Origin of the sequence: Acinetobacter sp. WCHA29, from assembly GCF_002165335.1 — a bacterium.
Taxonomy (GTDB): Bacteria; Pseudomonadota; Gammaproteobacteria; order Pseudomonadales; family Moraxellaceae; genus Acinetobacter.
Genome location: NZ_NHRQ01000021.1, coordinates 1,175 through 46,323, shown reverse-complemented (window position 1 = coordinate 46,323; position 45,149 = coordinate 1,175). Strand labels below are relative to the sequence as shown.

The following is a 45,149-nucleotide window of genomic DNA, read 5'->3' as shown; positions in this document are numbered from 1 at the left end:
TATATTGATGTTTATAACATCATTTGAGGAGCAGAATATCACTTATAGGAGTTGTTCAAATTTACGGATCCATCTCTTCTAAACATACTGAAAATTTTGATTTTCGTTGTAGCTTTAGTTATTTTTATTAAATTCATTATAAGTGAATACTTAGGTGTAATTTTTAGCAAAGAAATTACAGTTTTTGCGGGGATGTTTTTAGCACTCGCAATTCTTGTTTATGAAATTATTTCAATTTGTATATCTAGACTAATTAATAAAATTCACTATGACGCAGATCAACGTGAAGCTATTGAAACATTTGAAAAGCATCAACTTAATGTTGGCTTTATCGTAGCTGACTTGCCAAAAGATCAAAAAAACAATGAGTTAAAAGATTGTGTTGAAGCTTATATCACTCTAGCGAAACAAAATTTACCATTTGTTTTGATTAATTCAGACAATGTATCTACTTCAGGAATATATTTTTCAGGGCAACGTGGAAAGCGTGACCATAATAAATACAAAATCATCATTAAAAGAAACTTAGACTAAAAACAACCTTTTAGAAAAATAAAAAAGCCAGTATAGAACTGGCTTTTTTTGCTTAGTACGCTTAAAAATAATTTTCTTCAGGATACCTAATTCTTTGTAGAACAACTCCAATTAAGCCCGCTACAAGCATGTAAACCGCTTTCATATACCACATGCCCCACATAACGGTAATTGTGGTCGCTGAAAATTCTTGTACTGGCTGACCAAGAAAATTAGTTGTTTGATTAAATGATTTTTCTGAAGCTTCAAGCGCATAATAATTTAATGCAGGGAATAAGCAGACAACCAATAAAACAGCTACCGTAGGGTAAAGCATAGCTTTAGGTATATCCCATTTGATAGCAAAGTACAGCGCCACTACCAAAGCAATTAAGCCAACACTAGACTTCATTCCAGTGGCAAAATCTAAACCTACGGCACTTGAGCCTTTCCATACTAGAAAGCAAAAAACAGCTATCAGAAAAGCGACAAAGCCCGCAAAAATTTTAAATTGTTCCTGTTCTTGGTAATCCATATATGAATCCTTAACTATTAACTGCGGTGTCAGTATGATTGTTATAGCCTAACAACGGTTTATTTTCAGGTGGTGGAATGTCTACAACGTCCCGATCGACATTGACCAGAATTGATGTGAACTCACTTGAAGCAATCAATTCCTTTGCTTCAGTAATATAAGAATCTTCAGTCTGATCATTGATTAAGTAAAATGCCGTTGGTGGGTTGGTGTCTGTAAGCAATACGTTTGCAATTGGACTTTTAGGGCTTAGATTATATCGCAAGCACTTAATGAATGACCTATTCTGCATTGTAAGCGTGTCTAAGAGTTCTTTTTCACCCAAGCTCTCAAATGGTAGCCAAGTTTGATTTAAAGGCACTAGAGCAATTTCTTCAATCTTTGCGATACCACTATCCGCAAATCCAAAAGTCCCAATTGCTAATAGGTTTACATCGTCTTGATAATGCGCCTGCTCAAGCTCGGCTTCAAAGCGTTTATTAACTCGGCTATACATTTTTGCATCCATAAATAAATGCAAGGTTGGGGCATGTTTTAGAATGATTCTGCCCCCATCAAAACGTGCATCTTCAATAGACTTAATCACACCAATAAATATTTTTAATGGGCGTTTATTGCCTTTAACTTTCAGGTCTGCCAACTCTGCTTTTCTTCGGGCTTCAATCTCATTGTGTTTGGTTTGGTCGTAATATTCAGGGATATAAACCAATCCACTTAAATCATCTTTTTTATTCTTTTTATCATTCAAAGCTACTTTTAATGCCTTGCGAAATTGAAACCAATTATGCTTCATGTTCGGTTGGTGGCGGTTTAACAAAGCTTCTTCAAGCAAGTAATCTAACGTCCCTTTTAAGGTCAATTTTGTTGTTTCAGCTTTTACAGTATCTTTAGGTGTATCACTTGGCGTAGGCGCTTGTTTGGATACATTGCTTTTTGACAAACTGAACTCAAACTTTAAAACACTTGCCCCTGTTTCATCTGTCTTGATAGCTTCCCCAATAACCTCGCCTAGTCCTGAAATTTCAGTAGGTGGCTCATAGCTTAGGCAACTAAAGTCGTGCTGATCTGCGCTGTTAGGCATACGCTTTAAAACAAAGTTTTCGCCAATTTTAGCGATATACATTTCAATGTTTTTTTGTGGCAGACAAGCGCAAATAGGTCTAATCCCTTTTTGATAACACTCTTGCAAAATTGCCTGTGTTAATACTTCATCATCAGGACTAACAATTTTTCCATTATGTATAAAATTATTCATAAAACCGCCCTCATTTAATATTTAGGTGTGTTTCGATTAGGCGTATTTGGGTTTTTAATACGCTGATTAGGTGCATTCAAATTGTCTTTTGGTGCATTCGCTTTTTGCTTTAAAAGCTGTTCTCTAAACTCTGTATAGACTTCAGTTTTATGCCGTGAATCGAATCTAGCTTTTGACTGGTCTTTAAACTCATTAAAGTATTTATCTGAATATTCAAGATTCAATTTATTGAAAGGAATCTCGTATTCTTCATTTTTAATTCGTGCTTTCATTACTGGCTTATCTTTAACTTTATAAGCATCAATAACTTTTAATTCAGTACCTTTTTCAAAAGTTACCTTTTTAAATAGTCCTGTTTTAATCTCAAGATCATTAGTAAGTTTTACAAGCTCACCTTTTGCTATATTCATATTGCCGTTAAACTTAACGATCTCGTCACCAAGTAAGGCTTTAGATTTCAAACTTGCTCTAACTTCAGAAACGATTTCTTCTTTAGTGAATGTTTTATTTTCACTGGTCAATGAATACAGCTTGCTATTTATTCCAAACAATTCACGCTTATTCTCTAAATGCAATCTATGATCATTTAAATAAGACTTCATTAAATTATCTTTAGATTCTACAAGTGTGAAGTCTGTAGAGAACTCTTTAGTTTCTGAACGTCCAAGTACCTTTTTGAAGTTTTCAAAAGCCGTTACTTCTCTTTCTACTGGTTTGTAATTATGGTCATAAGAAACTTTACCGTCAGGGGTCTTAACAGTTTCTTTTTCATTAGTTGCAAAAGTTAAAGCACTATAATTGATTTGAATATTTTGCTTATGTCGAGTTAAAGCAACATAAGTTAAATTAGCATTCATATTTTCACTAGCTACAATATAAGCACTATCTACAGTCATACCTTGTGATGAGTGAATAGTATTTGCATAGCCATGTTTGAACTGGTCATATTCCTTTAAATCAACTCTAACAATTCTGCTATCACTTTCCATTTGAACCATCATAGCTTTAGGATTATTGAATTTATCCTTTTCAAAACCTATTACTTTAGCCAGTTCACCATTACTAACTTTCATCTGTGAATTATTTTGTTTGAATACAATTTTCTCACCGATGGAAATATCTAAATCACCTTGATAGTTTTTCACAGAAACACTTTCAGGATTAAGCTTACCTTGTTTGATAAGCAATGCTCTAGCCATTCGATTTAGTTCATTCACATCACTATTTGAATGAGCAAGCATTAATTTACTTTCGCTAGAATCTTCACTCCATGACTTAACAGTTTTAGCTAAAGCTAGATCATGAGATTCGTATTCATTAACCATATTAATAGATTTATAAATATCTATTGCTTTACCTACTTCATGCTTAGAAAGATATTTAGATGCTTGAATCATCTTGTCAGATTCTTTGGCATGTTTCTGACGTTGAATATCCTCTAGTGAAGCAATATTTTTCTTATCTAAGTTTTCTTGAATATTTGCAAATACATGACCCGCACTTACTGCACTTAACTGGTAACTATCACCAACTAATTTTATTTGTGCATCGTGTTTTTCTACAAGCATAAGCAAGCGTTGCATATCTCTTGAACCGACCATGCCTGCTTCATCCAAGATCAATACAGTTTTATTATTTATTTCTAAATTACCGCTATCATACTTAGACAAGAAAGAAGCAATTGTACTACTTGGAATATCACAATCATTCGCTATAGCCTTAGCTGTAATTGCCTGTAATGCGATTCCATATACTTGATAATCAGATTCTTTATAGGCTTCAGAAACGGCACTTAGAACGTATGATTTACCTGTGCCCGCAGAACCATTCAACAATGTAATCCGATCGGTAGAAGTTAAGGTATAGAATGCTTTTTCTTGCTCACTATTAAATGTTCTTGTTTCAGCAACACGTACCGCATTTAAAGGTAATTTCTCAACTAGATTAAATGGTTTTTGAATACGGCTTTCCTCATTAGCATTATAGATAAATGTTGAGATTGATTCCTCAATACCTACAAGCTCTTTAGAAGAAAATACGACTTTATCTTTACCATATAAAGTAGCCATATCAGGGCAAGTTATTACCGATTCATAAGCTTTTAAATATTGTTCTTCACCATCTGTATGAGCCATTAAAAAACGCTCTAGCTCACGCACTGAAAAAACAGATTGATTAGAAGTTAATGCTTTAATTGCTTCGCTTGGGCGCTCAATTATTATTTCACCATTTTGATGACGTACTTGCTTAATATTTTCATTGATATGGTATTTGTGACTGCTAACGTAATCAGCTCTAAAGTTTTGGCTAGACAATTCAATACCTTGCTCTTTAAAACTTCTATGATCAATACGTGCATCAATACCTAAGTTTTCACAAAAATCATTTACATGGTTAGCCCATTCTAGGCGGGTATCAACCACAAACATTTTAGAAGAAAAATAACGATCTTTACCCGCACCGCCCTTTTCAGGGTTTACTGGATTATAACGCTTAAAATGCTTTACTTCGTCACGCTCTATACCGTCTAATTTTCTTTCAGAAAACATAAGGTGAACATGCGGGTTTTGCTGACCATCACTAGCTAGAGGACTATGAATTGCATAAGAATAAGTGAAGTTTTCACCTAAAGTTTTTTCAACAAATTTCTCTACTAATTCTTCTCTTTGTTCTTTATTAAGTTCTCTAGGTAATGAAATTTCTAATTCAGTATAAACACGCCCATTAATACGCTCATTCTTATCTGCTGACTTCCAAAAGTGTTTTGCATCAGTAGCCCATGACGGTAAATTTCCAGATTTAATATTTTCTAAATCATCTCTTTTATACTTTCCATCACGGTTAATGTAGGCGTAATGATTTGCGCCACGAGTTCCTGTAGAACCGTATTGCCTGCCTGTCTTAACTGATAAGTGATAGATCGCCATTTTATGCCTTTTTTGCTTTTGCTTTTTCTGTTTCTCGGAGAGAAACGCGGAAGCGTGCATTCCTACTGCTATAGTCATGATAACCTCTCTATATATTCGCTACAAGTGACAAAACAAATGCTTGCATTTGTCCGATTTTGAAGCAATGCAAGGCATTGATTTTAAAAGCGGTTTTTGGGGCTGATTTTTGGCTTTTTTTGTAATTTATTTTTATATAGATATGGGGTTTCACCCCAAGCCCCACATAAGGGAATAATTCCCTTATGAATCCCTACACTTCGCCAGTGGGTCATCGGGGGTAGACACTTCGTTTACACCCCCTTTAGGATTAGTGTGTTTTTTTGATTTTTGCTGATCAATATGTTTTCAGATGAGCCGTGAGCCTATGGCTTCCGTTCAGTCTGAAAAATATTGACAGTGCTATTGCCTTTGCGAACTCTTATAGTTTTTTGTTGCTTTGTATTTTTTTGGGATTTTTTAATTTTTCATTGTGATATTATTTGATCACCTTATAACTTTTGGATTAAGAAAATGAATATTGAGGATTTTAAATTTACTGAAGATCAAAAAAAATTCGTCACTGAAGAAATTGATCGTTTAAAAAAACTTGAGAACAAAAGTCAAACTGAAGAAATTATCTTAACTTTAGTTTCTAACATTGAATCAGGTACGCCAACGAAACAGCAAATTAGTTCTTTTGAACGGATTATGAAAAATGAGTTTAAAAAATATAAAGCTCGTTTAGAACTGGAAAAAATCAAGGAGGATGAAAAAAAACTTCTTGCAGGTTTAAAAAAAGAAGTCCAAGTTGCACAAGCTAAAGATCGAAAAAAACGTGAACACAAGCTTATTACAATTGGCGCTCTTTTTGAAATGGTAGACTTCCCATCTGAAGATAAAGGCATTATCACTGGGATGCTTTTAAGTGCTATTGAAAATGCAAAAAATAACCCAAGTTATTTTGATAGTTTGAAAGCTTCAGGTGACAAATTTATTAATGATCGTGAACAAGCAAAAAAATCAAAAAGCACTTTAGTTGATAATTCAGGAAGTGTTACTGCTGAATGACTAAAATTGAAATATCTTATATTTTGTCGCAACCCTGCGGGATTGCTTTGTAAGTCCCGCTTAGGGGCAAAGGGGAGTAGTTGCGGTTCTGCGGTCAGCTCGACAAAATCACAGATTTTGTCGGCTTCGCTTGAACCTTGCAACGGTAATCAGGGAGGGAAGAATTTTTATATTTCTTCAGTTCGCAAAGTAGACACTTTGCTCTATTGATACCGCCTAGAGTTTAGTTTTTAATATCATCTTTAAAAATATATAAGCAGGCAGTACCAAATAGCAAAGTTGTAGCTAGATTAAAAAATATTTTAATCATTTCGTAAAAATCTTGATTTGGTTGTCCAAGATCATTGTACCAGTGGCTACTTATAAAATTCCCAATGTTATACCCTGCCAACATTCCTACAAGTGTATAAATAATTATCATCAGAATTTTAGATTTATACTTAGTGTTTTTCATTAAAATTTTCCATTTGCTCTATGTTCTCATAGTAATCTAATTCAGTTACTTTCAACTCTAACAATATTGAGTGATAAAAGTTTAATGGTAGATTCAAAAGTTCATTGTGTACCGCCCATAAATCAACTTCAGATTTAAAAAGCTTAGTGTATCTTGGTTTGCCTTTTTGGATTCTTTCGCTTTCTTCTGCAATTAGTTCGGCTCTAATTTTATTTAACATATTGATCATATCTATAGCTGTTTGATCTATTGTATAGATATATGAAGTTTTGCCATTCATCCATAATTGAGCATCACGCTTATTGAACTTTGTATTTTCTTCATAGACTACATTATAAAAATCTATAACCTGTTCCCGACTGTATAAGCCATTCTTAAAGCATTCTATTTTGAACTGTGCATTATTCATATTAGTGACCTCAATAACTTTATGTTAGCTCTTACCTGTTAAGACTATGCTTTTTTGCATATCCATAAATTTGATTCGCAATGAACCGCAATTTTTTTGCTTCATTGGAATATCACCCGCAAAAAAATTGCGGGCGACTTTATCACCACTTTTTTGGTTTCTATATTTGATTTAAAACCAGTAATGTTGATTCTAAATCTTCAATATGTACACCTAGTTTTTGGGCTAGTCTGTGCATGTTTTTATCATCAAGTATTCTTAGCGCTTTGTGTAATGATGCATAATTATTTAATGTAGAAAACTCCTCTATTTTATCATCAATGTAAACTTGATCTAACCCAGCATCTTTAAAACACTCGATCACCTTTAGCCCAACAAAAGATAATTTTTCAATCATTTTAACCTTTCCTTAAATTGCTTCATTGATTAGTAAAGAAAGCCCCGCAGGGCTTACTTTATTATATTTGATCTATAAGGCTTATTACTCGTTTAGATGCGTATATCCCATTTGCATTTAACTGGCGTACCCAAGCGCCCCGACTTGGCGACCATTTAAAACCATTACTTTTTAAAATTTGGCGTATTTCTTCCGTAGGTTTACCATCAAATATAAACATGCAACGGTTTTCTATTTTGCATTCTGTATATTTATAAAGATCGTTCTCAACTTCATTTGAAGTTCTATTTTCAAGTGTTTGCAATTCTGCAATACGCTTTTTCAAGCGGTTAATTTCAGCATTATTATTCTGAAGTGAATAGCTTGCAAAACCAATTGAGCCATATTTAGGATTTAATACGTCTATAGCTTTTTCTTCAGAGAATCCAAGTTCAATTAATCCCTCTAAACGTGCATTGTGTTCGGGAAATTTTTTAATTAACTTGTTAGCCTTTTTCATTAACTCTTGCGCCTGCTGTAACTTCTCAAGCTTGCTTTTAAGTTTTTCTATTGCATTAGGGTCGTCACTTGAAATACCGCCCTTGCCTACGCTATCAGCTTTATTTTGATAGTATTCGGCTTTCTTCATTTCCTGAACTGATTTACCCATAATAGAGTGAATTTTAGAACGAAAGTTTCTATCTCGTTTTTCACTATGATGACCAACTAAAACTGGCTGTCCAAACGGTATACATTCAACCATTTGATTTGAACGTGTCGCCAATACTGTGCTTTTTACTGTTGCTTTATCAGCTAAAGCTTCATAACGATCTAAGCGGTTTTGTTGGCGTTCTTCATAACGGTTTAAGCGTTCTGCTTTGATTGCATCATTGTTATTTTGGTCGTTCATAATTCAATACCTTTTTAATTTAAGTCGCCAATCGACTTAATAAAAACATTATACCTAAATTGATTTGTTAGTACAAAACAATATATGTAAACAAGTGTAATTTTTATTGTGTGTCTTGAATGCTTCAGATTTGCGCTGTAGCGGGTTGTTTCTCTTTCCTGTGGTTTTGGTCACTCCCGATCTGAACCAAGCCCGCAGGCATTAAAAAAGCCCCTTGCGGGGCTTCTTTTCTTTTAATAAATCAATTTATAAATTGCTGTAGTATCTAAAACATTCCTATTTTTATGTATAACGTCTTTTATGTAATCACTAAAAAAAACGGCTCTGCGATTGATTGCAGGTTTTGAGCTGTATGTCATCATTGCAATTTTAGACAATGCAAATAAATTTACCACAATTGAAAATTCTAGGGCATTCAGGTTAAACGCTTCGTCCCATCCATTTTCCATATAAAAAATTGAATCAGATTGCAAAGTCCAAAAGCCGTTTTTAGTTTCCCATACTCCCCCGTCATAGCTTTCACATAATCGGCTTGCTTCTTGATATAAGATATTTTCCCATACATAAATTGTATGAGCCATTGCAACTGTATAGCGTGGAAATTCGCTTTCTTGCATTGACTGCATAGCAACTAGGTCGGTTTTATTAAAGCTGTCATAGCTCATGTCTGCGATTTCTTCATCAGTCAACAAAACTAAATCAGTCATTTTTTAATTCCTTTGTATGAGGTCGCCAATCGACCTGATAAATACATTATACCTAAATTGATTTGTGAGTACAAAACAATATATGTAAACAAGTGTAATTATTATTGTGTGTCTTGAATGCTTCAGATTTGCGCTGTAGCGGGTTGTTTCTCTTTCCTGTGGTTTTGGTCACTCCCGATCTGAACCAAGCCCGCAGGCATTAAAAAAGCCCCTTGCGGGGCTTCTTTTAATTATGCGTATGATGAAACATAACTGCGCTTATAAACCTTTGTGCCTGTTGCTAGTGTTTCGTATTCGTGCGGTGTCGCTCTGATATAGCTTGTGATCATGATATAGCCGTCTAAAATTTTCTTTTTAATTGGTTCTCCAATAAATTCGTTTTGCTTTGGTGATACTTCACTTTGCATAAAAGCCGTATCATGTGAGCGTTTAGCAATTTCCCGAACTTCACAAAATGCGCCTTTCTTAGATACCACTTGATAAAATTCTACGTTGGTTTGTTCATAGCCCCAGCATGTAGATAAAATATCGCCTACCTGTAGTTCTTCACGGAATTTTTTTAAACGCTCTGCGGTTTTTTCTTTGTTCTGTAATTTTTGCTCATATCTTGCATTACATGATTGGATACTTTCCCCAACGGCTTGTTTTAAACGCTCAATTGTTCTGTAGTGAGTATTGATAAATGGTTTTTTTGCTTTTGCTCGATACGCCTTACATACAAGCATTTCAGTTGATACAAAAAAAACCGAACCGTCTTTAGCAGTTAAAACCAAACTGCCCTCATAGAACATTTGACCTTTTTCATTTTGAGTAAAATTTTTCATTTTCGAGTACCTTTTGTATGAGGTCGCCAATCGACCTGATAAATACATTATACCTAAATTGATTTGTGAGTACAAAACAATATATGTAAACAAGTGTAAAACTCTAGGCGGTATCAATAGAGCAAAGTGTCTACTTTGCGAACTGAAGAAATATAAAAATTCTTCCCTCCCTGATTACCGTTGCAAGGTTCAAGCGAAGCCGACAAAATCTGTGATTTTGTCGAGCTGACCGCAGAACCGCAACTACTCCCCTTTGCCCCTAAGCGGGACTTACAAAGCAATCCCGCAGGGTTGCGACTAGGGCAGGGGGTTAATAATCCCAACGGCTTGCAACTGATCTAAAGTAAATTGATTTTTCATAGCCTAGTTTTCTTTCTACTGAAAACTTCCAACGGTTTACCGATGGCTTATCTATTCCTGAAAAATAAATAGGGTTAAAATTTGGTACTCGATAAACCTTTCTTTTTTTACAGCTCGGAATGCAATTTAAAATTTCATCTGCAATCATTTCATTATCACATTCAAAAATTGCATCACTGCCCGCTTTAATCACTTTGCTTTTTTCTAGTACCCCATACCAATTAAGGAGAATATAAAAGCGGTATATATGGGAAATATCAACGCTATATAGCCCTTTCATATCTTTGTATGATTGAGCTGTTTCAACTATAGGCAACTCTAACGAAAGTTGTTCTTTACTGGTCATAACTCAAAGCCTTTTTTATTAGATCGCCAATCGACCTGACAAATATATTATACCTATATTGATTTGTGAGTACAAAACAATATAGGTAAATTAATGTAATAGCGTTATGCGCCCTGATTGCTCTTATTTTTCGCTGTAGTGGGTTGTTTCCCTTTCCTGTGGTTTTGGTCACTCCCGATCTGAACCAAGCCCGCAGGCATTAAAAAAGCCCCTTGCGGGGCTTACTTATGTTTGCTTTAGATAGGTAAAGTAAAAGTCTAAAATTTGTTTAAATAGATTAATTGCTTCGTGATGTGCTTCAGCAATATTGGAATGTTCATGGGTGAAATAAAACTCATGTGGTGCTTTATCTATGTAGATAGTAATAATGTTTGCATCTTGCATTTGACAGTTTCCAAAGGACACGCAAAATGTACCTTTTGGACTTTCAAGATAGGCTCTTGAGTAGTAATCGAAGTTTGCTTTTTCAAAAGCATTTAGTAGTTCAATAACTATTTTTTTAGTATCCAACTTTGTGAAAATATTGTTCATAATTAATCACCTATTATTTAAGTCGCCAATCGACTTAATAAATACATTATACATATAATGATTTGTGAGTACAAAACAATATATGTAAACTTTTGAAATTATTATTACTGCTATACTAATTAACATTAATACGCATAATATGATTTGTGAGTACAATACAACTTAGGTATAATATTAGCTCGAAAGTTTACGCACGTATTGGGAATGCTTCAGCATACCCAATGCTAAGTAAAGCTTTGAGCAATCAACCGACTGTAGGCAAGGGCTACCGTTCTCGCAGGCATAGAGGGCGATAGTAGAAACACTATATATAGTGGCTAGTAGGTATGAGATCCGCACTAGATATAGTGTTATAGAATTACTTAATTAAAAGCAGGGCAGGGCTTCATGGCGAACTTATCTAATGAATTTGCAATACCTTTAAAGGTCGTTACTGCACGTTGCCAACACTTGAAAGCAAGTTTTAAGGGTATCTTTAATAAGATTGAATCAAAGGCTATCAAGTATAAAAACGATGATAAAAAAATTAGTTCTTTGGTCACTTGGGATGATTGGATATATGCAGGCTTAGACTGCTATGCTCCAGACTGGCAGAAAGGTTTAAATGTTGGTGATGCAATTCCCGATCATCTAATCAATAATTTGCCTTGTCCTACTGGTGAACTGGTCACGCTCGGTTCTTGGATGCTGACAAAGAATATTTATAGATTTGAAAATGAGGTAGCAACTGAACTAACAAAAAGTAAATTTGAGGGCAATTTGCCAAACTTTTTGATCAATGTTCCTGAGCTGTGCATTTACGTTCAAACTGATAATTTTGATTTGCACTTTCAGCAATCTAAAATTTATGGAGTGATATTTACCTTAACTGAACTTTGCTATCAAAAAGTTTTAGTATCTACGATTTTTCTTGATACTGGTTTAACTCGAACAATCGTCTTATTAGTCAATGAAGAAAAAGCTATAGAAGATTGTTTATCAGATTTCATAGATGAATTTCATGATGACCGTTCAATATTAGATGAAAATGAAATAGATCAATACCAATCCCTACAAAAGCAACTTATCAATATTTTGCTTTGGTTCAGTTTATCTAAGCCTGATTATGTCCCATTGCTTCCTGACAACCATAAGGAAAGGGTAGGCGTTCAGACCGTAAAGCGTGTGCCTAGATTATTTGAAGCCCAAAAGTACAAGCCTTTTATTGCAGGCAAGGAAATGTCTAAGCAGATTAAAGCCGTAAATGATCAATTAACTGAATATTCTAAACAATCATCAAAAGTACACCGCAGACCACATTTAAGGCGGGCGCACTATCACTTGTATTGGTATGGGGCAAAAGGTAGTTATGAACGATACGATTTTAAATGGATACCTATAACTTTAGTTGGCGGTACTATAAAAAATATGGACTGACCTTTTTGACATTTCCCCCGCACTCATAACCCACTTAAATCATTCAATAAAGTAGATGCCTGGTCAAGACTGCATACTTGCAGTTTTGACCAAGCATCGGAATATGATTTTTCACAGTAAGAGTTTTGGCCAAGTATGGACCAAGCAATGAAATTGCAAGTCCATACGTGCTAAAACGGTTTTAATTAATAGGGTAGGGCGGTTTTAATGGCGGGAAAACATAGAAGATAGACTGGCATAAGTAATGCCCAAAAGTAGCAAAATTCCACGTATTCGCAAAATTAGAAAACAGAATACAAGCATACTTAACCAAAAAAACTTAGTCCCAGTTAAGCTAGGGAAAAAGAACATAATAATTGCAGGCATTAAAAAGCCAGTGATGATAAGTACCCTGATTATAATTTTCTGCATGTCAGTCCCTCCAAAGACAAATAAGCCCCACTTATTGGCGGGGCGGTATTTCTAGCAACTTAAAAATATTAGATAGATAGGGTCGCTTATTTTGGCTCTCCAATTCATTTATAGCGTACTCAATTGCAACCTGATCTACCTGTGTAATTAGGTAATCAAAGTTTTTTTGATCAATTTCATTATTTATGATCACCTTATTTTTTAGATCATTTAGGTTCATATCAAGCCCTTAATTTTCATCAAGCTTTAATAAGTTTTCATTGATAAGCCAAGCCGATAATGCCTGTCTAATTTGGTCACTTCGGTTGATACCATGAACAGCCTTAAAGCTGTTTATCTTCACATCATACAAGTGATTAATGGTGTAGATTAATTGCTTAGAATTACCCTTACTTAATTCTTCACTGTATGGCGCACTTGGATTGTTTAAATAGAAGTCCAAAGCCGATCTAGCAATATCTGCTAGTACGACTTTTCTTTTATCCGCTACTTTCTCGATCTTTTTGTATAGATCGGGATTGATCTTAATTTTTTGAATTTTGTCAAAGTTCAAAGAATTAACAATGTGAGCCTTTTCATTTGCAATATGGGCATTGCTACTGGTCACAGTAGCATTGCCTTTAGGTGCTTTCATTCAGTCATTCCCTCACGTTGTAAAATTTCATCAATTAAAGCATCGACTTCGGCAATTGCTTTCTTATCCTGTTTCCCATGATCATCTTTATATTCATAGATAGACAAGCCCTCGCCCAATGAACGTGAAAAAGCAGTTCGTAACGCAATCTTAGTGTCCAAAATTGGTAAAGGGTAACTTTCAGCTAACCACTCTTTAACCTCATTAAAGACCTTAGTTTGTGGGTTTACGCCACTCAATAAAAAGTAAGCTGAAAAATCACGATAGCCCTTAATTTCATTGATTGATTTTAAGGTTTCTTTAGTAGCCCAAGCATCCAATGGACTTGTCGTATTTGGAACGATCGCAACGTCACAAGCTACAATAGCAAGGCGTGTTAATTCTGACTGTCTGCCTGCGCTGTCAGTGATTACAAAGTCATATTTTGATTTAATTTTAGCAATCTCTTTGGCTAAGTTGGTTTTTGGTACACCAATAACAGTAAAGCCTAAATCAATATCTGCTTCTTCACGTACAGTAGCCCAGTCAAGTGAACTAGCTTGCGGGTCACCATCAACTAACAGTACGTCATACCCACGTAGAGATAAGCCCATAGCTAAATTAATTGAAGTCGTTGTTTTAGATACACCGCCTTTCTGATTAACCAATGCTATTACTTTAGATAATTTTTCAGTGTTATTGCTCATGTTCTTTTCCTTTAAATTAAGTATTGTCTGTTGTTTTTACTGATCGTCTGCTTTCAGGAAGAATGCCTTTATCGACCATTGAATTAATTAAAAAATCTGTTTGGCTTAAATTGTTATCTTTGCAGAATTTAATAAGTTTCAACTTATCTTCATGGTTCATACGTGTTTGAAATCTATCTTCTTTGACAACTTCTTTAACACTGTTTTGATTACCAATCATTGTTGATCTTGTCTTACCTTTAGTAGATTTAATCATAGGTATATTCCCTAACTATTTATACATATATTAATTTGTACTCACAAAACAATCAAGGGGTATTTTAGATACTTTTGTAATTGTTCTCTATTGTTCTAATAGTTTGTTATTTAAAGTCTTTATAAGTAAAACTATATATAAGCAATACTTATATATGTACTGGGAATAAGCGCTATTACAATAAGGCGCTTATCTGCTTCAACCTCACAACCTTAGTCGTTTTCGCTTCGCTTCAACCGCCTTGCGGTTGGTGAGATTGAGCAGATTTCGGCAATATTCACCCTAGATAGCCTAAGCAAAAAAAATTGCTTAAAATGGCTATCTTGAATATTGCCGTTGTAGCATTGCTGTCGGAGCCGACATCGCTTTCAATCGACACTGTATGCCAATGTAAGGGCATAACAGCAAGTGAGTATTTAGAGCCTTACAGCTCCCCTGCACACGCATTAGCTCACTCACTAGGTCGGCAATCTCAAGGAGGGTTTCCCCAACGTCTTATTTATGCCAGTTCCTAGCGTATTCCCTGCGTCCCCGCCTATTGTGCGTTCATCAGCAAGCGGGCGTTTTACACTGGCTAGGTGCTTAACTCTTGCGTTGGTGATACTGCCGTCACTTGTATCCTCCTGCTACACCAACCGTCTTTAAAACTCTATGCCATTGTTGACCCATTTAAGGCAATGCACTTACAAACATAAAGTTTTATAAAACACAGGAGTAGACGAAGCTCGGCAAATAAACAATGCGCTTATTTGATACACGAATAGACACTAAATTAACGAAGTTTTTTCATTGTATGACTTGCAAAATCTAATATAAATGCAATAATAGAGTTCAGGTACAAGCCTTTCAGGTGAAATCATAACGGTCGCCAAACCTTATGATCTTCGTTAGATGATGTTTACCGCATCAAATAACTGTGTACCGAAGAATATAGAACATAGCCCCGATAGTTGCAAGACTATCGGGGCTTTTTCTTTGTGCGCTATTTCACAATTTCCCTATAACAATCAAAAACTTTTTTTTGCTATTTATTGAAATATCATAGAGTTATAACTCTAAATCACCCTAAATAAAGGGTATCACCACACGCTTAATTATTATTCATAAAATCAAAATAAATTAACTATCGCCCTCTGTGCCTGCGGGAACGGTAGCCCTTACCTACAGTCGGTTGATTGCTCAAAGCTTTACTTAGCATTGGGTATGCTGAAGCATTCCCAATACGTGCATAAACTTTCGAGCCTTTATACTCAATAGTAAAAAATTACAATTAAGTGATTGAATATGAATACTTAATAATAAGAGTGTTATCTTTTTGTTTACCATTTAAAACAGTTGAAATGGTTAGATTTTAGTAAACTTGTTCTATTTTTAAACTTATAGAGTTATACTGTTATAACTCTATAACCGATAAGGCTAGAACTATGAAAAAAATCTTCGTCACAATGGGCATTTTGAGCCTAACAGCACTTACAGCCTGTGCCACAAATACATCATCACAAAAGGGATTAAAAAAATCACCATGCGCTTGCGTATATCAACCAATCCCAAGCGCTGAAAATCAAATCTCTGACCCATTCGCTCAAGTAACTAAAACGGTAAAAACTGGGGGTAATGTCGTATGAAAAAACTATTACTTCCGATCGCTACGGCTTTAGTTTTGACGGCTTGTTCTGACGAGCCTAAAGCGCCTGAAGTGAAAGGGGATGACTATGTAGGCGTTTGGATGAACCCAATAGGGCAACAATCGCAATCAGCAAATGACGTAATTATCAATGATCGAATCATTATTGATAAAAGCACAACTAAAGACGTTTACACCGTCACTATTTTAGCTAAAGGCGTTTTTACAGACATGAAGTTTAAACCTGATAACGGTTTGCTTTGTGCGCCTAACGATGCTTGTTTTCAGCTTGTAGATGGAAAGCTAAAGCTTGGTAGTGAAAGCGGTGTTCTAACTTATGAGAGAGAACAGCAAAATGGAAATCAATAAAATTAAACTCGGTCTAGCTTCTGCGGTTGTCGCTTTAGGTCTAACTGGCTGTTTCACTTCTAAGCCTGACATTTCAGGCGTATGGGTTCCCGAACACACTCCAAAATCTGAATTTTTTTATTCGTACTATGTGATTTCTGAAGCTGATAAACAGGGCAATTTCCCAGTAAAGAAAGTCAATTATCAAATCCAAAACATGAACCAATATAACCCTGCAAAGTTGCCTAAATTTACTGGTGAATCAAGCGGGGTCTTAACATTCGTTAAAGACGATACATATTGCTATGAAGGCTCTTTGGCTAGTGATTGTTTTGTCTATTCAGACGGAAAATTAAGAAAATCAGATACACAAAACTTTTTCTTAAAGACTTCAAAAAACCCGCCCGAAATTCCAGTAATTCGCTGAGGTCACTATGAAAAAGATTATCTATGCTTTCTTGCTTCTGTTTAGTTTTTTTAGCTTTAGCTCGGCTTATGCGGTCGATAACTTTACCAATCCACAAGATTTAGGCAATGGCAGTACACCTACTGGGACGACTGGCGGTTCTAACGGTGCGTATAACTCTAATCAAATATCGCAGAATGTATCTGAAGTTACCAAAAATGGTATGTCTGAATTAGACAAGGTTGTTGATAGTCTGATTACTGGTGTTGATAAAAACATTAAAGACAATTTGCAAGGTTACTATCAGAAAGTCACAGCTCCAATCATTCCAGTTTTTGCAGGCTTTATCATTATTTGGATTTCGTTCCAAGCTATTAAAATGATGTTAGGCATGGCTGTAGAAATTCAGGGTGTGATAGCCACTTTCGTTATTATGCTGTTGATTTGGTCAATCGTATTTTCATGGGATGCTTTCTTTCCATACGTTGCTGAAGTATTCCTCGATGATGTACCGAACCTGATTACTGAAATGACAGGTACAGATTCAAAAACAACATTGCAGTCTTTTGTATCTATTATCTTTGAATCTATCGCATTAGCTTTTAATAACATTGATACAGGTATTACCAATGTCGTTTCGGGCTTCTTCTTTGTCCTGATCTATAGCTTGATTTTTGGTTTAGCCTGCATTGTCTGCGGTTTATTCTTCTTAATTTGGATTATCTGTAAAGTCATTATTGGCATTCTAATCGCAGTTGCACCGATTTTTCTTGCATGTGCAATGTTCCCTGCAACTCGCAGATATGCCACAAACTGGCTACAAGCAATTTTAACCCCTCTTGTTGTTCTTCTTTTGCTGATTGTGAGCTGTGACTTAGTGCTTACTTCAGTTGTCGCAGGCATTCAAAACCTTAATGAAAACGGCAGTACGTTTACTGGGGCTTTCATCATGGTAATTGTTTTGATCGTTGTTATTGGGCTGTTTTGGCTTGTTCCAAAAATTGCAATTTCTTTGGTCGGCAGTGGCTTTGAAGCTTCAACCAGTGCGACTTCAAGTATCACCAGTTCAGGCACCAATATGGTTAAAAGTTTTGGTCGTGGAGGTAAACGCTAATGACACCACAAGAAAAAGCGCAGTTAGACGCTCAAATTAAAGAGATTCAAGACAATACTAAAAAGTCTGAAAATCGTAACGGTAAAATCACTATTTGGGTTCTTGGTTTGGCGACCGTTCTAGGTATAGGTAATGTTGCTCAAGGTATCGCAATTAAAGGATTAACACCTTTAAAACAACCAGTTCCTATGATTGCTGTAATTGATTCTGAAACTGGAATTATGACCAGTGTAGAAAAGTTTGATTCAACTACTGACCCTAAACTTATTGAAAAATTAGTGACCTCCTACTTTTGGGACACTATCAGCAATCGCTATGGCTATTACGGCAAAGTTGGTAAAGACCAACTTTCTGCACAGTACAGCAAAGCTTCTATTTTCTTAGATAGCCAAGATCGTACCGACTTTGAAAATGAAGTTAGCGGAATGAATCAAAACTCACCTTACAACCAACTAGGTGAAACTGGCTCAATCACTCCTAAAGTTATTGCTGTCAACTTTCTTGGCAACAATAAAGTTCAAGCCAACTTTAAAACAACCGTTATTAAAGGTGCTGAAATTCGCCAGTACAGCTACACAGTGACGGCTGACTATATCACTGACAACTTTGACGATCTCAACGTAAAAGATCGTTGGATTAACCCATTTGGCGTGAAGTTTAAGAACTGGAACTTAACGCAAAACTCATCAAATGATGCGTTAGTTACTCAAAACCCAGTTACTCAACCATTGCCTAAACCTGAAGCAAGCACTGCTTCTGAGCCTGTGGCACAGACTTCTAATAATTAATAAGGTAATCGGATATGAAAAAGACCCTTATAAGCATTTTACTTACAGCAACGTGCATTGCTTCAGCGCCAACTTTTGCTCGTCAAATTCCTGTTGGTTTGAAAACGGATAACCGCATTAAAGTTGTTCCGTATTCTGAAAGCCACGTTGTTGAACTATCAACGACTTTTGGTATTTCAACTACTGTCGAGTTTGGAAATGAAACTATCCAAACTGTTGCTTCAGGTGACACGATTGGATGGCAAATAATCCCACAAGGTAATCGTCTATTCATCAAGCCTGCGGAAAAACCACAAGCAGGCATGAACCGTACAAACTTAACCGTAATCACTGATAAGCGAAATTATTACTTCAATCTATTCAATAGTTCACAACCAGTTTATGTACTGCGCTTTAACTATGCAGATGCCAATAGAACTAATCGTTTATTGGCACAACAAAATGCACCTCGTCCCGCTTTAGGTGAACTGCCTATGACAAGCCAAAAATGGGGAATGGATGCCACTAAAAGCAAATCTATTAAAGTTCTTGGCGTAAGTGATGATGACCAATTCACATTTATTCGTATTGCGAAAAATTCACCTCGTCCCGCAGTTTATGCGGTTAATGGTGAGGGATACGAAGAACTTACCAACTCAAGACAAGAGGGGGATGTAATCGTGATTGAGAAAGTAAACGATGCTTTCACTCTGCGACTTGGCAAAGAATACGTTTGTATTCTCCGTAAACCTGAAGTGATTGGAGGAAAATAAAATGACAAATGAAAATAAAAATTTGGGTAACGATGACTTTAAAACCCAAGATAACTTCAGCACTGAAAATCATGTTTTCCATGATGAAAAAAAAGAACATGGTAAAGATGATTTTGAACGTCAAGATGCTTTTGAGAATAAGCCTAAAACGTCTGTTAAAAATATAGACATAGGCAAATTGGTTAAGTTCGGTGGCTTACTAGCCCTCATTATTGGCTTGGTAATTTTTGGCGTTTATCTGAAATTGCAAAAGAACAAAGAAAGCCGTGTAGAAAGCGGTGTAGAAAGTGCTGTTGCTAAACCAGTAACAGGGATGGACGGCAGTAATTTTAATGGCATGGATAGATTCGGATTCGGAAATCCGCAACCAATCCCAACTGCGACTACCCCTGACCCTGTAAACCCTACTGAAAAAAGCCCTGAACAGCTCGAAATGGAGCGTCAATTAGCTGAACAGCAACAACAACTAGCAATGCAACAAGAGCAGGCTAGACAAGATGCTATGGCTAAAGAACAAGCCCTTTTAAACGCCCGCTACAAGTCTGGAATCATGGTTAATGAGAATGGCGGTAAAGGTGGCGGTGTTAGCCCTAATGGTGATGCTAGTGCAATGGCAGGCATACCGCCTGAACTTGCACCGTTATTTATGGGTATGCAAGCTTCACAACAATCTAATGCCAATGGCAACCAAGCGGGTGCAAGCAATGTAAATCCACGCATTGCAAATAGCACTGCGGGTTCTATGGGTGGTCGTTTTGATTCAAGCACTTCTAATCAAAAAGCGCCTATTGCTCATGCAAGTTATAACGCTGATCGTAGAATGCTTATACAACAAGGCAAGATCGTAGATGCAGTTTTAGAAACTGCTGTTAAAAGCGATTTACCAAGCAACATTATTGCTCGTGTAACTAATGATGTTTATAGCGAACAAGGACGTAATCGTTTACTGCCTGCGGGTACTCGTTTATTCGGTCAATACTCATCAATTGTTAATGACGGACAAGCAGAAATCGGGGCGGTTTGGAATCGTGCAATCACACCTAATGGCGTAGAAATTATGCTCGATAGCCCAAGCACTAACAGTCTTGGTATCGCAGGCTTAGGCGGTAAAGTGAACAACCATTATGGGCGCATATTCGGAACAGCTACTTTACTTAGCATTATTGGTGCGGGTGTAAGTAATGCAGGTGTTAGCAGTAGCGACCAAAACAATGCTTCACAGACTTATCGTACTGAAGTTGCAAACTCATTCGGCAATCAAGCTGACCGTGTTCTACAACGTAACTTGTCAATTCCTCCGACTATTACAGTCGCTCACGGCACACGCATTAAAGTTCTAGTTGCTAAAGACTTGGACTTTTCAACTATTTTAAACCAATAAGAAAGGCGCTTAATTATGTCAATCCTTGTACTTGAAGATTTGAAAAAAGCTTTTGGTGATGATCTTGATAATGATCAAATTACTGAAATTTCAGTTAATAAGCCTTTGGAATATTTCATTGCTATGAAAGGTACAAGGGACATGATTAAAAAAGAGAATCCTAACCTTACCTATGCGCTTTTGAAGCGATTAGCCGAAGGCATTGCAACTGAAACCAATCAAACAATTTCAGAAGCACAGCCTTTGCTTTCTGCTCAAATTGCATCACCGCAACATGAGGGTTTATTTTTCCGTATTCAATTTGTCCGTGACCCTGCCGTAACTGGCGGGTCGATCGGCTTATCTATTCGTAAACCAAGTATTTTAAGTCTGCCATTTTCAGCTTATGAGGAAGTTTTAAATTCTGTTGAACCATTTGCAAAAATCACTGCAAAAGATCAAGAGCTATTCGATTTATACGAAGCCCGAAACTTTCATGAGTTCATTCGTAAAGCGGTGGGTTATGAAAAAAATATCATTATTTCTGCGGGTACAGGTTCAGGAAAAACAACTTTTTTTAACTCCATTATTCATGACTGCATACCACTGGGCGAACGACTAATCACTATTGAAGATGCTAAGGAGTTACGCCCTCCGCATGAAAATACGTTGCAACTTTATTATTCAAGAGGTGGACAGGGTAAAGCTAAAGTCGATGCACAGTCATTAATGGAAGCTTGCCTGCGTTTGTATCCAAAACGCATTTTACTGGGTGAGATTCGAGGTGCTGAAGCATTCACTTATTTAAACCTAATTTCTTCAGGGCATGGCGGTTCAATTGCGACATTACATGCCAATGACCCACTTAATGCTATTGAGCGTTTAACGCTTATGGTTCTTATGGCAGGCACTACATTAACCAGTGACCAAGTTAAATCTTTTGTTAAACAAAGTGTAGACATTATTGTTCAACTTGGAAGAACAGAAACAGGCGGTTATGGCTGTTCAGCTATTTATTTTAAAGCTTATGAGGATTTCAAAAATGAAAAAACACATTTTTCTAGCGTTGCTTAGTTTAGCTAGTGTTGCCTGCTCATCTAAGGGCTTGGACGGACAATACAATCGTATTGATCAAACAGCATTTGAGAAAGAACAAGGCATGAGTAGCGGGCTTATCGTTGCCAATAAAGGTACTCAAGTTACCTTAAAAAACTCATGGGGTGATGTTGCATTATCGGCTGTAGAGAAAGATAAAAAAATGGTTGTTCAATATAACAATCAAGACGCTTTCTTAATGGAACAAAAGGGCGGTGTTATTACTCTGACCGATGTTGATAACCCAAGCCAAGCATACAAATTTAAAAAGGACTAAGCCATGAAAAAAACAACTATTGCTCTTTGCGCCTTAATTAGTTTGTCTGCTGAAGCACAGTTACCGCAGACATTTACCCAAGTTCTTCAGTCATTTGCTCAAAGCAATAAATTAACTTATGTGCCTGAAGCTCCCAATCAAGGGAACTATGTCACTTATAAATTTTCAAGTGATGCCAGTTGCCAAAACGAAGCATGTGCCGATCTTAAAGTTTATTACAGCATTGACCCTGCTTGTGTACCGCAAGAAGTGGGGTTATTTGGTGAATTGCCAGTAAGCATCCCTAACGCAAAAGCATTGTTTGTATCTCCGACCATTTCTGACAATACAAGCCAAGCTCACGACTTCATGCGAGTTCAAGCAAATGGCGGGTGCTATGAGTTATCAATGGGTGAACAAGGCTCACACTATAAAACCTTAGTTGATCTAGCTAACCGTTTGGCTGTGGCTAAGTGATGAAATAGCAACGGGCCAAGTTTAAACAGGTAACGTAGTTCCTGGTTAAACTGTCCTCGTTGCGGTAGAGGAATAATGAAAATGAAATTAAAAAAACTATCGCTACTGGTACTGGTAGGTTTAAGCGGGGCAACTATTGCTTCAAATTTACCTTACAACGATATTGTGACTTCAGCTTCAGCTAAATATGGATATGACCCGCTTTTAATTCATGCAGTAATTCAAAAAGAATCTTCGCATAACAATACTGCTAAGTCAGGCGTAGGCGCTCAAGGTTTAATGCAACTTATGCCCGCAACGGCTCGTTCTTTGGGCGTTACCAATCCCAATGACCCCACACAAAATGTTAATGCGGGTACTCGTTACCTGAAGCAATTAAATCAGCAATTCGGCAACATGCCCCATGCACTCTATGCCTATAACTGGGGTATGGGTAATTTACGTTCGTATCTGAAAGGTAATAAAAAAGTTATGCCTAAAGAAACGCAAGACTATGTGCCTAAGATCGCCCAGTTTTATAGAAATTATGGCGGTACTGGTTCATATTTTGGTGGCAACGTAATTAAAGGCGGGACTACTTCAGGTGGCAAGCCTGCAACGACTGGCATAGAAAACAGTAATCAGAAGAAGATACAAGCCAAGCTAGAAACACAAAGCGCATGTAAGCCTGTAAAGCTACCTGAAGCAGAACAAGTTGATATTGATTCACCTATCAACCTACCGCCTGTTCCCCCTGTAACTGGTGGCGTAGGTAAAACAGTTTTTGACCCGACAAAAAATGCCGATGCAGTTCTACAAGTTCAAGAATTAATGAAGCAGATTCAAGTCTTGAAAGGGCAATATGACAGTGTGACTAAAGGGCTTGCAGGGCTAGGACTTCTTACCAATGTGATGCAAATTGCAGGCTTTGAATTGCCTAATGGCTTTGATGCTCAACCGACTAATATTTTCAATACACCTAAAGAGCAAAACGCCTACAACGAATTGCAACGTCAAATTGCGACCAATACTGGTGTATATGCAAGCAAGGAATTGGCACAGATTCAAAACATAACTGCAAGCCGTGTAAACACAGCTTATGTAGACGCTGAAGTAGCTTGGACACAAGTAAATTGTAATATGCAAAACCTAAAGTCGTTGGCTCAAGTAAGTACCAATACGTTAAAGCAATCAAAAGACTTGGCGAATGCCCTTGCTATTGAAAACAGTATGTTGGTAGCCAATCAAGCGAAGCTTAAAGCTAACATGCTCATGATGCAGTCAAGCATGGATTCTTATAAGGTCGCTTCCCATCAAGCCGTTCAAAAATTCTTGGGGACAGTAAAATGAATGATCAATCGCAAAAAATCTTCGGTCACGCTGTTTTAGCTGTTGTAATCACTGTGATTACAACATGGGCTATTTTTTTACCGAAGTTTTTTATTATCCCAAAAGATCATAAAGTCCAAGCTATTCTTTATGCAATTCCATTGACGTTTAAAACGCCTTTATACGTTTTAATATTGCTGTTGGCTTTGGTTATTAGTAGTGCTTTGGCTTGGTTTTATTTTCAAAACAATAAAACACCTTTTGGGGGCGAAAGATACGTTCGTGTTCTTCGGGGCTTGCAATTAGTAAGCCCATTCAAATTAAGAAGAATGACCAAAGAAAAAGATTACCAAATCCGTTTTTGCGGTATGCCTGTTCCTAAAGATTTAAAATATAAACACTTCCTTTTAACTGGTGGTACTGGTCAAGGTAAGTCAGTTTCAATCAGTGATTTTTTAGATTCTTGTGTTGCTGATTCTCGCAGTAAAACCCGCTTAATTGTGGTTGACCCTAACGGAACTTACGCAAGTTTATTTGCTAAGAAAGGTGATGTTATTTTCAACCCTTTCGATGCTCGATCAGTCCATTGGTCAGTGATTAATGAAGTACAAAATTCTTATGACATTGAAACATATTCAATGACAATCATTCCTAAATCTTCAGACGCAAATCACGAAAATTTTAATACGATGGCTCGTACTATTGTTAAGTCTGCCATGACCAAAGTTTTAGAAATGGATGAACTTACTAGAGAACAGCAGACACAACAATTTTTAGAAATTTTATTAATTTCAAGTGACGATAAACTCAAAGAGTTTTTAGTAGGTACTCAAGCTTACAGCTTACTTGGCAACTCTGAATTAGTCGGTACTTTACGCAGTATTGTTACTACATATTTAAGCCCTCACACTCATTCTAAAATTGGTGATTTTTCGTTTAGGGATTATTTAAAGCATGGTACTGGCAATATTTTTATTACTTGGCGTGAAGATCAATTAACTGCATTGCAACCATTAGTTAGCTGTGCGACTGACGTTATTTGTAGTTCTTTATTATCTGACTTTGATAACTATTCTGATTTTATATTCTGCCTAGATGAACTCGGCTCTTTGAACCGTTTATCGTATCTCGAAGCAGTATTAACTAAAGGACGTAAACATAGACTTATTGCTTTAGCAGGCATTCAAAGTCTGGCTCAATTAATCACGATCTATGGAGAAAAATTCTCTATTACGCTACGTGGTTGTTTTTCTTCTTTTGGTGTCTGTGCTGTCAACTCTCAAGACACTTATACACCCCAAGAATATGAAAAAGCTTTCGGTGCAATTGAAGTATTAAGGAAAATGAAATCTGCAAATAAAGATTCAAGACCTGAACTTGTAAAAGAAAAAGAAAATGTAGTTAAAGCTGAAGAAATAAGCAGTCTTAAACCTCTGCACTTTTATATGAAGTTTTCAGGACATTACCCGCCAACTTTAGTAACGATGAAATACCGCACCTATGCTAAAGTTTCGGATTCTTTTTTGGCTGTATAGAAATTTTAGGGACAAGTTATGAAACGTGAACAACTTTATGTAAGTGATGAATTTTTCGCAGAAATGGACGAACACTTTTTGAGATATAAGCGTGGTGAATTAAAAGTTCCTGAAGAATTTAAGAACCGCAGACTTACCAAAAACTTAATTTATCTTATCGCTTTAGACCAGTTCTTTAAAGAGAAACATAAATTTTCAAATAGACCATTTATTGATTAAGCTAGTAGAGTTATACTGTTATAACTCTATAAGGAATAATGACAATGTTTAAAAAACTTATAATCGGTTTAGCTTGCAGTACGCCACTGTTTGTATATGCGTCACCTTATGATGATCTTATTCACAAACATTCTGTAGCCAATGGTTTAGACCCTAATTTAGTAACGGCAATTATGGCAAGAGAAAGCGCCTTTAAGCCAAATGCTCGATCACATAAAGATGCTAGGGGTTTGATGCAAGTCATTCCCTCTACAGCTCGTTTAATGGGTGTAGACCCTAGCCGATTATATGAACCTGAACAGTCTATTATTGCGGGTACTCGTTATCTCGCTTTCCTGAATAAAAGATTTAATGGTGATCTTACAAAAATGATTGCTGGATACAATGCAGGGCATGGGGCAGTTGAAAAGTTTGGAGGTATTCCCCCTTACCGTGAAACACAAAACTATGTACGCCTTGTATCCAGTAAATACCAAACACTAAATGGGGGTGGTTCATTTAAAACTTACACTGCAAATAATAACCCTACTGAAGCCAGTCGAAAAAGTGACATTCTAGTTCTCGCTTCATGGCAACAAAATCAGTACCCGCAATACTCCGCAAGTCAAAATCAAAGTACAGAAAACAATAGCTATTCAGCACAATCTGAACCTGTGCGCCTGCGTGTAAATAATCAACCAAGCAATCAACCAAACGTGCAACAAGCATCGTTTGTTCAAACTCTTAACAAAGGGCAATACGTCCAAGTATTTTAAGGAATAGATCATGAATCTTTTAAATAAACTCAATCCTAAGCAATACGCAATTGTCTTATTTGCTGTTTTTTATGCTCAATTGGCAAATGCTGCGTTTGGTCAAAAATTTGCTCAAAAGCTTAACCAATTTAATGATGAATTAGTCATTATCGCAGCAGTCGCTTTCGTGACTGGTGTTATTTGTTTGGCAATCACAATGCTTGGCGGTGGTAGTGAGAAAGTTAAGCGTTGGGGTATCGGCTTAATCGTTGCAGGTATCCTTGTTTTCGTTGCCCCTGATCTTGGTAATTTCTTCTTTAACTAAATAGGTGAGCCATGAGCAAAACCACTGAAAAAAACGAAGAAAAAGACTTGCTGTTTGCGGGTCTTGCCCGAACTGCAAGGGTGGCAAATATACCTGTAGATATTTTCACTTACTTTTTCCTAATTTGTGGTTTTGCTACGTGCTTTTTAGCACTAATTGGCAACCTAAAATTAGGATTAATAATATCGGGAATAATCTATTTATTGTTGGTTGTAGTGACCTACCAAGAAGATAGAGGGATTCAATATTTATGGTTTTCGATCAAACGTAGACTTCAGCGAACTAAAGTTTTTGGTGGCTATAGTTTTGATTCTCACGCAAAAGCTGACGATAAAAATATTGAATATAGTCAAAAGAAATTAGCGGGTGCTGAACAAATGGAAATCAATAATTTACCTTATCTAAGCCCAATCAATGAACATGATATTAAGCTAGTTAATGGTGATATTTTTACGGTTTTAAAAATTACTGGCTTTCCGTATGAAACTAAAAGCTATGCTCAATTAAAGACTTTAAAAAAATATCGTGCAGATATGTTTAAACAACTTGGCTCTCGTTTTGTTGTTAGCGTTTATTATGATCGTCACGAAGTTAAAACCGAAATACCGCCTGCAAATGGCAATGAATTTTCAGATAGTTTTAACCAAAAATATTATGAAAAACTATCTAATGAACGCATGTTTCAAAATGATATTTATGTGTCGTTGCTTGTCCGAAAATCTAACCCAAGTGACCCGCCTTTAACTCGTCTTAAAAATCTGTTTTTCAGAAGTGATAATGAAGAACAAATGATTGCCGAATTAAATAATGCAGTAAGTATGTTTAAAGAGTATCTGCAAGATGCGAACCCAAGACAGCTAGGCACTTATTCAAAAGATAGCGTTTTGTATTCTGAAACAGTGAATTTTCTCGGTTATTTATTAAACTTAGAAAAAGCAGAAATTCCACTTCATCCAACTGAAATCAGAAACTACTTAGGCTATACACGTAGAGTTTTTGCGCCTGATGGAACTATTAAATTCTATCACCCAAGCGGTGAATTAACGGCAGGGGCAATCTATAGTTTGCCTACTCCTAGCTATCCAGAGGGTAGCGATCACACCATGTTAGATGAATTTCTAAAAGTTGATCATCCTTTAATTATTTCTCAAACTTTCATGATGATGGACAGACGTAAATCTATCAGCATGAGTACAACTCGTCAGAACCAATTAAAAAATGCTCAAGACAAGTCAGAATCTCAAATTGAAGCGATTAATGTTGCCATTGATGACTTAGCTTCAGGGCGTATCTTAAACGGCATTTATTCATTAAATGTTTTAGTTACCTCTAAGACCCCATCTGAATTTAAAGAAGCAATGCAGAAAACTAGCGGGGCATTTCAGCGCAATCACATGATACCTAAAAAAGAAGATTTAATTTCTGAACCTACTTTTTACTCTATGTTGATTGGCAACTATCACTTACTCCAAAGACCCGCAACTATTAACACGACTAACTTTGCGGGCTTTGCCAGTATGCACAATAGTTCTACTGGCAAAAAAGATGGCAACCATTGGGGTGAGAATGTCATTCAGCTTAAAACGACAAGTAATACGCCTTACTACTTCAATTTCCATGAACATGATGTAGGTCATACTCGTATCACGACTGGTACTGGTGGCGGTAAGACTACTGTAATTAATACGCTTTTGACTGCTTCAGATAAGTTTAAGCCTTATATTTTTCATTTTGATTTTGAATATTCAGCTTCAGTTTGGATTAAAAGCATGGGCGGGCGACATACTGTTTTAAGTGAAATGGTTAAAACTGGTTGGAATCCATTGCAGTTAGATGACACGGAACAAAACCGTTTGTTTCTAAGAAATCTATTTTCTTTTATGGCTCAAGACTACAACGATAATGGTAATCCAAAGCCTTTAAGCACTGCTGAAGAAAACAAGATCAAAGACGTTGTAGATGCTGTTTATAGCTATGAAAAGCACCTTAGACGGCTTAGAAACTTTATTGGCTTGTTTGGTATGGCTGAAGATAACAACATGGCTGAACGCATGTCAAAATGGGTTAATGATGGGGTTTATGCCAATATTTTTGACAATGAAAGTGACAATTTCTCAATTGATGGCGCTCGAATTTTCGGCTATGAAATGAAAAATGTCATTGATAATGATGTGGTGTTAGGCGCTATGTCTATGTATATCTTCCATCAAATTGATATATCCATGTCTGAGGGCAAGCCCTTTATTGTTGTTGTCGAAGAAGGTCAAAGATATATCAGCAATCCGATTAACTTAGCATGGCTTAAAATCATGCTAACCACGTACCGTAGACGTAACGGTATGATGATCTTTGTTACGCCAACGCCTGAAGTCATTACAAGAGATGACGATCTGATCGGGCAGTTTAAAACATCAATTCTATTGCCGAATGATAAAGCGAATGTCGCTACATATATGGGTAATGAGAAAAATAATGGCTTAGGCTGTACTCAAGCAGAATTTGATTGGGTTGTGAATACACCGCCTTATTTACGCCAATTTATGATTAAAAACTCGCATGATTCAGTTATTAGCAAATTAGATTTAAGCAATATGTCTGAAATTATCCCAATACTTTCAGGCAATGAGTTAAGACACAATATTCTTGAGGAAATATTGAGTAAAGATGAAAACTTGACCTACTCCCAGTGGGTACACGAATTTAACGAAAGGGTGAAATCATGAAAATGAATAAAATAAAAATGTCGGCTGTAGCTTTTGCTTTAGCCTTTACTGCCAACACAGCAAACGCTTGGGACGTTGTATTCGACCCGACAGCCGTTGCAAATATGGTCAAGCAATTGGTTCAAATGCAACAGCAATACGAGATCATGAAGAAACAATATGAAAGTACGACTGGTAATACTGGTATCGGAACTTCAGGCGTTAAGAATGTGCAAGACGTTGTTTCAGGCTCTTGGCAAGACGTAGTAGCCAATCAAAAGACTGGCTCATTTGGTAATGCTCAAAAGGCTTATGACAAAGTGCTTACTACCATTGGTTCAGATGGTATGAATCAATTGCTAGGCAATGATCAATACAAGCGAAATTACAACACGGTTAAGACTGGCTTTGCTTTCAGTGATGCTTCCTATAATGCTTTAAATGAGCATGTAGCAAACTTAACCACACTGAAGAACAAAATTAACTCGACCCGCAATATTAAAGAAGCCCAAGACTTAGCAAATGCCATTGCTATTGAACAAGGTTATATCAACTCGATTGGTGCTAAATTGTCGGCTGTTCAAACTAACCTTGCATCTAACAATGCTTCAAGCGGTGTGACCAGTACGCAAAGCTTTAAATCGTGGTTTGGTAACTAATTTCATCACAAGCTAACAATTCAGGTTGTTAGCTTTTTTTTGTCTAAATTTTAGGATTATCTATGAAAAAAATCATAATCCCTGTATTAGCCTTAATCGCTTTCAATACATACGCTGAAACAGCACAGAATGGCACAGAAACGCCAGTTGCTATAGAGGCTAGTCATACATCACTGACCACTAAAAAAGGCGAAATAGAGGTTAAAAAAGACGGAAAAACTGTATCTGTTTCTAAAGTACCTGAAAGCCCTTTAATTAATACAGTCACAACTACACAAACAACTTCAAAAGCGCCTGAAGCTAAAAAAGTAGTAAAAGAGATCCAATCTGAATCAGTCAAAGAACCTGTAGTGATTTATCAAGCCAGTGAAATTATGCCTGAGCTTAGTCAAGCCGATCTTGACTATATCAAGGCTGTAAATTCAAACGATAAAATCAACTCAATTGAAAGCAAGATCGTTAATAACGAAGCGATTAGCAAAGAAGAATTGAAGATTTTACGCCAAAAGAATCCAAACTACTGATTGACCTTTTTGACAATTTCCTCGCACTCATAACCCACTTAAATCATTCAATAAAGTAGATGCCTGGTTAAGACTGCATACTTGCAGTTTTGACCAAGCATCGGGATATGATTTTTCACAGTAAGAGTTTTAGCACGTATGGACCAAGCAATGAAGTTGCAAGTCCATACGTGCTAAAACGGTTTTATGGTGAACCAAAATGAATAAGCTTTTTTGTATTACCCTTTTTTTGTTTTCAGCATACTGTCACGCTGATTATTACGGCAAAGTCACTTACGTTTTAGACGGTGATACTGTGAGTATCACAAAACCAAACAACACTAAATGGCGGGTTAGACTGTCATTCATAGATGCCCCTGAAGTTGCCAATAATGCTAAAAATTCGCCTACACAGCCTTATGGTCAACAATCGAAACAATATTTAATGTCTATGGTCTTAAACAAAACGGTACTCGTTAAAGAGCATGGAACTGATAACAATGGTAGGTTTCTTGGTGAGCTGTACTTGAATAAATTAAATGTGAATAAAGCAATGGTCGCCAGTGGCTACGCTTGGGCTTATCGCTACAATCTTCCTGATAGAACATACATAGATTTAGAGAATAATGCTCGATCAAAAAAAATCGGGTTATGGAAAAGTCCTAACCCGATTAACCCCTATGACTGGCGAAAGAAATATTAAAATTTCATGCCTGAAGTGGGCTTATCCTGCTTTGGGCTTGACTGGCTTAACTCCTGTACCCTTGAAGCAGATAAAGATTTAAATGTTGTTTGCTGTGCTATCACTCTCTGATCTACAGCCTGTTTTACTTCAGGATTGGTTTCATAGCGTTTCACATATTGATCACCATAGCGGGCTTCAACACTTCTGATTTTTAACTCTACATTTGAATTGTTATGAACGCCTGTTGCATAGGTTTCACCTTTTTTAGTTGTGTGACCTGTGATTTTAATTTCAGCGTCTTTAGGTAAATTAGTGGTTTTAAATAAACCATCTTTTTGACTGTATGCTTCATTGAGCTTGATATAGTCACCATGAGCAACGGATAGCCCATTAGCTGACTTAGCAAAATCAGCACCCAATTTCCCCTCTTGCTTTAGCTGTATTCGGACTTCTTTAATGATTTGGTGTTTATCTAGCTCTGGGGCTTTGCTTTGAAATTGAGATACTTCAGCCTTACTATCTCCTTTCACTTCAGGCGCTTTAGGTTTATTTGATAGCTGTTCATCTACTTTCATTAAAATTTTATTTTCAAGGTTATTTAACTTTTCTTTAACCTCCATATAAACCTGTAATGCCGTAGATTCAGGTTGTTTTGAATCATGATTACCGATCGGCTTATCGAGCATCATTTCATTTTTAGTAACATTGATTAACTCAAGATGATCTCGATTTTGACGGAACATAACTAAATTGTCCTCGCCATCAACTTTGATATTTTTAGATAAATAACCATCTTGTTTTTCAAAATCATCTTTGGCAACAAGTAAGTTGCTAGTTAAGTTACTGACTATTTTTACGTCCATTTTCTCACCTGTACTTTCATCAACTTGGGTCACTTCACTAACCAGTTTTTGATTATTCAATTTAAGTCTGTCACTTTCCTGAAGCCCCTTTACAATCTCAACCTCTGTATATGGGGCAAAGCGTGTTTGCATTGCTTCTATTACTTTGAACCATTTATATTCATGCTGTTGGCGCTCCTGATCTGAAAATGGTCTTTCCCTTTCAGCTTTAAAGTCCTTTTGTTCAATAGCGTTATAGTGACGGTCATAAACGGTTAGCTTGTCTACTATGGGTTCATCTTTTAACTGTTCTATTGTGTTTTCTAGCTTGTGATAAATTTCACTATGAATATCAATATTGACGAAACGCCCAGTTTCATACAGCGCCTTTTCCATTTCATAACGATGGTATATACCTTGTCGTGATGTAATTTCAGGCACAGCCATTATTTTTAATTCAACGTCTTTGTAGCCTTTATCTCTGAAATTTTGAACTGTATTTTTTAAGGTTTGAAAATCTGCACTTGTTTGGTCAAGAACAATATTTTTCTTATGGCTTATAGCTTCTTCAATTAATTCTAAACTCCACTTTTTAGCATCATGGTGGGTGAATCCTGAAGATGTTTTATCATCCAATTTTTGCAGTTCATTATACTTGGGGTGATAGGCTCTTAATTGATCGGGGTCAATAATTACACTCCCGCCTTTATCTTTGAACTGATCTATAGAATCTCTTGCCAACTTGCCTTTACCCGATGCAGGCTGACCGCCAGTAATGACGACTTTAGGGCTGACTATAGACAGTGAGTTATTCAGAAAATCAGCTTTAATTTTCTCAAATACAAGGCTATGTTCTTCGTCACTTAGTTTGTATTGGTTGTCCATTGATCACCCTTTCATTGTGCCTTAAAGAATGTTCCAACAAACTTATAAACTGTAGGTAGTAATATCAGTCCACAAAATCCAATAATGCCTACAGTGTTATCTGATAAGTTCTCTGAAACAAACACTACGCCCAAGCAACCATAAATCACGACTAGACTTATAATTAGCTTCAGCAAAAAATTTTCATTCCTGATTACTCTGCTCGCTTTTATAGGCTTCACTATGTTTCTTGATTGATTGTATCAACTGTTCTCTATCTTGCTCGTACAAGCCCTGAAGCTCCATTGAAAGAGCCTGTCTATCATCTTCAGGCAAATGTCCTGAAGTACGCAATCCTATACGGTTTGATATGCCAGTCTGTGCAATCCTTAATAATTCAGATTCGCTTAGATCATTAAAATTAATCATCGTTATTTTTCCTTATACCTGAAGATATATAACAATAGGGTATACCCTATTGTTATATAATAATACACCCTAAAAACCCTATAACAATAGGGTTGTTTTGTTAATCTAATGTGATATAACATTGAGGTTATCTAATTTTGTTATACTGGTTATGGAAAAAGAAAATTTAGATATTGAAGATCAAATTAAAAACACACCCTTTCAAAGAGTGGGGTATATCCGTGTATCCACTAAAGACCAAAACCCTGAAAGACAGCTCCATGATCTACCCTTTGAGCTAGATAAAACTTTTATTGATCATTTTAGCGGAAAGACTGCCAAACGCCCTGCACTTCAGGAAATGTTCGATTATGTCCGTAGTGGGGACATTGTGTACGCTCATGATGTTTTTAGATTGGCACGTAGCTTGATTGACCTTGTAACCATTGTTCAAAAGCTAAATAAAAAAGGAGTGTCTGTTCATATTGTCAAAAATAACCTGAACTTTACCCCCAATTCAGATGACAAGTTCGATAAGTTTCAACTCCATGTATTAGGCGCTGTAGCTGAACTTGAAAGGGGTATTATTAGTGAGAATCAAGCAGAGGGAATTAAATTAGCTAAAAAAAAGAAAGGTAAATACAAGGGAAGATCGCCTGCGATTACAGAAGAAAAACTAAAAGAGTTAATTCATACCCTTAAAAATAAGGACGATTCATACCCTTTCACTCAAATAGCTAAAGATTATGGTGTTAGTTATATGACTTTAATTCGATATAGGAAAAAGTATGCAAAACAAATTAACGCCCAGTCTGATTGACCTTTTTGACAATTTTCTCGCACTCATAACAAAAAATAAAGGAAAATTTTAAGATCAATTGGATTTAAGATATACAACAATTATGTTTAAACCTATATAAGAAAACACATTAAGCTTCTTTTATAAGGCATTTTTAAAATGATAATTCAACATAAAAGTCCCTCATCCTCGCCTTCTTTCAAAGTGAGAAGGCGATTTCAATAGCAATATGAATCACTCATTATAAACATTCATTCAGTTTAGAAATAATCTAGAGATATTATGATTAACAGCAGAATTATCGATAAAATCAAATAAGTATTGATATTATTAAAGCTCTTAAGATAATTTAACATTCGTCATTTCCCATAAGAATTTAATAAAATACTATATGGCTGACAGATAGATAAAAGACTAGGAAAAGAAAAGCAGACAAAAAAATACCATCGATAATAAAATCGGTTAAAAATGTTGCACGATGAAATTTAAATAAACTTGTAAAGCTAATAAATTAACAATTTTATATTCATAAAAACTTAAATCACAAGTTAAGCTAATAAACAGTTTTAGATATTTTAAATAAGTTCATTTTAAAAACCAAAATTTAGATTTATTGGTGATATAAAACGGCGAATTCAAACATGAGGTGCGACAGTTTCAAAAGCCATATGATAATCAACAAGCTGAGCAAATTTCTCTAATGGTGTAAGCCAATCTAACGCCTTTCTAGGACGAGTATTCAGTGACATGGCAACTTGATTTAAATAATGCTGATCTGCCTGATTTAAATCAATCCCTTTAGGTAAATATTGCCTAATTAAACCATTCATATTTTCGCATGTGCCTTTTTGCCAGGGTGAATGTGGGTCACAGAAATATACATCTATGCCTAAATCTTCTTCGAGTATTTTATGTTCTGACATCTCACGTCCACGGTCATAGGTCAACGTTTTACGCAGTTCTGCAGGTAAATATTTCAGAGCTTCAGTTAAAGCCTTGCGCACTGATTCTGCCTTTGCATCAGGTAATGTTGCCAAGATACAGAGCCGTGTATTTCGTTCAATAAGTGTTGCTATCGAACTTTTATTGTCTTTACCTTTAATTAAATCAGCTTCCCAATGACCCGGTATTTTTCTTTCTTGAACTTCGGCTGGGCGCTCATGAATAGTTTTAATATCCTGTAATATAGAATCTTTTTTAGGTTCACCGTTAGCTTTTCGCTTTTTATTTTCATGACGTAGACAGGATAATAAGTCTTTTTTCAACTCACCCTTGGGTAATGCTCGTATCGTTGAATAAATCGTTGTATGGCTTACATTCATTGTTTGATCCAAATCAGGAAATGTCTTTAAACGCTTTGCTATTTGCTGAGGAGACCATAAACAACGGATCGCTTCAACAATAAATTTCCAGAGGATTGAATCGATTTTGAGTTTTCTGTGACCACGTCTACGTCTAGCAAAAGTGTTATCAGAAGCATATTGAGCTTGATAAACGTCATTGATGCTATTTCTTTTAAGCTCACGATAGATCGTACTAGGATGTCTTTTAATGAGTTCAGCAAATTTTCTGGCTGAAAAGCCTTCTTTTCTTGACTCAAGCATTAATGCAGTACGATCTTCAAAGTTAAGATGATGGTATGACAATTTTATATACTCCATAAACCCTTTAAATTAATTAGGTGGTTTATGTCGCACTTCAAGTTTTACTCTGCCCTCCATTGTTTTCAATTTATCGGATTTCTAAAAACATGAGATATATGTTTCAATAAAAGTTTTTAAGAACTTTATACACCAAATACCAATGCTTCACTTATGATAAAGTGGATTAAAATTGCAGAAAATGGGTAAATCCATAAAAAATGTCAACATCTTCAAATATACAATTGTATTTCAATTTCCGTTGTTTATAGTTGGAACATTTTTTTAAATCTCTACACTCAAGGTTAGATTTATGTCTACTGCTCATAAAAAAGCATCCTTATTGCAAAAAGTCAGTAAAGGACTCACAGTTGGTTCAGTCATTACAGGAAGCACGTTTTTACATGGTCCCCCTGTTTTGGCACTCGGTTTTACCAAGCTGTTTAAAAAATCAAAAAAAGTAGACGAAACCAATATTCAATTGGCCAATAGCTGGATTGGTGTAAACAACCACCTGATTGAAAAGGTGCTGCCAAACCTAAAGTGGGATATGGGTATAGGAAGTTCAACCGCCCTTTTTGGCGAGTCTGGCGGGTAGGAAGCGGCCGCGCAAGCGCCGCTTTGGGCACAGATCGGGCACAGATCGGGGGTTCATGCGTGGGTTTTCGACATCGCGGGGCCACGCAGCGGCTCAGTGCGTAGCCATTTCTCACCGAATCCCGGCACAGGGCCGAGCGCAGCCCTGCGGGGTCGTGGCCGCATCGGATCGGACTCTGGCTTGGCTGCCGGCTGTGTGGCCGGCGCCTCATCACGCGGCGGGCGGCGGGGCGCGCGCTGCGGGCCGGTAGTGCGCTTGCTCCAGCGCGCCGTGTTTCTCGAAGTGGGCGAGGATGGCGCGAATGGCCTTGGGGTCTTCGATGCTGGCGACGATCCGCACCGCGCCGCCGCAGTGGGCGCAGGTGGTGATGTCGATGGAAAAGACCCGCTTGAGCCGTTGCGCCCAGCTCATCGCACGGCGCTTCTGCTCGGGGCTGCGCGGCTCGTCGTGGGCGCTGACGTCCACTGGCGCCGCATCGCCCGCAGGCCGCCTGCCGCGCCCCGAGGGCGTCAGCTGCGCGCGCAGGTTTGCATTCGGGGCGAATACGCCGTGGAAGCGGGTGAGATGCGCGCGTGGCGGCGGGACCAGTGCCGCCAGCTTGGCGATGAAGTCCACCGCATCCCATTCGACATGCGTGGTGCCATTGCGCCACGGCGTCTTGAGCTGGTAACGCACCCTGCCCTGTGGCGAGATCGATAGCCGCTGCTCGCTGATCGCCGGGCGCGTGATGTAGCGGCACAGCTTTTCGAGCTTGTGGCTTTCGTGTGCTTCCGCGGCCACGCCGGCATGCAGCGAGAAGCCGCCGACCTTGCCGGCGTCGCCCTCCAGCGGACCGGCGTCGCCAGGCAGCGTTTGCAGCGTGACGACCTTGCGGCCAGCGTCGCGACCGGTGGCGATGCGGTAGGTCATCGAACTCATCCGCAGCCCATCCATGCCGTCGTCGCTACCCGCGCTGTCGGACAGGAACACGGATTCGTCTTCGCCTTCGAGCCAGCCGCGGCGCGACAGGTGCCGGCACACGCGATGCGCGATGGTGTTGGCCAGTTCCGTCAGTTGCGCCGATGTGGGCGCACGGGTGCGGTGCAGGCGCGGCTTGCGCTGCGGACGCTCGGTGGTGTCCTCGTACACGCCGTCGAGCCACAGCATGTGGAAGTGGATGTTGAGATTCAGCGCGCTGCCGAAGCGCTGGATCAGGGTCACCACGCCGCATTGCGCCGTATCCCGCGGCACGCCGGCCTGATCGGCAAGCCAACCGGCGATCACACGATGCACGATGCCCAGCACCGGGCCGATCGCCTCAGGCTTGCTGGCGAACAGGAAGCGCAACGGGTACGGGAAACTCAGCACCCATTGCCGCACCGGCCGCGGGCCGAACACCTCGTCCACCAGATGCCGCGCCGACTCGGCCATGCGCCGTGCGCCGCAGCTCGGGCACAGCCCGCGCTTCTTGCAGGAATACGCCACCAGCCTCTCGGCACGACAGTGCTCGCAGACCACGCGCAGGAAGCCGTGCTCGAGCACGCCGCAGCGCAGGTAGGTCTCGAACTCCTCGCGCACATACTCGGGCAGCGGGCGGTCTTCGGCCTCAAGACGCGCGATGAAGTCCGGGTAGTGCGCCTGCACTAGCGCGTACAGCAGCGTGCGCTCGGGCAGGTGGCGCGCGTAACGCGCAGCGGCGTGGGCGGCCGGCAGTGGCGCGCACACCTCGGCCTGCCGCCGGGGTGCGGTCAGGCGCGGCACGCAGCGCTCCGTTGCAGGGACGGCTGCTCAGGGTTGCGCCCGCGAGCACGCGTTCATATCGGCGTTTTCTGATCTTCGCGTCAGACATTGCCGCGGGGCGGGTAGGAAGTCTCCCGCCTCGGACGCCAGAACGCACAAAGCCCGGCACGAGGCCGGGCTTTGTGGTCTTGCTTGATGGATCGCGGGGCTTAGAAATCCATGCCGCCCATGCCGCCCATGCCGCCGCCGGCCGGCATCGCCGGCTCGTCCTTCTTCGGGGCCTCGGCCACCATCGCTTCGGTGGTGATCATCAGGCCCGCGATCGACGCGGCGTTCTGCAGCGCGGTGCGGGTGACCTTGGTCGGGTCCAGGATGCCGAACTCGATCATGTCGCCGAACTCGCCGTTGGCGGCGTTGTAGCCGAACGCACCCGAACCTTCGACCACGCGGTTGAGGATGACCGACGGCTCATCGCCGGCATTGGTCACGATCTCGCGCAGCGGGGCTTCCATCGCGCGCAGGGCGATCTGGATGCCGTGGTTCTGGTCTTCGTTCACGCCCTTGATGCCGGCGATCGCCGCCTTGGCACGGATCAGGGCGACGCCGCCGCCCGGGACGATGCCTTCCTCGACGGCCGCACGGGTCGCGTGCAGGGCGTCTTCGACGCGCGCCTTCTTTTCCTTCATCTCGACTTCGGTGGCGGCACCGACCTTGATCACCGCAACGCCGCCGGCCAGCTTGGCCACGCGCTCCTGCAGCTTCTCGCGGTCGTAGTCGGAGGAGGTCTCCTCGATCTGCGCCTTGATCTGCTTGATGCGCGCCTCGATGCCCGCGCCTTCGCCGGCGCCATCGATGATGGTGGTGTTTTCCTTCGACACCTGGATCTTCTTGGCGCGGCCGAGGTCCTTGATGGTGGCCTTCTCCAGCGACAGGCCGACTTCCTCGGAAATCACCACGCCGCCGGTCAGGATCGCCATGTCTTCCAGCATCGCCTTGCGACGGTCGCCGAAGCCCGGGGCCTTCACCGCGCAGACCTTGACGATGCCGCGGATGGTGTTGACCACCAGGGTCGCCAGCGCTTCGCCTTCGACTTCCTCCGCCACGATCAGCAGCGGCTTGCCGGCCTTGGCCACGCCCTCGAGGACGGGCAGCAGGTCGCGCACGTTGGAGATCTTCTTGTCGTACAGCAGGATGAAGGGATCATCCAGGTCGGCCGACATCGACTGCTGGTTGTTGACGAAGTACGGGCTCAGGTAGCCGCGGTCGAACTGCATGCCCTCGACCACGTCGAGTTCGTTGTCCAGGCCGCTGCCTTCCTCGACCGTGATCACGCCTTCCTTGCCGACCTTGTCCATCGCCTGCGCGATCAGGTCGCCGATGTTGGCATCCGAGTTCGCGGAGATCGCGCCGACCTGGGCGATTTCCTTGCTGGTCGACGACGGCTTGGACAGCGACTTCAGTTCGCCGACCGCGGCCTTCACCGCCTGGTCGATGCCGCGCTTCAGGTCCATCGGGTTCATGCCGGCGGCGACCGCCTTCATGCCCTCGCGGATGAACGCCTGCGCCAGCACGGTGGCGGTGGTGGTGCCGTCGCCGGCGTTGTCGGAGGTCTTGGAAGCGACTTCCTTCACCATCTGCGCGCCCATGTTCTCGAACGCGTCAGCCAGTTCGATTTCCTTGGCGACGGAGACGCCGTCCTTGGTGATGGTCGGCGCGCCGTAGCTCTTCTGCAGCACGACGTTGCGGCCCTTCGGGCCGAGGGTCGCCTTCACGGCGTTGGCGAGCACGTTGACGCCGCGCACCATCTTGGAGCGCGCGTCTTCGCCGAAACGAATGTCCTTGGCAGCCATTGCGAATTACCTCGAAAAATTATTCGGATGAGAAATGTGTGGGAGCGACGCGCGATCAGCCGAGGATCGCGAACAGGTCGTCTTCCTTCACCACCAGCAGCTCGACGCCGTCCAGCTTCACTTCGGTGCCGCTGTACTTGCCGAACAGCACCTTGTCGCCGACCTTGACCTGCGGCGCGCGGACCTGGCCGTTGTCCAGCACCTTGCCGGTGCCGACGGCGACGACTTCGCCCTTGATCGGCTTCTCGGTGGCCGAATCCGGGATCACGATCCCGCCGGCGGACAGCTTCTCTTCTTCCATGCGCTTGATGACCACGCGGTCGTGCAGCGGCTTGATATTGGACATGGCAACCTCGGTAAATGGTTGATTGACGTGGAAAAACCCGGCGATTTTAGCAGTCGCGCGAAGCGAGTGCCAAACCGCGGACAACAGAACCGGGCGAACCCGGCATGCCACCGAGATGGGGCGGGCCCGCCGACTTTCAAGGGCCGCACGCGGATGTCCGCCAGGCCCGCCGGATCGGGGCAGCCGCTACCCTATGCCGGTGAGCGCCCTGATCTGCTTCTGCACCTGTCCCGACGCCGACAGCGCCGAGCGCATCGCCACCGCGCTGGTGGCCGAGCGCCTGGCCGCCTGCGTCAACCTCCTGCCCGGCCTGCGTTCGGTCTATCGCTGGCAACGCAAGGTCGAGGCCGCGGCCGAGGTCCTGCTGCTGGTCAAGACCAGTGCCGAGGCCTACCCCGCCCTGCAGGAACGCCTGCGCCAACTGCATCCCTACGAACTCCCGGAGCTGCTCGCGGTCGAAGCCGCGTCCGGCCTGCCCGAATACCTGCAATGGCTGGCCGCCGAGAGCCGACCGGTAAACTGAGCCAATGACCGCATCCACGATCCGCCTGCGCCGCTGGCTGGCCGGGCTCGCCCTGCTGCTTGCGCTGCCCGCGACCTCGGCCGTCGCCCAGGACTTCGAACTGCCGCCGGTCGACGAGGTCTTCGTCCTGTCCGCGCAGGCCACCGCGCCGGACCGCATCGAGGTGCGCTGGCGGATCGCCGACGGCTATTACCTGTACCGGCACCGCACCTCGGTCAAGGCCGATGCCGCCTTCACCGGCGCGACCATGGCGCTGCCGAAGGGCAAGGCCTACCGCGACGAATTCTTCGGCGACGTCGAAACCTACCGCAAGGAATTGCTCGGCACCCTCACCGGCACGCCCGCGGCCGGCGCGAGCGCGACCACCCTGACCGTGAAGTACCAGGGCTGCGCCGATGCCGGCGTGTGCTACCCGCCGCAGACCCGCACCCTGAAGGTCGCGTTGCCGGGCGAAGCGGGCGCTGGCGGCTTCGGCTGTAAGGCGCGCGGGCTGCATGATTATGTCGTCAAGAACGGCTCTGCCGATCATCCCAACGCCGAGGTGAAATTCGCACTGGGTGATGTGGTCAACACCATGATCGGCTGCACTAATGGTGAAACGATCATGCTGTGCCACGACACCTCGCTGCCGCGCCCCTATTCTCTCGGCTTTCGGGTGCAAGGCACCGAGGGGCTGTGGATGGACGTCAACAAGTCGATCTATCTGGAGGGCAAGAGCCCACAGCCGCACCGCTGGGAGCCTGCCGAGGGCTGGTTTGCGAAATACGATCACCCGCTATGGAAACGCTACGCCGATCTGGCGGCAGGGGCCGGGCATGGCGGGATGGACTGGTTCGTGATCCACGCTTTTGTCGAGGCGCTGAAGGCCAAGGCCCCGATGCCAATCGACATTTACGACGCGCTGGCCTGGAGCGCGATCACGCCTCTGTCGGAACAATCGATTGCTGAGGGCAATCGCACGTTAGATTTTCCCGACTTCACCCGAGGGCAGTGGCGCACCCGCAAGCCGATCTTTGCGCTGAACGACGCCTATTGATCGACGCGATTTAGGCCAAGCGCACCGCAAAGGCGAAATTGGTAATCTTGTCGGTATCCTTGACGCCCGGCGCGCTTTCGACGCCGCTGGAGGTATCGACCAGCGGCGCTCCGGTGCGCGCAATCGCCTCGGCAACATTCGTCGGATTTAGCCCGCCTGCCAGCCCCCACGGCAAGGCACCGCGATATCCGGCCAGCAGCGACCAGTCGAACGCCAACCCCATGCCGCCGGGCAGCGCGCCTTTGGGGGTCTTGGCGTCGAACAAGATCAAGTCCGCCGCCCCGGCATAGGCTGCGGCGCGTGCGACATCGCTGGCGCTGGCGACGGGCAGCGCCTTCCACACCGGCTTGCCAAACCGCGCGCGCAACTGGGCCACGCGTTCGGGCGATTCCGAACCGTGCAGCTGCAGCGCGTTCAGCTTGGCTGCCACCAGTGCGTCGGCGATGACAGCATCATCCGCATCGACGAACAAACCGACCATGGCGATCTGGCCAGCTGCGCGCGATGTCAAAGCGCCCGCGACATTCGACGTAACCGCACGGGGCGACGCTGGATAGAACACCAACCCGGCATAGTCCGCCCGCGCCGCGATGGTCGCATCGAGCGCCTCGGGTGTGCTGATCCCGCAAATCTTGATTTTCGCGGGCATGCGGTCAGTCGGGGTTCTGGATCAGCCGCACCAGCGTGCAGTCGGGATCGATCAGGTAGCCGATCCTCAGGCCGCTCGCCTCCAGTTGCGGAGCTTTGAAGCGCGGCCAGCCGGTGCTTTTTTCCTCGGCTCCCGCCGCGTTCACCAATGCCACCATGGCATCGAGATCATCCAACCGCAGGCAACAGCCGAACGAGCTCGTAGCTGGGTCGAGGTCAGGATAGGGGAAGAATTCGAGCTGCAAACCGCCGCGCTGCAGGATCATCCAGCCGCGATCCTTCCAACTCGTCGCAAAGCCCAGCTTCGCATAAAACGCCTCTGTCACATCGAAATCGCGCGATGGCAGATTGGGGGTGACGTGGTCAGCCATGGCTCAGCGCAGCTTGTCGGCCATGCGGGCCGTATGAGTGATTGCGGCGCGGCTATCGGGGGCGGAATGGCTCATCACGATCATGCTGGCCTTGGGGAACGCCGCACCAAACGCGCGCGCTGACGCGGCGTAGTGCTCAGTGTCGGCATCACCGAGATTGCCGAGCGACTTGGCCTTGCTGTCCTTGATCAGGCAGCCACCAAAAGCGATGTCGGTGCCGTCGATCCCAACGGTGATATTGTCACTGGTGTGGCCGGGGCCGGGGTAAAATACCTTGAGCGGGCCAAAGTTGGGCGCGGTTGCTGGTTCGACCCAGCCATTGGCGGCGAAAGTCAGGCTGTGTTGCGCCGCAACCATCCCCTCTTGCGGGGCAAGCTGGTTCGACAACGCATTGGCATAAGTCGCAATCCCCGCCGCATGCAGCGCGTCCATACCGCCCATCTTGTCCTGATGCGCGTGAGTCACCACCGCCAGCGCGACCGGCAGGTTGATCTCCTGCTTGATCCAGTTGAGGATCTGGGCGGTCTGGTCATCGGTCCAGGCGGTATCGACCACCAGCACGCGGCCGCCATCCCTGACGATCAAACCGTTGGAAGCGACTGCCCCGAAACCCGGCATGTCGAGATAGGAAGTGTGCTGCCAGACATTCGGTGCGAGCTGGCGGAAAACCAGATCGCCAAACCGTTGGTCGCCAGTTTCCATTTGCTGGCCAATCGTCGGGCGGATTTCACCGGGCATGCACCCGCTCAGCATCAATGCAGCGGCTAATGCGGTGCTCAGCTTCGCGACCGGGTGCATAATATTGGGCAATTCCATCAAGTTTTCCTTTTATTCAGCATTAAAAACCCCGCAAATGCGAGGCCTAGTAAATAGATGATCTTAATTTGGTTCACTGTAGCAAAAATATGGGGCGAATTCAAACATGAGGTGCGACAGTTTCAAAAGCCATATGATAATCAACAAGCTGAGCAAATTTCTCTAATGGTGTAAGCCAATCTAACGCCTTTCTAGGACGAGTATTCAGTGACATGGCAACTTGATTTAAATAATGCTGATCTGCCTGATTTAAATCAATCCCTTTAGGTAAATATTGCCTAATTAAACCATTCATATTTTCGCATGTGCCTTTTTGCCAGGGTGAATGTGGGTCACAGAAATATACATCTATGCCTAAATCTTCTTCGAGTATTTTATGTTCTGACATCTCACGTCCACGGTCATAGGTCAACGTTTTACGCAGTTCTGCAGGTAAATATTTCAGAGCTTCAGTTAAAGCCTTGCGCACTGATTCTGCCTTTGCATCAGGTAATGTTGCCAAGATACAGAGCCGTGTATTTCGTTCAATAAGTGTTGCTATCGAACTTTTATTGTCTTTACCTTTAATTAAATCAGCTTCCCAATGACCCGGTATTTTTCTTTCTTGAACTTCGGCTGGGCGCTCATGAATAGTTTTAATATCCTGTAATATAGAATCTTTTTTAGGTTCACCGTTAGCTTTTCGCTTTTTATTTTCATGACGTAGACAGGATAATAAGTCTTTTTTCAACTCACCCTTTGGTAATGCTCGTATCGTTGAATAAATCGTTGTATGGCTTACATTCATTGTTTGATCCAAATCAGGAAATGTCTTTAAACGCTTTGCTATTTGCTGAGGAGACCATAAACAACGGATCGCTTCAACAATAAATTTCCAGAGGATTGAATCGATTTTGAGTTTTCTGTGACCACGTCTACGTCTAGCGAAGGTGTTATCAGAAGCATATCGAGCTTGATAAACGTCATTGATGCTATTTCTTTTAAGCTCACGATAGATCGTACTAGGATGTCTTTTAATGAGTTCAGCAAATTTTCTGGCTGAAAAGCCTTCTTTTCTTGACTCAAGCATTAATGCAGTACGATCTTCAAAGTTAAGATGATGGTATGACAATTTTATATACTCCATAAACCCTTTAAATTAATTAGGTGGTTTATGTCGCACTTCAAGTTTTACTCTGCCA

General features: G+C 41.0%; 48 protein-coding genes and 1 pseudogene. 25 read left to right on the top strand and 24 right to left on the bottom strand.

What is annotated here, in order from left to right; genetic code table 11:
- Nucleotides 1-96 precede the first annotated feature (96 nt).
- Nucleotides 97-534, top strand: a complete 438-nt coding sequence (locus CDG59_RS12340; protein ID WP_017480454.1) for a hypothetical protein — start codon at nucleotides 97-99, stop codon at nucleotides 532-534.
- Nucleotides 535-595: 61 nt separating this feature from the next.
- On the opposite strand, the gene CDG59_RS12335 is transcribed toward CDG59_RS12340, so the two are convergent.
- Genes CDG59_RS12335 through CDG59_RS12325 form a run of 3 tightly spaced genes read right to left on the bottom strand, consistent with a single transcriptional unit; the run spans nucleotide 596 to nucleotide 5,230 of the window.
- Nucleotides 596-1,048, bottom strand: a complete 453-nt coding sequence (locus tag CDG59_RS12335; protein WP_004993232.1) for a hypothetical protein — start codon at nucleotides 1,046-1,048, stop codon at nucleotides 596-598.
- A gap of 10 nt (nucleotides 1,049-1,058) precedes the next feature.
- A complete protein-coding gene (locus CDG59_RS12330) occupies nucleotides 1,059-2,303 on the bottom strand; it encodes a DUF1173 family protein (protein WP_015060702.1) in 1,245 nt (414 codons plus the stop codon).
- A 14-nt stretch (nucleotides 2,304-2,317) separates the two neighbouring features.
- Nucleotides 2,318-5,230: an AAA family ATPase gene (locus CDG59_RS12325; protein WP_017480453.1), complete on the bottom strand. Its 2,913-nt coding sequence runs from the start codon at nucleotides 5,228-5,230 to the stop codon at nucleotides 2,318-2,320.
- Nucleotides 5,231-5,761: 531 nt separating this feature from the next.
- Between CDG59_RS12325 and CDG59_RS12320 the strand changes: the two genes are divergently transcribed.
- Nucleotides 5,762-6,298 (top strand): conjugal transfer protein TraD, encoded by a 537-nt coding sequence (locus CDG59_RS12320; protein WP_015060720.1) that lies wholly within the window; start codon nucleotides 5,762-5,764, stop codon nucleotides 6,296-6,298.
- Nucleotides 6,299-6,521: 223 nt separating this feature from the next.
- On the opposite strand, the gene CDG59_RS12315 is transcribed toward CDG59_RS12320, so the two are convergent.
- From CDG59_RS12315 to CDG59_RS12280, 8 genes are all read right to left on the bottom strand, one after another.
- On the bottom strand, nucleotides 6,522-6,752 hold the full coding sequence (locus tag CDG59_RS12315) for a hypothetical protein (protein ID WP_017480467.1): 231 nt from the start codon (nucleotides 6,750-6,752) through the stop codon (nucleotides 6,522-6,524).
- On the bottom strand, nucleotides 6,739-7,161 hold the full coding sequence (locus CDG59_RS12310; RefSeq protein WP_015060719.1) for a hypothetical protein: 423 nt from the start codon (nucleotides 7,159-7,161) through the stop codon (nucleotides 6,739-6,741). The genes CDG59_RS12315 and CDG59_RS12310 overlap by 14 nt, the downstream gene beginning before the upstream one ends.
- A 160-nt stretch (nucleotides 7,162-7,321) precedes the next feature.
- Entirely contained in the window at nucleotides 7,322-7,558 is a 237-nt protein-coding gene (locus tag CDG59_RS12305) for a hypothetical protein (protein ID WP_015060718.1), read from the bottom strand.
- Between the two features lie 61 nt (nucleotides 7,559-7,619).
- Nucleotides 7,620-8,447 (bottom strand): DUF3560 domain-containing protein, encoded by an 828-nt coding sequence (locus tag CDG59_RS12300; protein ID WP_015060717.1) that lies wholly within the window; start codon nucleotides 8,445-8,447, stop codon nucleotides 7,620-7,622.
- A 233-nt stretch (nucleotides 8,448-8,680) separates the two neighbouring features.
- A complete protein-coding gene (locus CDG59_RS12295) occupies nucleotides 8,681-9,154 on the bottom strand; it encodes a hypothetical protein (RefSeq protein ID WP_015060716.1) in 474 nt (157 codons plus the stop codon).
- Between the two features lie 230 nt (nucleotides 9,155-9,384).
- Nucleotides 9,385-9,978: a hypothetical protein gene (locus CDG59_RS12290; protein WP_017480466.1), complete on the bottom strand. Its 594-nt coding sequence runs from the start codon at nucleotides 9,976-9,978 to the stop codon at nucleotides 9,385-9,387.
- Nucleotides 9,979-10,288: 310 nt separating this feature from the next.
- Nucleotides 10,289-10,684: a hypothetical protein gene (locus tag CDG59_RS12285; protein ID WP_005000189.1), complete on the bottom strand. Its 396-nt coding sequence runs from the start codon at nucleotides 10,682-10,684 to the stop codon at nucleotides 10,289-10,291.
- Nucleotides 10,685-10,909: 225 nt separating this feature from the next.
- The gene (locus CDG59_RS12280; RefSeq protein ID WP_005000193.1) at nucleotides 10,910-11,215 is read right to left on the bottom strand and encodes a hypothetical protein; all 306 of its coding nucleotides are present in this window, start codon (nucleotides 11,213-11,215) and stop codon (nucleotides 10,910-10,912) included.
- A 387-nt stretch (nucleotides 11,216-11,602) separates the two neighbouring features.
- Here CDG59_RS12280 and CDG59_RS12275 point away from each other — a divergent pair, with 387 nt between their 5' ends.
- Nucleotides 11,603-12,631 (top strand): hypothetical protein, encoded by a 1,029-nt coding sequence (locus CDG59_RS12275; RefSeq protein ID WP_005000195.1) that lies wholly within the window; start codon nucleotides 11,603-11,605, stop codon nucleotides 12,629-12,631.
- Between the two features lie 640 nt (nucleotides 12,632-13,271).
- Here the strand turns inward: CDG59_RS12275 and CDG59_RS12260 are convergent.
- From CDG59_RS12260 to CDG59_RS12250, 3 genes are read right to left on the bottom strand one after another with little or no spacing between them, the layout of a single operon-like run.
- Nucleotides 13,272-13,676, bottom strand: coding sequence for a hypothetical protein (locus CDG59_RS12260; protein WP_005000449.1), 405 nt, complete (start codon nucleotides 13,674-13,676; stop codon nucleotides 13,272-13,274).
- Nucleotides 13,673-14,362: a ParA family partition ATPase gene (gene parA / locus CDG59_RS12255; protein WP_005000446.1), complete on the bottom strand. Its 690-nt coding sequence runs from the start codon at nucleotides 14,360-14,362 to the stop codon at nucleotides 13,673-13,675. The genes CDG59_RS12260 and parA overlap by 4 nt, the downstream gene beginning before the upstream one ends.
- A 16-nt stretch (nucleotides 14,363-14,378) precedes the next feature.
- The gene (locus CDG59_RS12250) at nucleotides 14,379-14,618 is read right to left on the bottom strand and encodes a hypothetical protein (protein ID WP_005000443.1); all 240 of its coding nucleotides are present in this window, start codon (nucleotides 14,616-14,618) and stop codon (nucleotides 14,379-14,381) included.
- A gap of 1,621 nt (nucleotides 14,619-16,239) precedes the next feature.
- On the opposite strand from CDG59_RS12250, the gene CDG59_RS12240 reads away from it, so the two are divergent.
- From CDG59_RS12240 to CDG59_RS12155, 18 genes are all read left to right on the top strand, one after another.
- On the top strand, nucleotides 16,240-16,611 hold the full coding sequence (locus tag CDG59_RS12240; protein ID WP_005000442.1) for a hypothetical protein: 372 nt from the start codon (nucleotides 16,240-16,242) through the stop codon (nucleotides 16,609-16,611).
- The gene (locus CDG59_RS12235) at nucleotides 16,598-17,017 is read left to right on the top strand and encodes a hypothetical protein (protein WP_005000439.1); all 420 of its coding nucleotides are present in this window, start codon (nucleotides 16,598-16,600) and stop codon (nucleotides 17,015-17,017) included. The genes CDG59_RS12240 and CDG59_RS12235 overlap by 14 nt, the downstream gene beginning before the upstream one ends.
- Nucleotides 17,018-17,024: 7 nt before the next feature.
- Nucleotides 17,025-18,110, top strand: a complete 1,086-nt coding sequence (locus tag CDG59_RS12230; RefSeq protein ID WP_005000437.1) for a type IV secretion system protein — start codon at nucleotides 17,025-17,027, stop codon at nucleotides 18,108-18,110.
- Complete coding sequence (locus CDG59_RS12225) at nucleotides 18,110-18,898, top strand: VirB8/TrbF family protein (protein ID WP_005000436.1); 789 nt, start codon at nucleotides 18,110-18,112, stop codon at nucleotides 18,896-18,898. Before CDG59_RS12230 ends, CDG59_RS12225 begins: the two co-directional genes overlap by 1 nt.
- Before the next feature lie 14 nt (nucleotides 18,899-18,912).
- The gene (locus tag CDG59_RS12220; protein WP_005000435.1) at nucleotides 18,913-19,650 is read left to right on the top strand and encodes a TrbG/VirB9 family P-type conjugative transfer protein; all 738 of its coding nucleotides are present in this window, start codon (nucleotides 18,913-18,915) and stop codon (nucleotides 19,648-19,650) included.
- A 1-nt stretch (nucleotide 19,651) separates the two neighbouring features.
- Nucleotides 19,652-21,031: a TrbI/VirB10 family protein gene (locus CDG59_RS12215; protein WP_005000433.1), complete on the top strand. Its 1,380-nt coding sequence runs from the start codon at nucleotides 19,652-19,654 to the stop codon at nucleotides 21,029-21,031.
- Nucleotides 21,032-21,046: 15 nt separating this feature from the next.
- Nucleotides 21,047-22,084 carry a P-type DNA transfer ATPase VirB11 gene (gene virB11 / locus CDG59_RS12210; RefSeq protein WP_015060713.1) on the top strand — a complete coding sequence of 346 codons (1,038 nt, stop codon included), beginning with the start codon at nucleotides 21,047-21,049 and terminating at the stop codon, nucleotides 22,082-22,084.
- On the top strand, nucleotides 22,053-22,382 hold the full coding sequence (locus CDG59_RS12205) for a hypothetical protein (RefSeq protein WP_004999338.1): 330 nt from the start codon (nucleotides 22,053-22,055) through the stop codon (nucleotides 22,380-22,382). The genes virB11 and CDG59_RS12205 overlap by 32 nt, the downstream gene beginning before the upstream one ends.
- A gap of 3 nt (nucleotides 22,383-22,385) precedes the next feature.
- The gene (locus CDG59_RS12200) at nucleotides 22,386-22,838 is read left to right on the top strand and encodes a hypothetical protein (RefSeq protein ID WP_004999340.1); all 453 of its coding nucleotides are present in this window, start codon (nucleotides 22,386-22,388) and stop codon (nucleotides 22,836-22,838) included.
- 81 nt (nucleotides 22,839-22,919) lie between these two features.
- Entirely contained in the window at nucleotides 22,920-24,167 is a 1,248-nt protein-coding gene (locus CDG59_RS12195; protein WP_017480463.1) for a lytic transglycosylase domain-containing protein, read from the top strand.
- On the top strand, nucleotides 24,164-25,681 hold the full coding sequence (locus tag CDG59_RS12190) for a type IV secretion system DNA-binding domain-containing protein (protein WP_015060710.1): 1,518 nt from the start codon (nucleotides 24,164-24,166) through the stop codon (nucleotides 25,679-25,681). The genes CDG59_RS12195 and CDG59_RS12190 overlap by 4 nt, the downstream gene beginning before the upstream one ends.
- An 18-nt stretch (nucleotides 25,682-25,699) precedes the next feature.
- Complete coding sequence (locus CDG59_RS12185) at nucleotides 25,700-25,900, top strand: hypothetical protein (protein ID WP_004999346.1); 201 nt, start codon at nucleotides 25,700-25,702, stop codon at nucleotides 25,898-25,900.
- A 44-nt stretch (nucleotides 25,901-25,944) separates the two neighbouring features.
- Complete coding sequence (locus CDG59_RS12180) at nucleotides 25,945-26,655, top strand: lytic transglycosylase domain-containing protein (RefSeq protein ID WP_017480462.1); 711 nt, start codon at nucleotides 25,945-25,947, stop codon at nucleotides 26,653-26,655.
- 10 nt (nucleotides 26,656-26,665) lie between these two features.
- Entirely contained in the window at nucleotides 26,666-26,959 is a 294-nt protein-coding gene (locus CDG59_RS12175; protein ID WP_017480461.1) for a TrbC/VirB2 family protein, read from the top strand.
- An 11-nt stretch (nucleotides 26,960-26,970) separates the two neighbouring features.
- The gene (locus CDG59_RS12170) at nucleotides 26,971-29,682 is read left to right on the top strand and encodes a VirB4 (protein ID WP_015060708.1); all 2,712 of its coding nucleotides are present in this window, start codon (nucleotides 26,971-26,973) and stop codon (nucleotides 29,680-29,682) included.
- A complete protein-coding gene (locus tag CDG59_RS12165) occupies nucleotides 29,679-30,320 on the top strand; it encodes a type IV secretion system protein (RefSeq protein ID WP_004999358.1) in 642 nt (213 codons plus the stop codon). The genes CDG59_RS12170 and CDG59_RS12165 overlap by 4 nt, the downstream gene beginning before the upstream one ends.
- A 62-nt stretch (nucleotides 30,321-30,382) precedes the next feature.
- The gene (locus CDG59_RS12160; protein WP_015060707.1) at nucleotides 30,383-30,844 is read left to right on the top strand and encodes a hypothetical protein; all 462 of its coding nucleotides are present in this window, start codon (nucleotides 30,383-30,385) and stop codon (nucleotides 30,842-30,844) included.
- Nucleotides 30,845-31,043: 199 nt separating this feature from the next.
- Nucleotides 31,044-31,526 (top strand): thermonuclease family protein, encoded by a 483-nt coding sequence (locus tag CDG59_RS12155; protein ID WP_015060706.1) that lies wholly within the window; start codon nucleotides 31,044-31,046, stop codon nucleotides 31,524-31,526.
- Here the strand turns inward: CDG59_RS12155 and CDG59_RS12150 are convergent.
- Both CDG59_RS12150 and CDG59_RS12145 read right to left on the bottom strand, forming a co-directional pair.
- Nucleotides 31,523-33,235 carry a zeta toxin family protein gene (locus CDG59_RS12150; RefSeq protein WP_015060705.1) on the bottom strand — a complete coding sequence of 571 codons (1,713 nt, stop codon included), beginning with the start codon at nucleotides 33,233-33,235 and terminating at the stop codon, nucleotides 31,523-31,525. The two genes, CDG59_RS12155 and CDG59_RS12150, sit on opposite strands and share 4 nt — an antisense overlap.
- 183 nt (nucleotides 33,236-33,418) lie before the next feature.
- Nucleotides 33,419-33,643 carry a hypothetical protein gene (locus CDG59_RS12145; RefSeq protein ID WP_015056389.1) on the bottom strand — a complete coding sequence of 75 codons (225 nt, stop codon included), beginning with the start codon at nucleotides 33,641-33,643 and terminating at the stop codon, nucleotides 33,419-33,421.
- A 151-nt stretch (nucleotides 33,644-33,794) separates the two neighbouring features.
- On the opposite strand from CDG59_RS12145, the gene CDG59_RS12140 reads away from it, so the two are divergent.
- Nucleotides 33,795-34,442 carry a recombinase family protein gene (locus CDG59_RS12140; protein WP_004993315.1) on the top strand — a complete coding sequence of 216 codons (648 nt, stop codon included), beginning with the start codon at nucleotides 33,795-33,797 and terminating at the stop codon, nucleotides 34,440-34,442.
- Nucleotides 34,443-35,056: 614 nt separating this feature from the next.
- On the opposite strand, the gene CDG59_RS12135 is transcribed toward CDG59_RS12140, so the two are convergent.
- A complete protein-coding gene (locus CDG59_RS12135) occupies nucleotides 35,057-36,025 on the bottom strand; it encodes an IS30 family transposase (RefSeq protein WP_012308653.1) in 969 nt (322 codons plus the stop codon).
- A gap of 349 nt (nucleotides 36,026-36,374) precedes the next feature.
- Between CDG59_RS12135 and CDG59_RS12130 the strand changes: the two are divergent.
- Nucleotides 36,375-36,620 (top strand): annotated as a pseudogene (locus tag CDG59_RS12130) (hypothetical protein); the annotation flags it as partial.
- A gap of 249 nt (nucleotides 36,621-36,869) precedes the next feature.
- Here CDG59_RS12130 and CDG59_RS12120 read toward each other — a convergent pair.
- The 3 genes from CDG59_RS12120 to groES all read right to left on the bottom strand — a co-directional run bounded on the left by CDG59_RS12120 (nucleotide 36,870) and on the right by groES (nucleotide 40,574).
- Nucleotides 36,870-38,363, bottom strand: coding sequence for an IS91 family transposase (locus CDG59_RS12120; RefSeq protein WP_043907034.1), 1,494 nt, complete (start codon nucleotides 38,361-38,363; stop codon nucleotides 36,870-36,872).
- A 224-nt stretch (nucleotides 38,364-38,587) separates the two neighbouring features.
- A complete protein-coding gene (groL, locus tag CDG59_RS12115) occupies nucleotides 38,588-40,228 on the bottom strand; it encodes a chaperonin GroEL (protein ID WP_004201176.1) in 1,641 nt (546 codons plus the stop codon).
- Between the two features lie 55 nt (nucleotides 40,229-40,283).
- A complete protein-coding gene (groES, locus tag CDG59_RS12110; RefSeq protein ID WP_004201172.1) occupies nucleotides 40,284-40,574 on the bottom strand; it encodes a co-chaperone GroES in 291 nt (96 codons plus the stop codon).
- Between the two features lie 193 nt (nucleotides 40,575-40,767).
- On the opposite strand from groES, the gene cutA reads away from it, so the two are divergent.
- Entirely contained in the window at nucleotides 40,768-41,097 is a 330-nt protein-coding gene (gene cutA / locus CDG59_RS12105; RefSeq protein WP_004201171.1) for a divalent-cation tolerance protein CutA, read from the top strand.
- A gap of 4 nt (nucleotides 41,098-41,101) precedes the next feature.
- Nucleotides 41,102-42,133, top strand: coding sequence for a protein-disulfide reductase DsbD domain-containing protein (locus CDG59_RS15670; RefSeq protein WP_004201169.1), 1,032 nt, complete (start codon nucleotides 41,102-41,104; stop codon nucleotides 42,131-42,133).
- Nucleotides 42,134-42,143: 10 nt separating this feature from the next.
- On the opposite strand, the gene CDG59_RS12095 is transcribed toward CDG59_RS15670, so the two are convergent.
- The 4 genes from CDG59_RS12095 to CDG59_RS12080 form a co-directional block, all read right to left on the bottom strand.
- A complete protein-coding gene (locus tag CDG59_RS12095; RefSeq protein ID WP_004201168.1) occupies nucleotides 42,144-42,782 on the bottom strand; it encodes a phosphoribosylanthranilate isomerase in 639 nt (212 codons plus the stop codon).
- 4 nt (nucleotides 42,783-42,786) lie between these two features.
- Complete coding sequence (gene ble, locus CDG59_RS12090) at nucleotides 42,787-43,152, bottom strand: bleomycin binding protein Ble-MBL (RefSeq protein WP_004201167.1); 366 nt, start codon at nucleotides 43,150-43,152, stop codon at nucleotides 42,787-42,789.
- 3 nt (nucleotides 43,153-43,155) lie between these two features.
- On the bottom strand, nucleotides 43,156-43,968 hold the full coding sequence (locus tag CDG59_RS12085) for a subclass B1 metallo-beta-lactamase NDM-1 (RefSeq protein WP_004201164.1): 813 nt from the start codon (nucleotides 43,966-43,968) through the stop codon (nucleotides 43,156-43,158).
- Nucleotides 43,969-44,068: 100 nt separating this feature from the next.
- Entirely contained in the window at nucleotides 44,069-45,037 is a 969-nt protein-coding gene (locus tag CDG59_RS12080) for an IS30 family transposase (protein ID WP_005804963.1), read from the bottom strand.
- Nucleotides 45,038-45,149 lie beyond the last annotated feature (112 nt).

Coding starts and splice junctions, on each gene's coding strand:
- CDG59_RS12335 (WP_004993232.1), bottom strand. CDS start 1,048: ATGGATTACCAAGAACAGGAACAATTTAAAATTTTTGCGGGCTTTGTC.
- CDG59_RS12330 (WP_015060702.1), bottom strand. CDS start 2,303: ATGAATAATTTTATACATAATGGAAAAATTGTTAGTCCTGATGATGAA.
- CDG59_RS12325 (WP_017480453.1), bottom strand. CDS start 5,230: ATGGCGATCTATCACTTATCAGTTAAGACAGGCAGGCAATACGGTTCT.
- CDG59_RS12320 (WP_015060720.1), top strand. CDS start 5,762: ATGAATATTGAGGATTTTAAATTTACTGAAGATCAAAAAAAATTCGTC.
- CDG59_RS12315 (WP_017480467.1), bottom strand. CDS start 6,752: ATGAAAAACACTAAGTATAAATCTAAAATTCTGATGATAATTATTTAT.
- CDG59_RS12310 (WP_015060719.1), bottom strand. CDS start 7,161: ATGAATAATGCACAGTTCAAAATAGAATGCTTTAAGAATGGCTTATAC.
- CDG59_RS12305 (WP_015060718.1), bottom strand. CDS start 7,558: ATGATTGAAAAATTATCTTTTGTTGGGCTAAAGGTGATCGAGTGTTTT.
- CDG59_RS12300 (WP_015060717.1), bottom strand. CDS start 8,447: ATGAACGACCAAAATAACAATGATGCAATCAAAGCAGAACGCTTAAAC.
- CDG59_RS12295 (WP_015060716.1), bottom strand. CDS start 9,154: ATGACTGATTTAGTTTTGTTGACTGATGAAGAAATCGCAGACATGAGC.
- CDG59_RS12290 (WP_017480466.1), bottom strand. CDS start 9,978: ATGAAAAATTTTACTCAAAATGAAAAAGGTCAAATGTTCTATGAGGGC.
- CDG59_RS12285 (WP_005000189.1), bottom strand. CDS start 10,684: ATGACCAGTAAAGAACAACTTTCGTTAGAGTTGCCTATAGTTGAAACA.
- CDG59_RS12280 (WP_005000193.1), bottom strand. CDS start 11,215: ATGAACAATATTTTCACAAAGTTGGATACTAAAAAAATAGTTATTGAA.
- CDG59_RS12275 (WP_005000195.1), top strand. CDS start 11,603: ATGGCGAACTTATCTAATGAATTTGCAATACCTTTAAAGGTCGTTACT.
- CDG59_RS12260 (WP_005000449.1), bottom strand. CDS start 13,676: ATGAAAGCACCTAAAGGCAATGCTACTGTGACCAGTAGCAATGCCCAT.
- parA (WP_005000446.1), bottom strand. CDS start 14,362: ATGAGCAATAACACTGAAAAATTATCTAAAGTAATAGCATTGGTTAAT.
- CDG59_RS12250 (WP_005000443.1), bottom strand. CDS start 14,618: ATGATTAAATCTACTAAAGGTAAGACAAGATCAACAATGATTGGTAAT.
- CDG59_RS12240 (WP_005000442.1), top strand. CDS start 16,240: ATGAAAAAACTATTACTTCCGATCGCTACGGCTTTAGTTTTGACGGCT.
- CDG59_RS12235 (WP_005000439.1), top strand. CDS start 16,598: ATGGAAATCAATAAAATTAAACTCGGTCTAGCTTCTGCGGTTGTCGCT.
- CDG59_RS12230 (WP_005000437.1), top strand. CDS start 17,025: ATGAAAAAGATTATCTATGCTTTCTTGCTTCTGTTTAGTTTTTTTAGC.
- CDG59_RS12225 (WP_005000436.1), top strand. CDS start 18,110: ATGACACCACAAGAAAAAGCGCAGTTAGACGCTCAAATTAAAGAGATT.
- CDG59_RS12220 (WP_005000435.1), top strand. CDS start 18,913: ATGAAAAAGACCCTTATAAGCATTTTACTTACAGCAACGTGCATTGCT.
- CDG59_RS12215 (WP_005000433.1), top strand. CDS start 19,652: ATGACAAATGAAAATAAAAATTTGGGTAACGATGACTTTAAAACCCAA.
- virB11 (WP_015060713.1), top strand. CDS start 21,047: ATGTCAATCCTTGTACTTGAAGATTTGAAAAAAGCTTTTGGTGATGAT.
- CDG59_RS12205 (WP_004999338.1), top strand. CDS start 22,053: ATGAAAAAACACATTTTTCTAGCGTTGCTTAGTTTAGCTAGTGTTGCC.
- CDG59_RS12200 (WP_004999340.1), top strand. CDS start 22,386: ATGAAAAAAACAACTATTGCTCTTTGCGCCTTAATTAGTTTGTCTGCT.
- CDG59_RS12195 (WP_017480463.1), top strand. CDS start 22,920: ATGAAATTAAAAAAACTATCGCTACTGGTACTGGTAGGTTTAAGCGGG.
- CDG59_RS12190 (WP_015060710.1), top strand. CDS start 24,164: ATGAATGATCAATCGCAAAAAATCTTCGGTCACGCTGTTTTAGCTGTT.
- CDG59_RS12185 (WP_004999346.1), top strand. CDS start 25,700: ATGAAACGTGAACAACTTTATGTAAGTGATGAATTTTTCGCAGAAATG.
- CDG59_RS12180 (WP_017480462.1), top strand. CDS start 25,945: ATGTTTAAAAAACTTATAATCGGTTTAGCTTGCAGTACGCCACTGTTT.
- CDG59_RS12175 (WP_017480461.1), top strand. CDS start 26,666: ATGAATCTTTTAAATAAACTCAATCCTAAGCAATACGCAATTGTCTTA.
- CDG59_RS12170 (WP_015060708.1), top strand. CDS start 26,971: ATGAGCAAAACCACTGAAAAAAACGAAGAAAAAGACTTGCTGTTTGCG.
- CDG59_RS12165 (WP_004999358.1), top strand. CDS start 29,679: ATGAAAATGAATAAAATAAAAATGTCGGCTGTAGCTTTTGCTTTAGCC.
- CDG59_RS12160 (WP_015060707.1), top strand. CDS start 30,383: ATGAAAAAAATCATAATCCCTGTATTAGCCTTAATCGCTTTCAATACA.
- CDG59_RS12155 (WP_015060706.1), top strand. CDS start 31,044: ATGAATAAGCTTTTTTGTATTACCCTTTTTTTGTTTTCAGCATACTGT.
- CDG59_RS12150 (WP_015060705.1), bottom strand. CDS start 33,235: ATGGACAACCAATACAAACTAAGTGACGAAGAACATAGCCTTGTATTT.
- CDG59_RS12145 (WP_015056389.1), bottom strand. CDS start 33,643: ATGATTAATTTTAATGATCTAAGCGAATCTGAATTATTAAGGATTGCA.
- CDG59_RS12140 (WP_004993315.1), top strand. CDS start 33,795: ATGGAAAAAGAAAATTTAGATATTGAAGATCAAATTAAAAACACACCC.
- CDG59_RS12135 (WP_012308653.1), bottom strand. CDS start 36,025: ATGCTTGAGTCAAGAAAAGAAGGCTTTTCAGCCAGAAAATTTGCTGAA.
- groL (WP_004201176.1), bottom strand. CDS start 40,228: ATGGCTGCCAAGGACATTCGTTTCGGCGAAGACGCGCGCTCCAAGATG.
- groES (WP_004201172.1), bottom strand. CDS start 40,574: ATGTCCAATATCAAGCCGCTGCACGACCGCGTGGTCATCAAGCGCATG.
- cutA (WP_004201171.1), top strand. CDS start 40,768: ATGCCGGTGAGCGCCCTGATCTGCTTCTGCACCTGTCCCGACGCCGAC.
- CDG59_RS15670 (WP_004201169.1), top strand. CDS start 41,102: ATGACCGCATCCACGATCCGCCTGCGCCGCTGGCTGGCCGGGCTCGCC.
- CDG59_RS12095 (WP_004201168.1), bottom strand. CDS start 42,782: ATGCCCGCGAAAATCAAGATTTGCGGGATCAGCACACCCGAGGCGCTC.
- ble (WP_004201167.1), bottom strand. CDS start 43,152: ATGGCTGACCACGTCACCCCCAATCTGCCATCGCGCGATTTCGATGTG.
- CDG59_RS12085 (WP_004201164.1), bottom strand. CDS start 43,968: ATGGAATTGCCCAATATTATGCACCCGGTCGCGAAGCTGAGCACCGCA.
- CDG59_RS12080 (WP_005804963.1), bottom strand. CDS start 45,037: ATGCTTGAGTCAAGAAAAGAAGGCTTTTCAGCCAGAAAATTTGCTGAA.